This is a genomic window from Micrococcus luteus, assembly GCF_022664405.1.
GTDB lineage: Bacteria > Actinomycetota > Actinomycetes > Actinomycetales > Micrococcaceae > Micrococcus > Micrococcus luteus.
In genome coordinates this window covers 1-45,161 of the sequence record NZ_JAKRLB010000021.1, presented here as the reverse complement: position 1 = coordinate 45,161, position 45,161 = coordinate 1, and the positions used below count along the sequence as shown (strand labels likewise).

Below are 45,161 nucleotides of genomic sequence, written 5' to 3'. Positions count from 1 at the left end.
GGGCCGCGGGGGCGGCGGCCGGGCGCGGGCTCGGCGGGCGGTTGGCCGGGGTGCGCGGGCGTGGCCGGTACGCGGGGCTCGCCTCGCCCGAGGGCGGCGCCCGGGGCTCGGCCGGTCTCACGGCGGGGACCGTCGGGCTCTCGGCCGCGGAGCAGGCCCGCTCGGCCGGCCGCTGGTCCCTGCTGCCGGCCGCCGAGCAGGACCCCACGATCCGCGCCCACGCGACCGCCGAGCTGCTGCTGGACCGGTACGGCGTGATCACGCGCGGCTCCGTGGTGGCCGAGGAGGTCCCCGGCGGATTCGCGGGGCAGTACCGGCTGCTCACCCGGATGGAGGATGCGGGCCAGGTGCGCCGCGGCCACTTCGTCGACGGGCTGGGCGGCGCGCAGTTCTCCACCGGCGCGGTGGTGGATCGGCTGCGCGGGTTCCAGCGGGACGAGGAGGACGCCGCCGTCGACGCCGCCCCGCTCGCCCTCGCCCTGGCCGCGACGGATCCGGCGAACCCCTACGGCGCCGCGCTGGACTGGCCGTCCGTGCCGGCCGGGCCGGACGGCGTCGTGCCCACGGGCCATCGCCCGGGCCGGAAGGCGGGCGCCGTCGTCGTGCTGATCGCGGGGCGGCTGGCCCTCTACATGGAGCGCGGCGGGCGCACGCTGCTCGCGTTCACGGAGGATCCGGGCGAGCTGCGGGCCGCGGCGGAGGCGCTCGTGTGGGCGCTGCGCACCGGCCGCACCGAGCGGCTGAGCCTGGAGAAGGTCAACGGCGGGCCCGTGCTCGGCACGCCGCTGGCCGAGGCGCTGCTGGCCGCGGGGTTCTACTCGAGCCCATCGGGCATTCGGTTCCGGAACTGAGAACCCACGCCCGTCCGCCCGTCCGCAACGCGGGTTGAGTTGTCACGGGTCCCGCCGTCGAACACCCGCGACAACTCAACCCGCGTTGCCCGGGGGTGGCCCTGTCGCGGAGGCGGGGCCCGGGGGGGTAGGTTCGGCCCATGAGCATCGGCGCCGCCCCGCCCGAGGACGTGGGCACCGCCCCCACGGGCACGTCCCCCGCCCCCGAGGCCCTCGAGGACTCCCTGCCGCACCCCTCGGACCCCTCCGTCACCCCGTTCCTCCTGTTCGAGGGTGACGCCGGTGCGGCCATGGACGCCTACCTCACCGCCTTCGTGGAATACCTGCCGGTCACCGAGGTCCGCCGGGACCTCTTCGACGACTCCTCCCCGCGCGGTGCCGAATGGGCGGGCAAGGTCCTGCACGGCGAGCTCGAGATCGCCGGCCAGCGGCTGCGGTTCTTCGACTCCTTCACCCCGCACGGGTTCACGTTCACCCCGGCCATCAGCCTGTTCGTCGAGCTGCCGGACGCCACCGCGGTGGACGCGATCCACGACGCCTTGATCGCCGGCGGCGGCCGTGACTGCATGCCGCCCGACGACTACGGCTTCTCGCGCCGCTTCGCGTGGGTCGGGGACCGCTTCGGCGTGACCTGGCAGCTCAACGCGGCCTGAGCCGGTGACGGCCCGTGCCTGAAGGCGACTCCCTCGTCCGCGTCGCGCATCGGCTCCGCCCCGTGCTCGAGGGCCGGGTCCTGACGCACGCGGATCTGCGCGTGCCCCGCCACGCCACCGCGGACCTGACCGGCTGGACGGTGGCCGAGGTCCTGCCGCGCGCCAAGTACCTGCTGATGCGGCTGACCCCGCCCACGGCCCGCCCCGGGGCCCGGCCGCTCACGCTGATCTCGCACCTGAAGATGGAGGGGCGCTGGCTCGTCTCGGCCGTCGACGCGCGGTGGGGCGCCCCCGCCTGGCAGGTGCGGGCGGTGCTGGAGACGGCGGAGCACCGCGTGCTCGGCGCCCAGCTGGGCCTGCTCACCCTCGTGCCCACCGCCGACGAGGCCACCGTCCTCGGCCACCTCGGCCCCGACCTGCTGGACCCGGCCTGGGACACGCCCGACGACGGCGCCGCCCTGCTCACCGAAGGCGTGCGGCGGCTCACGGCCCGGCCCGAGCGGCCGGTCGGCCTGGCCCTGCTCGACCAGCGGCTCGTCTCCGGGATCGGCAACATCTACCGCTGCGAGACCCTCCTGCTGGCCGGCATCGACCCGCACCGGCCGATCGGCGACGTCGAGGACGTCGCCGGACTCGTGCTGCTCGCCCGGGACCTGCTGCGCGCCAACGTCCCGCCCGCCGCCCCCGCCACGGGCGCCCGGCGCCGGACCACGGGCGTGCGTCCCAACCCGGGGCGACCCTTCGGGGTCGAGGTGCTGGTCCCGGCCGGTCCGCCACCCGGCACGGCACCCGGCCGGACGGCCGGCGCGCGCGGCGGCGGGACGCCGTCGTACTGGGTCTACGGGCACGACCGCGCCCCGTGCCTGCGCTGCCGCGGCCCCGTCCGCCAGGAGGACTACGGCTCCCCCGAGGACGACGCGCGGCAGCTGTGGTGGTGCCCGCACTGCCAGCGCTGAGCCGGACGCACCCGAGCGGTGGCCACGTGTGGTCCCCGCTCCCTACGCTGAACCCGCCCCGACCCGAGGAGAAGTCATGGCCGACCCGTTCCCGAAGGACCCGGAGGGCGCCGTCGTCGCGCTCGTGCTGGCCGGTGGCACCGGCGGCCGCCTCATGCCGCTCACCGCGGCCCGCGCCAAGCCGATGGTGCCGCTGGCGGGCCAGTACCGGCTGATCGACGTCGTCCTGTCCAACCTGGCCCACTCGCGCCTGCGGGACGTGTGGGTCGTGGAGCAGTACCGCCCCTTCACGCTCAACCAGCACCTGGCCGGCGGCCGGCCGTGGGATCTCGACGGCACCCGCCACGGCCTGCGGCTCCTGCCCCCCGCGCAGGGCCGCGCCGAGGAGGGCTTCGCCCGCGGCAACGGGCACGCGATCGCCCAGCAGCTGCCGCTGCTGGAGCAGTTCGGCGCCGAGACCGTCGTGGTGCTCTCCGCCGACCACCTGTACCAGCTGGACCTGCGCCCCGTGCTGGCCGAGCACGCCCGCTCCGGCGCCGAGCTCACCGTGGTCACCACCGAGACGGACGAGGACCCCTCGCGCTTCGGCGTCGTGCAGGTGGACGACGACGGCGCGGTGACCGACTACGCCTACAAGCCGGAGGACCCGGCGGGCACGCTCGTGGCCACCGAGGTGTTCGTGTTCGACGTCGCCGCGCTCTCCGAGGTGGTCGGCGACCTCGTGGCGGGCGAGGACGAGGCGGCCACCAAGGACGAGGGCGAGACCGATGAGGACGGCGACCCCGTGGGCTCCTCCCTCGGCGACTACGGGGAGAGCATCATCCCGGCGTTTGTGGCGCGGGGGCGCGTGCGGGAGCACCGCCTCGTGGGGTACTGGCGGGACATCGGCACCCTGGACGCGTACGTCCGCGCCCACCGGGAGATCCTCGACGGCACCGGCCTGGACCTCGCCGCCGAGGGCTGGCCGCTGATCACCAACCCCCACCAGGCGCCGCCGGCGTGGGTGGCCCCGGACGCCCGCGTCTCCGGCTCGCTGCTCAGCCCGGGGTGCCGGATCGCGGGCGAGGTGTCGGACAGCGTGGTCGGCCCCGGGGTGGTCGTGGCGGCCGGCGCCACGGTGCGCGGCAGCCTCCTGCTCGGCGACTGCGAGGTCCCCGCGGGCGCGGTGCTGGACACCGTGGTGGTCGACGTCGGCGGGGCGGTCCCGGCGCGCGAGGTGACGGGGCGCGCCGCGCCGGCCGAGGAGGTCGTGGTGCTCACCCCGCAGGACCGCGGCCCGGCCGAGGACGAGACCACCGGCTCCGGCCGGCCCGGCCGGTCGGACTGAGCGGCGCCGGTCGGACGCAGCCGCGCCGGGCTGGGAGGATGGACCCGTGGCCGTCCCCTCTCCCCTCCCCCCGCGCAACGGCGTCAACGCCACGCGCCTGCGCCTGCCCACCTCCGGCTGGCCCACCGCGCAGGACTACGTGCTCCACCGGTTCGGTCACGTGGACCCGGAGGGCATCCGCGCGCGCTTCGCCCGCGGCGAGGTCGTGGCGGCGGACGGCACCGCACTGACGCCGACGACGCCGCTGGGCGTGCACGACGACCTCTGGTACTACCGGGACGTCCCCGACGAGGCCCCGCTGCCCGTGACGCACACGCTCCTGCACCGCGACGAGCACCTCGTGGTCATCCACAAGCCGCACTTCCTGCCCACCACCCCGGGCGGCCGCTTCGTCCAGGAGACCGCGCTGGTGCGGCTGCGCAACGAGCTCGGCCTCGATGACCTCGTGCCCCTGCACCGGCTCGACCGGGCGACGGCCGGCGTCGTGATGTTCTCCGCGAACCCGGCCACCCGCGGCGCCTACCACCTGCTCTTCGAGCGGCGTGCCGTGGCCAAGACCTACGAGGCCGTGGCGCTCCTGCCGGACGCCCCCGACGACGGCGCCCGCGGCCCCGGCGCCCCGACCGACCCCATCCTGGGGCGGTTCCCGCTGACGGTGCGCAGCCGGATCCGCAAGGACAAGGGGGTCCTGCGCTCCGTGGTGGAGGAGATCCCCGCGGCGGCCTCCGGGCGGCGCGCGGGCGCCCCCGTCCGGACCCGGCGCTCGAACCGGCCCCACGCCGGGGCGAACGCGGAGTCCCGCGTGGAGCTGCTGGGCGTCGGCGTCTCCGCCGGGACGCTGGCCGGCCGGCGGGTGGCGCACCTGCGGCTCACCCCGCGCACGGGGCGCACCCACCAGCTACGCATCCACCTGGCCGCCCTGGGCCTGGGCATCGCGTTCGACCCGTTCTACCCGGACCTGCTCGACCTCGCCCCGGACGACGTCGCACGGCCCCTGCAGCTGCTCTCCCGGTCGCTGCGCTTCACGGACCCGGTGACGGGCGAGGAGCGGGAGTTCACCTCCCCCGCCGAGCTGCAGGAGCGACCGCGGTGACGGGCGGGGACCCGGCCGCCCTGATGGACGCGCTCGGAGCGTGGTTCCACCCGCTCACCGCGCTGCTCGTGGCCCTGGACGCCCCGATCCCGCCCGTCCCGTCGGAGGTGGTGGTCATCGGCTCGGGGGCGCTCGCAGCCGAGGGCCGGGTCTCCCCCGTGGCCGCGGTGCTGGCGGCGTGGCTGGGCTGCTGGGCCGGGGACGTCGGCCTCTACGCGCTGTTCCGCCACGGCCTCGCCGACCGCCTGGACCGCTGGGCGTGGTGGCGTCGGATCCACCGGGGGATCCGGAGCCTGCTGGTGCGGGTGGGCCCGGCGGGCAGCCTGGCGGGGCTGTCCGTGCTGCGGTTCGTCTCGGGCGGACGGACGGCGTCGATGGCGGCGGCCGGGATCGGCGGGATCCGCTGGCCCGTGTTCCTGTGGCTGTCCGGGGCGGGCTCGCTCGCGTGGTCCTCGTCCATGGTGGGGCTCGGCTGGATCACCGGCCGGGCCACCGGCCTGCCGTGGTGGGCGTCCGCGATGGTCGGCATGGTGTTCGGTACCCTTGCAGGGTTGATGATCGCGGGGATCATGGCCCACCGTCGCCGGGGCCGGAAGGGGTGAGCATGCAGGACGCGTCCTCCGAGTCCCGCGCCGCCCTCGAGCGCCTCCGGGCCGCCTCGGCGCCCCGTCCCGACGACGCCGAGACGCGTGCCCCCGCCGCGCGCCCCCGCCGCGCCCTGGCCGCGCCCGGGGAGATCTCCCGCCGCGATCTGCGCCGTCACGAGCGCGCCCTGCGCTCGGGCCGACCCGAGACCGCCGCCGAGCGCCGCGTGCGCGAGGACCGCCGCGCGGACGTGCACCGCGCCATGGACCGCCTGCGCACTCCGGGCGCTCCCGCCGAACAGCGCCCACGCCGGGACCTCAGCGAGATCCTGGACCGCCTCGGCAGCCCGGACCTCGCCCGTTTCGCCGATCCGCTCGTCGGCACGGTCGAGCGCATCCTCCCCGCCCCGGGGCGGGACCCGGAGAAGGCCGCGGAGGCCGCACGTCGCCGCGCTGCGGCCGAGGAGCGCCGGCGGGCGCGCCTCGACGAGGAGGCCCGCCGGGCCCAGGCCGCGCGGGTGGCCCGCCGCCGCCGCGAGGAGGAGAAGCAGCGCCGTCGGCGTGAAGCCGAGCGGCGCCGTCGGGTGGCGGCCGAGGAGAAGGCACGTGCCGCCGCCGAGGCGGAGGCCCGCCGCCGGGAGCGGGAGGAACGGCGCCGCCGGGAGGCGGAGGTCGCCGCCGAGCGCGCCCGCGTGCAGGCGGAGCGGCGGGCCCGCGAGGAGGCCGCGCTCGCCGAGCGGGAGCGGCTCCGGCTCGAGGCGGAGGCGGAGGCGGAGCGCCGTCGGCAGGCGGCCGAGGCCGAACGCCGTCGCCTCGAGGCCGAACGCGTCGAGGCCGAGCGGCGCCGTCGGGCCGAGGAGGCCGAGCGGCGCCGTCGCGAGGCGGAGGAGGCCGCCCGCCTCGAGGCCGAGCGACGTCGACGCCAGGCCGCACGCGTCCGCGCCCACACCGTGCTGCACGCCGAACGCGCCCTCGCCCAGGCCCGGCTCCTCGAGGACCGCGCCCGGGAGGCCGAGCGCCTTGCGGCGGAGGACGCCGCCCGCCGCCGTCGCGAACACGAGAAGCGGGAGTCCCGCGCGCTCGCCCGGGCCGCGCGCGAACTCGAGGGCCCCGAGGTCTTCCCGGCCGCCGCCGACCGTCCGCTGCTGTCCGACCCGGAGGAGCGGCTCACCGACGAGGAGCTGTTCGCCCGGGCCCGGGTGGCCCTGCCCGAGTGGCGGCGGCGGCAGCGGCTCTCCACGAAGGCGCAGGCCGTCCGGGCCGAGGCCATCGCCCACTCCCCGGCGGGGCCGGTCACGGGCGCCCTCCCCCTGATCCCCGGCTACACCCCCGCCCCGCCCGAGGAGCCGGCCGGCTCACCGACCCGCGCGGACCGGCTCGGCCAGACGCTGCTGACCGTCGTGTGGGCGTTGTTCGTGCTCTCCAGTGCGTGGGGCCTCGGTCTGGCCGGCCGCGTCCCCGGGCTCGGCGCGCTCGACGCCGGCGCCTACCCGCTCACCGCCGACGGCCGACACGGCCCCGGCGCGAGCGTGTTCGGGCTGTCCCCGCTGCACCCGGCGATCTGGCCGGTGCTGTGGCTGCTGACCGGGATGTACGTGCTCCGGCAGTGGGGGCGGGGCCAGGGCGCGTCGCCGCGGCACCGCCGCATCCGGGGCGCGATCGCGGGGGCCCTGCTGGCGCTGGCGCTGTGGTTCCCCCTGGCCGTCCTGGCCCCCGGGGGCCTCGACGTCGTCCCGTGGCTGCTCGCCCTCGTCCTCATGCTCCGTGTGGTCCGGCGGCTCGGCGCACGCCCGGCGGCCCGCCGCGTCGCACGGGTGGCCGAGGACGGCGCGCTCGGCGTGCTGCTGGGCACCCTCCTCGCCGGCGCACCCACCGCGGTGGGCGCCGCCCTCCACGCCTGGGGTGTGCACGTCGGCTGGTTCCCGACCGAGCTGCTCGCCCTGCTGGTGCTGGTGGCCCTGCTGCTGGCGGCCCTGCGCCTCGTGCTCGGGGGGCGCGGCCGCATGGGTGTGGCCCTGGGCATGGCCTGGACCCTGCTCTGCCTCGCCCTGCCCCGCCTGCTGCCCAGCCCGCTCGGGGCGCAGCAGAGCGTGTGGGTGGGTCTCGCGGCCGCCTTCGGGGCGCTGCTGCTGGTCACCGCCGCGGCCGTGCGCCGCTCCTGGGCCCGCCAGATCGAGCGCGACGCCGCCCGCCGGCCGCACCCGGCCGGCGCCTGAGCCCGGCCCCGTTCAGCGCCCGAGCCCAGCGGGCACCGGGACCCACCGGCCGCCGTCGCGCCGGAGCACGTCCAGCCGGCCCGTCACGGCGACGCCGGACACCGCCTCCGCCATCCGCCGCGCCACCTCGGCGGCCTCGGCGTCCTCGCCGGCCCGGTGCGAGCCGGGCACCGTGAAGCGCAGCACGATCCGCGGGACGCGCGCGACGACCTCGATGTCCTTGGCCGCGAGCACGTGCGTGGCCTGGACGGCGGCCTCGGCCAGGTCCATGACCTCTTCGGGCCGGTGGCCGGGCAGGAGGTCGCCGATCTGCAGGCGGGCGCGGTAGGAGGGCATGGGCCCAGGGTAGGGGTGGACGCAGCAGCGGTGACGACTTCTCTCGTCGCACGGGCCGGCCCGCCCTTCCGCCCGCGGCGGACGCGAGCCCTCCCGTGTCCGGACCCGCTCGTAGGGTGGGGTGCATGACTCAGACCGCCACCCCGCAGACCGACGCCCCCGCCGTGCCCGCGATCTTCGAACCGATCGAGATCAACGGCGTGCGCGTGCGCAACCGCCTGATCCTGCCGCCGATGTGCCAGTACTCGTGCGAGGCGCGCGACGGCGTCCCCCACGGCTGGCACTTCCAGCACCTGGGCGCCCGCGCGGCCGGCGGCTTCGGGATCGTGGTGGCCGAGGCCACCGCCGTCACCCCCGAGGGACGCATCTCCGCGTGGGACACCGGCCTGTGGAACGACGAGCAGCGGGACGCGTGGGCGCCGATCGCCGAGTTCATCGCCTCCCAGGGCGCCCTGCCCGCCATCCAGCTCGGTCACGCCGGCGCCAAGGCCTCGACCGTCCCCATGCACCCGGGCGCGCCCGCCGGGCAGCCGATCCTCGAGGGCCCCGACTCCTGGGAGACCCTCTCCCCCTCCGGCGTGGCCACCAACTCCATGGAGATCCGCACCCACGCGATGCGGGTGGACGAGATCCGGGAGACCGTCCAGGCCTTCGCCGACGCCGCCGAGCGCGCCGACCGTGCCGGCTTCGGCGCCGTGCAGCTGCACGCCGCCCACGGCTACCTCATCCACCAGTTCCTCTCGCCGCTGACCAACACCCGGACCGACGAGTACGGCGGGGACTTCGAGGGCCGCACCCGCTTCCTCAAGGAGGTCGTGGCGGCCGTGCGCGAGGTGTGGCCCGCGGACAAGGTCCTCGGCATCCGCATCTCCGGCTCGGACTGGGTCGAGGGCGGCTGGAGCATCGAGGAGACCGTCCGCCTGGCGCAGGAGCTGCAGGGGCAGGTGCACTGGTTCGACCTGTCCTCCGCGGGCATCGGGGACACCTACGAGGGCCCTCAGGGCCCGGGCTATCAGGTGCCGCTGGCCACCGCCGTGAAGGAGGGCACCGAGGGGATCGTGGTGTCCGCCGTCGGCTCGCTGACCGGCGCCGAGGAGGTCGCGGCCGTGGTGGACGAGGACCGCGCCGACGCCGTCTGCGTGGGCCGCGCCGCCCTGGCGAACCCGAACTGGCCGACCGCGGCCGCCCTCGCCCTCGACGTCCCTTCGGAGCAGGTGCCGATGGCCCGGCAGTACTTCCGCGCCAAGTGGTGAGCGGAACACGCGGGACCCGGTGTGCCCCCGGCGCGGAACTCCGGTAGAACAGAACCATGAGCGTGCGCACCCCCGACCCGAATCCGGGCTGGCTGTCCGACGAGGACCTCTACGAGGCCCGGCGTCGGCTGCCCATGGTGTATGTGGAGGCCATCCCGGTGCGGTTGGACTCCCTCGGCTACGTCACCGAGATCGGCCTGCTCTACGTGGCGGACGAGACCGGCACGTTCCAGCGGACGTTCGTCTCCGGCCGCGTCCAGTACCGGGAGACCATCCGCGCCGCGCTGATGCGCCACCTGGAGAAGGACCTCGGCCCGCTCGCGTTCCCGCAGCTGCCGCCGTCGGTGGTCCCCTGCACCGTCGCCGAGTACTTCCCGGCGCCGTCCGAGACCGGGCTGACGGACGACCGCCAGCACGCCGTGGCCCTGGTCTACGTGGTGCCGGTGACGGGTGAGTGCCAGCCGCGCCAGAACGCGCTCGAGCTGACGTGGCTCACCCCCGAGGAGGCCCTCGGCGAGGACATCCAGGCCGAGTTCATCGGTGGCCGCGGGGACCTGGTGCGCCAGGCCCTCGCCCACGTGGGATGGGGGCGCTGAGCATGGCACCGGTCGTCGGCGGCTACCTCCGCCATCTGAAGTCCCAGGACGTGCAGCCCGGGGACAGCTTCCTGACCCGCCGCGGCGAGCCCGCCCCGCCCGTGGCCTCGACCCGGGTGATGCGGGACGACTTCGGCACCCCCGCGCTCGTGATCGCCACCCTCGAGGGCGGCCGGGAGGTCAAGATCGCGCACGGCTCCGTGATCCGGGTCCGCACGGACCGCCCGGAGGAGCGCAGGGCCGTCCCGGACACCACCTTCTCCCCCGTGGACGCGGGGTCCCCCGAGGAGCGGATCGTCGCCGTCGGCAAGCGCCACCTCGAGGACACCGAGCTGACCGCCACCGCGGCCCGGCTCTCGCACGGGTTGAACCTGCGCTCCGGCTCCCAGCTGGAGGACGTGTTCGGCATGGCCGAGCGGCTCTACCTGCTGCACGAGGACACCGAGGGCACGCTCGCCACCCTGGGCCTGCTGACGAACCTGCCGTGGGACGGGGCCGTGGGGCGGTGGAAGTCCATCCAGGCCGCGCTGTCCCTGGCGTCGCTGATCCTGCGCGAGGAGGGCGAGCACATCGCCGCCGCCAACCTCGGTCGGCGCCTGCTCGAGGCGGACGAGGTCCCCTCCGAGCCGGGCCGGGCGGCCCGGGTGCTCGAGGTGCGCCAGCGTCAGCTCAACGAGCCGCCGCTCTACGACCGGGAGATCTCCCGCGCCCTGCAGGCCCGCGACGCCGAGGCCGAGTATCAGTGGCGCCGCGCCCGGTTCGACCAGCTGCTCTACCTGCGCGCCCGCGGCGGCTCGAAGACGCTCACGGACGCGGACCTGGATTCCCGGATCGCCCGTGAGCTCGGCACGCTGCGCACCCTCGCCGACGAGCTCGAGGCGAAGGCCGCCACGCGCCGGTGACACGCCCTCCGGGGTCCGACTCGTGTGGCGCACCTCACTCTCCAGCCCCTGTCGGGGCTGTGCTCCCGGCATGACCGGCCCCGCACCCGCCCAGCTCCGCCCCCTCCGCGCCACGGGCACGCCCGCCGTCCTGGCGGCCTTCCACGCGGGCACCGTCGGCATGGCCGACCCCGCAGAGGTCACCGACGACGCCTCCGCCCGCGCCTACGTCGACGGACTGGTCCAGGCGGAGGGGACGGACGCCGTCGCCGTGGTGGAGCGCGGGACGGACACGCTGATCGGCCTGGTCGCCGTCGTGCGCGACGAGGCGCACGGCACCGGCGCGCTCACCGCCTGGCTGCATCAGGGCTGGCGCGGGGACGCGATCATGTCGCGTGCGGCGACCACCGTGACGGACGCCGAGCTGGCCGAGGGCGGCCTCGAGCGGATCGAACTGGCCCACCGGGCGGACAGCCCGACGGCGGGGGCCGTCGCCCGGGCCGCTGGGCTCCGTCACGAAGGCACGCAGCGCGGCCGCCTCCGCACGGGCGGGCGGCGGCTCGACGTGCACCTCTACGGCCGGCTGGCCGCGGACCCGCTGCCCGAGGAACGCGTCCGTCCCCTGCCGTGGGCCTCCGACGCCCGCCCCTGGGCCGACCGCTGACCGCGACCCGCCCCCGACGACGCCCCGCGACGCCGTCACGCCCTCCCGGCCCGATGCCCCGCTAGTCTGCCGAGATGACCACCCCGACCGGCGCCATCCCGAGCCCGCATCCGCGGCCGTTCCTCCTCGTCCAGACGCGCCCCGAAGACGACGCCGCGGCCGCCGAGGTCGAGGCCGTCCAGCGACTGGGCGGCTATCCGGAGGGCCGGCTGCGGGTGCTGCGCCTGGACCGCGTCGTGCAGCGCCCGGACGTGGCCACGCACGGCCTGGACTGGGAGGCGGAGCTCGCGGACGTCGCCGCCGTGATCCTGCCCGGCAGCCCGTTCACGGGCTCCGATCCCGAGGAGACCAAGTCCCCCGTGCAGCGCGCCGTGGAGGCGGAGCTGGGCCGGATGCTCGACGTCGTCCGGCGCCGCGACCTGCCGTTCCTCGGCTGCTGCTACGGCGTCGGCACGCTGGGCCGGCACGCCGGCGGCGTCGTGGACAACGCGTACGGCGAATCGGCCGCGCCCGTCGAGGTCACGCTCACCGACGAGGGTGTCGCGGATCCGGTGCTGGCCGGGGTGCCGCGCACGTTCGCGGCGTACGTCGGCCACAAGGAGGCGATGAGCGCGCTCCCGCCCGGCGCGGTGCTGCTCGCCGCGGGCGCCGACTGTCCCGTGCAGATGTTCCGGCTCGGCACCCGCCAGTACGCCACCCAGTTCCACCCGGAGCTGGACCAGGCCGGTATCCTCGAGCGCCTTGAGATCTACCGCGAGCACGGGTACTTCGCCCCGGGCGAGTACGAGCCCACGGTGGCGGGGCTGGCCGCCGTCGACCCCGAGCACCCCCGCCGGATCCTGGCGAACTTCCGCACGCTGTTCGGCTGAGCCGCCCGGCCCACCCCGTAGCGTGGCCGCATGGACACGCACCGCGCCACCGCTTCCCTGCCCTGGATCGACGGCCCCGCCGTGCGCGCCGCCCTGAGCCCGCGCGCCGCCGTCGACGCGCTGGAGGCGGCCCTCGCCGCCGGCCTGGACCCGGAGGCCGACGCCCCCCGCACCCGCGTGGCCACCGCCGCCGGGCAGCTGCTGCAGATGCCCTCGACGCGCGGGGCCGAGGTCGGCACCAAGCTGCTCACCCTCACGCCGGACAACCCCGAGCGCGGACTGCCCGTCATCCAGGGCGTCTACGTGCTGTTCGGCGCCCCGGGCACCCCCGGCCAGGCCCCGCGGGCCGTGCTGGACGGCGTCGAGCTCACGGGCCTGCGCACTTCCGCGGTGTCCGCGCTCGGGGTGCGGCTGCTCGCGGACGCCTCGCCCCGGCACCTGGTCGTGTTCGGCACGGGCGTGCAGGCGTGGGAGCACGCGCTCACGTTCCAGGACGTGTTCGGGCTGGAGCGGGTGTCCGTGGTCGGCCGCGACGCCGACCGGGCCGCCGCCCTGGCCGCGCGCATCGAAGCGGAGCTGGGCGTGACCGCGAGCGCCGCGGGCCCGGAGGCCGTGGCGGAGGCGGACGTCGTGGTGACGTGCACGGCCGCGACGGCCCCGCTGTTCGACGGGACGCTCGTGCCGGAGCACGCGACGGTCGTGGCGATGGGCTCGCACACCACGGACGCCCGCGAGACCGACGACGCCCTGGCCCGCCGCGCGACCGTGGCGGTGGAGTCGCGGGACTCGGCCGCCCGCGAGGCCGGGGACGTGACCCTCGCGATCGACTCCGGCGCGCTGGCCGGGATCGAGGACACGGTGACGCTGGCCGAGCTCGTGGCCGGGACCGCGCGTCGTCGGGAGGGCGCGCCCGCCCTGTTCGTCACCACGGGCATGCCCTGGCAGGACCTGGTGGTGGCGAGCGCGGTGGCGCGGGAGGTGCTGGGCTGAGCCGGGGCGGCCTGCGGTGCCTGCGCACTACCCTGGGTCCCATGCCTGAGACCCCCGCCGCCCCGACGCCGCAGCCCGCCTCCGGTGCCCCCGCGCATCCCTCGCAGTTCGGCTTCGAGGTGACGCACCGGCTGGAGACCGGCGGTGCGGACGGCGCCCCGCTCGGCCGCACCGGCGTCATCACCACCCCGCACGGGCGGATCCAGACGCCGGCGTTCATCCCGGTGGCCACACAGGCCACGGTCAAGGCGGTGCTGCCGGAGTCGATGGCCGAGCTCGGCGCGCAGGCCCTCCTGGCCAACGCCTACCACCTGTACCTGCAGCCCGGGGACGACCTCCTCGACGAGGCCGGCGGCCTCGGCGCGTTCATGAACTGGCCCGGCCCCACCTTCACGGACTCCGGCGGCTTCCAGGTGATGTCCCTGGGCTCGGGATTCAAGAAGGTCATCGACATGAAGGGCCCCGGCGCGCCCGAGGGGCAGGGCGCCGACGACGCCGTCGCCCCCGGCAAGGAGCGCCTGGCCAACGTCGACGACGACGGCGTCTGGTTCAAGTCCCACCTCACCGGGGACCGACACCGGTTCACCCCCGAGGTGTCCGTGGGCATCCAGCACAACCTCGGCGCGGACATCATGTTCGCCTTCGACGAGCTGACCACCCTGCACAACTCCCGCGGCTACCAGGAGGAGGCGCTCGAGCGCACCCGCCGCTGGGCCCAGCGCTGCCTCGACGAGCACGCCCGCCTCACCGGGGTCCGCGCGGCGCGGCCGTACCAGGCGCTGTTCGGCGTGATCCAGGGCGCCCAGTACGAGGACCTGCGCCGCAAGGCCTGCCGCGACCTCGCGGCGATGCGGGCCGAGTTCCCGGCCGCGGGGGAGCTCGACGGCGTGACCTCCGGCTTCGACGGCTATGGCGTCGGCGGGGCCCTGGAGAAGGAGATCCTCGGGACCATCGTGGGCTGGTGCGCGCAGGAGCTGCCCGAGGACAAGCCGCGCCACCTGCTGGGCATCTCCGAACCCGATGACCTGTTCACCGCCGTCGAGAACGGCGCCGACACCTTCGACTGCGTCTCCCCCACCCGTGTGGCCCGCACCGGCGCGTTCTACACCCGCGACGGGCGCTACAACCTGCCCGGGGCGAAGTACCGCCGCGACTTCGGCCCGCTGGACCCCGAGTGCGACTGCTATACGTGCGCCCACTACTCCCGCGCGTACCTGCGGCACCTGTTCAAGGCGAAGGAGATGGTGGCGCACACGCTCCTCTCCATCCACAACGAGCGGTTCACGGTCTCGCTCGTGGACCGGATCCGTGCGGCCATGCAGGACGGCACGCTCGCCGAGCTCAAGGCCGAGACCCTCGGCCGGTACTACGCCCCGAAGGGCTGAGGGGCGCTGGGTGCGCCGGCACGCTGCGGGGGGGAGCCAGCACGCTGCGACGGGCGCGAGCCAGACGTTTCTGCTGTTCTGAGGGGGCTGTCACGACCGATTCGTCTGGCTCGGCGCCGCTCGGACGCGTGGAAGACGTGAGCCAGACGATTCAGCGGCTCCTGCACAGGGCCGCGGGCGCAGCTCGCCCTCCACGGCCCTCGCGGTCGCGGCGCCGGGTCCGCTGGTGGAAGGGGAGGCTGGCGGCATGGTCGCCCCTCCTCCGCACCACGACGCCGCCCCCAGCCCCGTCTTCCCGGTCGCCGCGGGGCTGCAGGCCGGTCTGACGGCCTCGCAGCTGCGCGGCCCCCGGTTCGACGCCCCGCACCACGGGCTGCGGCACACCGCCGGGGGTCAGCCCTCACTGGCCGACGTCGTCCGCGCCCTCCAGCGGACGAACCCCGGCACCGCGGCCACCCACGCCACCGCCGCTCGCCTCTGGGAGATGTGGCTGCCGCGGCAGTGGGAGCGCGGCCCCATCCATCTGACGCGCACGCGGGCCGAGGGCGGGGCGCCGCGCCGCAGCGGCGTCGTCGGGCATGAGCTGCACCCGCAGGACCCCGTGCTGGTGCGTGCCGGGGTGCGGATCACGACGCCGGCCGCCACCTGGGCGGCGCTGGCGCAGCTGGGTCTGCCGTTGGCCGACGTCGTCGCCGCCGGGGACAGCCTGCTGCAACGGGCTGACGGCCCGGCGGGCCGACGTCGTCCCGGCGACCATCCACGGTGCACCGTGCGTGATCTGGAGGCGGAGGTGCTCCGGGTGCGTGGGCGGCGAGGGACGCGGACCCTGCGGGCGGCCCTGCCGCTGCTCAGGGACGGCGCGGATTCGCGGGCCGAGACGCTCCTGCGACTGGCGCTGGCCGACGCGGGTGTGCCGGAGCCGGAGGTGAATCCGCTGCTGATGCTGAGCGACGGGTCCACCGTCCGGCCGGACCTGGTGTGGCGCGAGGCCCACGTCTGCGTGCAGTACGAGGGCGATCATCACCGGACGGACCCGCGGCAGTGGCGCCGTGACATCGAGCGCGACCGCAGGATGCAGGCCGAGGGGTGGATCGTGCTGCGCGTGACCGCCAGCGTCTTCACTCGGCGCGGTCTCGACGCCCTGCTGCGCGACCTCGCCGCCCACCTGCGGCTCCCTCTGCCTGCGTGAGCCAGACGAATCGGCCGCCGAGCCAGACGAATCGGCGGCAGGGGGGCGTGCGCACCAGCAGAAATCTCTGGCTCACGCCGCCGCCCCCGCTCGCGTCATCTCACACGAACGCGCCGACCCCCGTGATCTCGCGGCCGATGATCAGCCCCTGCACGGTCTCGGTGCCCTCGTAGGTGTGGATCGCCTCGATGTCCGCGAAGTGGCGAGCCACCTCGTTCTGGATGAGGATGCCGTTGCCACCGAGCAGGTCGCGCGCGTTCGCGGCGATGGACCGCGCGGCGCGCGTCGCCGAGTACTTGGCCAGGGACGCCATCGGCCCGGTGAGCCGGCCCTCGTCCTCGAGCCGGGTCGCACGCAGCACGAGCAGCTGCACCTGGGTGAGCTGGGAGAGCATCTCGGCCAGGCGGGTCTGCACGCTCTGGGCGGCGGCCAGCGGCCGGCCGAACTGGATGCGCTGCCCCGCGTACTGCACCGCCGCCTCGTAGCAGCCCACGGCCTTCCCGAGGGCGGACCACGCGACGCCCACGCGCGTGGCGAAGAGGACGCGGGAGGTGTCCTTGAAGGAGCGGGCCTCGGGCAGGACGTCGGCGTCGGGCACGAAGACGCCGTCGAGGGTGATGTGGGCCTGGTCGATGGCCCGCAGCGCGACCTTGCCCTTGATGACCTCGGCCGTGTAGCCCTCGGACTCCTGGCGCACGATGAACCCGCGGACCTTCTCGTCCTCGGCGCTGCGCGCCCACACCACGGTCACGCCGCCGGCGGCCCCGTTGCCGATCCACTTCTTGTGCCCGTGCAGCCGCCAGCCGCCGTCGACGCGCTCGGCGCGGGTCTCCAGCGAGACGGAGTCGGAGCCGTGGGTCGGCTCCGTGAGCGCGAAGGCGCCGTAGAGCTCGCCGCGCGCCATGGCCGGCAGGTGCTCGGCACGCTGCTCCTCGCTGCCGCACAGCTGGATCGAGCGCATGGCCAGACCGCCCTGCACGCCCGTCATCGTGGCGATCGAGCCGTCCAGGCGCGAGAGCTCCATCATGGCCAGGCCCGCTGCAACGCGGGAGACGTCGGGCAGCCCGTCCACGGGGACGCCGTCGCGCAGCAGGTCGGCCTGCCCCAGGCGGGCCACGAGGTCCAGCGGGTACTCGTGGCGGTCCCACGCCTCCCGGATCCGGGGCAGCACGTCCGGCTCGAGCGCGAAGGCGCGGGCCCGACGCCACACATCCTTCTCGGCGTCGGAGACGTCCGCGAGCGCGAGGTAGAAGTCGGTGTCCAGCGGCGTGGCGACGTCGTACTCGGGCTCGACGGTGGGCAGGGTCTCGGTCATGGTGGCCTCCCGGGCGGGGTCGGAGAGATGGGTGTGTCCGCCATCACCCTACACCAACTGACACGCCATCTCACAGAATCAGACGCAGTCTCACCTCCTCTCCGCGCCCGTGGCACCATGGCCCGCATGACGACGCCCGCCGAGGACACCCTCACCGCCCTGATCCACCTGCTGGACCGCGAGGGCTACGACGCCGTCACGGCCGACCAGCTCGCCCGCCAGGCCGGCATGAGCCGGGCCAGCTTCTTCCGCCACCTCGGCGGGAAGGAGGAGGTGGTCTTCGCCGACCACGCGGCGCTGCTCGCCCGCCTGGACGACTTCCTGCGCGGCACCTCCCTCGGCGTGCGGGAGGCCCTGGAGGAGGCGGTCCTCCAGGTCTTCCGGCATCACACCGCCGATCCGGACCGGGCCCGGGCGCGCTCCCGCCTGCTGCGCGGCTCCCAGGCGCTGCGCACGCGCGAGCTGCTCACCTCGCACCGCTACACGGAGCTGTTCTCCGGCTGGCTCGCCACGGCCCTGCCGGACACGCCCGCGCGCGGCGGGGTCGCCGTCGGGCTGGCGGCGGCCGTGGTGGCCGTCCACAACCGCGCCCTGCGGGCGTGGCTCCACGCCCCGGCCGACGACGCCGAGGCCGGCCTGCGCGCGGACCTCGCGGAGGTCATCGCGCGGCTCACGGCCGAGCCGGCCGAGGCCGAACGAACGCTCGCCGCCGTGCGCCGACTCGTGGGCTGACGCCCCGCCCTCAGCGGCCGGCGACCTGCGCGTTCTCCGCCCCGAACGCGGGCGGGTAGCGGAACTCGCCGGCCGGCACCTCCGCGCCGTCCTGGAGCGTGAGGATCTGCAGCGCCTCGGGTTGACGCGCGAAGGCCGCGTGCACGCCGTGCTCGGAGGCCCGGTGGAAGCCGAACTTCGCGTAGTACTCGGGCCAGCCGTAGACCACCACGACCTCCTCGCCGTCGGCCTGGGCCTTCTGGAGCAGGGCGTTGACGAGCGCGGTGCCGGCGCCCTCGCCCTGGTGCTCGGGCAGGACGCCGTGCGGGGCGAGGGCGATCACCTCGGCGTGGTCGATGTGGGCCCGGACCAGGGTGCCGTAGCCCATCGGGTCCGACTGCAGGTCCGTGCCGGGGATCGCGGCGGTCATGGCCACGAGGGAGTACTGGGGCAGCCAGCCCTCCGCGCCGCCGGCGAGCGCCTCGACGAGGTCGGCCTCGGCCGTGGACGCGAAGGCGAGCTCGGCGATCTGGCGGACGGCGCGGCGGTCGGCCGGATCGTCGTGATCGGCCTCGCGGGTGGACCAGCGGTGGCCGAGATCCTGGCCGGCAGGGACGTGGGCGGTGCGGTGGCCGGGGGTCTGGGTGCTGTTCTGCTCGGCGCTCATGCGCTCACCGTAGCCAGGGTGTGACCCCGGATACAGAGACGGCGCCCTGCGTCACGCTCGTGACGCGGGCGCCGTCGCCTCCTCCGGCCGGGGGCGGGCTCAGTCGATCTGCAGCTCGCCCATCGGGCCGAAGCCCTCCGCACCGACCTGCTCGGAGATGATCTGGGGCGTGCTCGCCAGCAGCGGGCGCATCGCGTCCAGGCCCTCCTGGAAGTGCGGGGACGCGACGTGGGCCTGCGCACCCTCGTCCGTGAACCCCTCGAGCAGGAAGTACTCGTTCGGGCCGCCTTCCACCGGGCGGTACCACTCGAAGAACAGGTTGCCGGGCTCGGAGCGCACGTCCGCGGTGTACTTCGCGACGGCGTCCATCCACTCGTCGGCACGCTCGGGCTGGACGGTGAACTTCAGGTTGATGAGGATCATGCCGTCCATTCTGGTCCACCCGGCACGGCCGCGGCACGGCCTCGCGTCCGCCGCGCGCGGAACCGCCGGGCCAGCAGCCACAGGCCCACGACGACGGCGACCACCAGCACGGCGACCAGCACCGGCAGGAACAGCGCGGCCGCGACGAGGCCGGCCGCCGAGACGTCCTCGGCCGCCGAGAGCACGGGCGCGGCGGCCCCCACCGTGACCGTGTCGGCTCCCACGACCGTCTGGACGACGTCGTTGACCGCGTCCACCCCGGGGATCTTGTCCGCGACGAGCTCGAGCGCGAGCAGGGCGCCGAGGATCCAGAGGGAGGCGTCGGCGGAGAGCCACGTCCACCCCGCGGGCAGGTCGACGAGCCCCGTGAACCGGTCCAGCAGACCCAGGGCGAGCAGGGGGATGTAGGCGTTGAGCCCGGCCGAGGTGGCCAGGCCCGTGCCGGTGAGGAACTCGAGCACGTCCGTCCCCGTCCTTCGCGGGTCGCTCGGGGCGCCCGGGCGGACGCTCCGGGTCCGAGGACCCTCGTTCCCCGGTGAACACCGCCGGCCGTCGGGCGCTTCCCGTCCGGGGTCGGTCCTACCATGGGCGCATGCCCCAGACCGCTCACTCCCCCCAGCACTCCGCCTCCGCCCCCGCGCTCGCCCTGACCATCGCCGGGTCCGAGGCCACCGGCGGCGCCGGCGCCCAGGCCGACCTCAAGACGTTCCAGGAACTCGGCGTCTTCGGCATCGTGGCGCTGACCTGCATCGTCTCCTTCGACCCGGAGGACGACTGGAACCACCGCTTCTTCCCCGTGCCCACCGAGATCCTCCAGCAGCAGCTCGACGCCATCCAGGGCGACTACCCGGAGCGGCTGCGCACCGTGAAGCTGGGCATGCAGGGCTCCCCGGAGGTCATCCGCACCTCGGCCGCGGCCCTGCGCCGCGCCGAGTGGGACCACGTGGTCCTGGACCCCGTGCTCATCTGCAAGGGCCAGGAGCCGGGCCACGCCCTGGACACGGACCAGGCGCTCAAGGCCGAGCTGCTGCCGCTGGCCACCTTCACCACCCCGAACCACTTCGAGACGGAGCAGCTCTCCGGCATGACCGTGCGCTCGGTCGAGGACCTGACGGCGGCCGCTCGGCGCATCCACGAGATCTCCGGCGCGGCCGTCCTGGCCAAGGGCGGGATGCACCTGCCCGGCCCGGACGCCGTGGACGTGTTCGTGGACGGGGACACCGTGGAGGTGCTCTCCGCCCCGAAGATCGGCCAGTCCGGCGTCTCTGGTGCGGGCTGCTCGCTCGCCGCCGCCGTCACCGCCGAGTTGGCCAAGGGTGCCACCACGCTCGAGGCCGCGCGCCGCGCCAAGGAGTTCGTGCGAGCCGGCATCGCGCAGGCGGTGGAGGGCCGCACGCCGTTCGCCGCCCTGTGGCAGGGCGGCCTGCGCTCCGCTTGAGCGCGCACGTGGGCCGCTGACTCGTCCTGAGCCGGGCGGTGCGCCACACTGGGGGCATGAAGCTCCCCTCCCCCGCCCCTTCCGCCCCCGGCGAGGTCCACCACTCGGCGTCGTCCGTTCCCGTCGACGGCGTCGAGGCCGTCTTCCCCGCGCTGCGCCAGCGCGCCCTCGCCCCGGGCGGCCGGCTCTACGGGCTGGCGGCGGCGGCCGCGGTCGGCGGGCTCACCCTGCTGGATCCGCACGCCCGCCGAGGGCGCGAGCGTCGGGCCCTCGCAGAGCTCGAGGCCGCCGTCAGCGGCACGGTCCTCGCGGCCGAGACCGCCAACGCCCTCCACACCGCCGCGATCGCCGACGGCGAGGTGGCCCCCTCCCCCGCCGCGCGTGCCCTGCGCGGGCTCGGCGGGCTGGCCGTCGGCGGCGCGGTCGCGGCGGTCACGCTGCGTGCCACCGGCCTGAACGACCGGATCGACGGTGCCCTGGTGCGCGGGCTCCAGCGGGTCGGCGTCCCCGCCCCGCGCGTCGCGCTGGCCGCAGCGGCCTCCCTGGCGATGCTGCTGGCCAACGAGGACGCCCGCCGGACCCGCCGCGACGCCGTCGAACTCGCCGTCACCGGACCCGCCGGCCTGGACGAGGACCCGGTCGACGAGGTCGAGCCGGAGGCCACCGCCGAGCTGCCGGTCGAGGTGCGCGTGCTGCTCGAGACCCTGCTCGACCCGGCGCTGGCCGAGGGCCGGGACCTGCCCGGGGCTGAGGCGCTGCGCTCCCAGCTGCCGCACGCGCGCACCGTCGCATCGGTGGCCGAGGCCATCCGTGAAGCCGGCGAGGTCCCGGACTGGGTGCCGCTCGTCGTCCAGACCGACGACGACGTCCGGCGCGCGGTGCCGAACGACTGCGTCTGGCCCGTCCGCGGCCGCTTCGCCTCCGGATCCGCCGGAGGACACGAGCTCGAGCTGCGCCTGCAGGTGATCGACGGGGAGATCGGCGCCCTGACGGTGACCCTGCCCGCGGACGCCGAGGCGGACAGCGACGCCTGGGACGCGTTCCAGGAGATCGAGTCCTTCCCCGGCGTCGAGGACCTGGCCTTCCACGTGGACGGCGACCGGCGCGCCTGACCGGGAACTCTCCCGGGGCCCGTCCAGCCCGGCCCACTACAGTGGGGACCCGCCCGACGTCGTCGATCCCCCTCCCGGAGAGTTCCCGCCATGACCACCCCCGCCCCGGTCGCGTCCGCCGCCCGTGCCCGTCGCCGCGCGGCCCGTTCCGGCCCCCGCCCGCAGCTGCGCATGGGACTGAACGGGTTCCTCGTGGCCTGGCTGCTGCCCAACCTCGTGATGGCCGCCGTGGTGGCGATCCTGGCCGTGGTCCCGGGCCTGCAGGCCTTCGGCAGCCTGACACCGCTGCTGACGGTGGTCGGGGTCGCCGGGCTGGTGGTGGGGCTGCCGCTGTGCCTGCTCGTGAACTGGGCGTTCCGGCACGTGCTCAACCAGTGGGTCCACGTGCTGGCATACGCGCTGATCGGCATGCTCTACGGCCTGGTGGTGCTCACGCAGGGCGCTGCGGGCATCCTGCCGATGCTCATCCCGGTGATCGGCTTCCCGGCCGCCGTGCTCATGGCCCTGGGCCGGACGGCGGCCCGTCCCCTCGTCCGCACGGTCACCCCGGAGCCGTCGCCCGCCGAGCCGGCCTGAGCACGCCCGACAACGAAAAGGACGATGGCCGGATGGCCATCGTCCTTCTCGGAACCGCGTCCGGGGCCCGCATCCCCTCAGGCATGTATCCCGGCTCGTGATTCGCACTGTGCACCGTCTCAATGGGGCATGACCCACTCTAGGAGGGACGACGGCGCCCCCGACAGTGGCGGAAGGTGCAGACTTTCGGGCCCTGATGTGATGCAGGTCACATGGGTCTGGTCCGCCGCTGCGACGGCGTCGGCCTCGTCAGACGGACCTGGGGAGCACCGCGCGCACCCGCCACCCCCAGCCCCCCGGCCCGGCCTCGATCGTGCCGCCGAAGGTGGCCACGCGATCCCGCATGGAGTTCAGGCCCACACCGGAGGAGTTCCACTGCGGCGGGCCGGACCGCTCGGTGACGGTGTTCTCCACCTCGAGCACCACGTCCGGCCCCGCGTCGCGGAGTTCGATGCACACGCGCGCGCCCTCGCCGGCGTGCTTGGCGACGTTCGTGGTGGCCTCCTGGAGCACCCGGTGCAGGGTGGAGCGCACGGAGATCGGCATCGCGTTCTGGTCGCAGCGGACGTCCGTCTCCACCGTCATTCCGAGACTGCGCAGCTCCTCGGCCAGTTGGGCCACGGACAGCACCGGATCCGCGGACGTCGCCCCGTCCGCGCCCCCCGCGGCGCCCGGCTCACCGCTCGGGTCCACGATCCCGTCCTCCTGGAGGATGGAGAGCATGCGCCGCAGGTCCCGCAGCGCGTCCTTCGCGGAGTCCCCCACCACGTCCAGCACGCCCTGAGCCGCCTCCGGGGCGCCGAGGTAGCGTGCCGTCCGAGCCTGCATCGAGATGATCGTGAGGTTGTGCGCGACCACGTCGTGCAGGTCGCGGGCCAGGGAGCGACGCTCGGCCTCGGCGGCCAGCCGGGCCCGCTCCTCCGCCTCGAACACCCGGCGGCGATCCCGCTCCCGCCGGGCCAAGCTCTCGCGGATGAAGAGCCCGCCGCCGAGGCCCATGGACATGAGCAGCAGGATGAACCACGTCGCGTTCGACTGACCCACCGCGAACGGCTGGGCGACGCCCCAGGTCAGTGCCAGGACGGCGGCCGTGACGACGAACCCCCAGGAACGGGCGGTCGCCGCGACGGCCCCGAGGACCACGGGCGCGACGACGGCGAAGAGCACCTCGGAACCGCCGACGACGGTCGCGACGGCCCCGGGCAGGAGCAGGGCGAAGCCCACCGTGCTGCGCCACCACTGGGCGAGGAAGGCGCTGGTCGCCGACGCGATGGCGATCCCGTCCAGGACCGGGATGGCGCCGTGGCCCGGGCCGAAAAGACCGATGTCGGACGCGGTCGAGGCGAGCAGGAAGGCCGACCCGAAGGCGAGATAGACGCGGCTCAGCGGCGCCGCGGCCCAGAACGCGCCCCACCGCAGGCTGCGCGGCTGACGCCACGACGAGGAGCGGCGCGCCCGGGAGGGCGCGCCGCTCCGGACGGAGGGGATCGATGGGCTCGAATCAGGCATCAGGGGCGGACCGACCCGGGGTCAGTCGCACCAGATGCCGAAGTGGCGACAGGTCCACTCCGCAGTGCCCTTGGAGAGGCCCAGGGGCGTGACGACGTCGTCCTCGGCCGAGGCCGCCGAGGCGGCGGCGGCCGGAGCGCCGACGAGGGTGGAGGCGAGAAGGAGAGCGGAAGCGAGGAGAGCGCGAGTCTTCATGGCCCCAGTATGTATGACGCCCGTCACAAATGGTGCACGCCGCGCACAGGCCGCGCCGCGGCATGGCGCAGATGACGGCCGGCGGGCACCCCGGCCTCGCCCCGACGCCGACAAGGTGGCATGCGCCACAGCACCGGTTACGCTGACCTGCGTGTCCGAAGAGCTGCGCATCCTGATCGCCGACGACCAGCCGCTCATGAGCGGCGCGCTCCGCGTGCTCGTCGACTCTGCCCCCGGCATGACCTGCGTGGGTGTGGTCGCCAACGGCGTCGAAGCCGTGGAGGCGTGCGCCGCCATCGAGCCGGACGTGGTCCTGATGGACATGCAGATGCCCCTGATGGACGGGGTGGAGGCCACACGCCGGATCAAGGAGACCCACCCCGCGATCCGGGTCCTGGCGATCACCACGTTCACGTCCGAGGACTATCTCGTGCCGGCCCTGCGCGCCGGAGCGGGCGGCTACCTCCTCAAGGACGCGGAGCCGCCGGCCATCCTGGGCGCCATTCAGGCCGTCCATCGCGGCGAGTCCGTGCTCTCCCCCGCCGTGGCGACCAAGCTGCTCGCCTCGATCGAGCGGGACCGGCCGACGGTGGGCCCCACCTCGGTGCAGCCCGGCAGCCCCGACGGCTCCGACCTCACCGAGCGGGAGCTGGGCGTGCTGCGGCTGCTGGCCAGGGGTCAGTCGAACCCGGAGATCGCCGCGAACCTCTTCGTCTCCGAGTCCACGGTCAAGGCCAACCTCACGCGGATCATGGCCAAGCTGGAGGTCCGCGACCGCGTCCAGCTGATCATCCGGGCGGCCCAGCTCGGGCTCGTCACCCTCGCCCTGGACTGAGCGCGGCGGGGTCAGCCACGGGCCGCGATCTCGTTGCGCCGCGTGTTGAGGTCCTTCAGGACTTGCATCCCGTGCTCCACCACCGGGTCCGCCTCGGCCAGGAGCGACTCCTTGGCCGGCCCGTAGGCGAGGTCGGCGAACGTGCCGTTCTCCGGGTCGAGGGCCCGGATCTCCTGCTGCACCAGGCGCACCTGGTCCAGGCCGGCCGCGTACTCCACCGCTCGCTCGTCGATCTTCGTCAGGGACGCCTCCGCGTCCTCCGGGATCTGCTCCAGGGCGAACTGGGCCTCGTAGAGCCGGTTCTGGTACGTGCAGGGCTCCTCGATGTCGTAGAGCCCCACGCCGCGACCCACGGCCTCCTGATTGGCCTGGGCGATCTCCTCCGCCAGGCGCTTGCCGACGGCGACATCCGTGGGGGCGGCCATGCCGGCCTCCGCCATGGCCACGTTGACGGTGCCGCCGCCGATCGAGATGACCGCGCTCTCCATCCCTTCGGGCGCGCCCTCGTCCGAGGTGGTCATGCTCGCGGTCGCCCCCTGCGGGAGCCGATCACGCAGCCAGGAGTAGGACTCCTCCCCCATGCAGAGGTTGGGGCCGACCTTGAGGCCCTCCGGGTTGCGGCCCGCGCTCGTGACGCCGGCGAGGACCACGGTCCGCTCGGTGCCGCCTTGGTTCACCACCACGGTGTTGCCGTCCAGCACGGTGACGATGTCCACGCGGGCGGCGTCGGCGGCCACGCCGCGGAGGACGGTGACGATGCCCAGCAGGAGCAGGACGGCGGCGACGGCGAGGAAGACCAGCAGCCCCTTCAGGGGGACCCGGGCACGGGCGGCGACGTGAGTCATGCGGACTTCCTGCAGGTGGACGGCGGGACGGGGGGCCGCGACGACGGCCCGGAGCCCGAGTCTAGCGAAGGGCCCCGGGACCGCCGAGCGGCGGGCCGAGGGACGGCTGCGTCGGGCTCAGCGCTCCCGGCGGTAGAACGGCGTGGCCACCACGGTGAACGGCTCGCCGCGGCCGCGCAGGTCCACCTGCAGGGACGTGCCCTCGGCGGCCACGTCGCGGCGGACACGGGCCAGGGCGATGGGGTGTCCGAGGGTCGGGCTGGGGGCGCCCGAGGTCACCTCGCCCACCCGCTCGCCGGACTCGTCCAGCACGGCGTAACCGTGCCGGGCGGCACGCCGACCCGCGCCCTGCAGCCCCACGAGGACCTCCTCGACGTCGTCCCTGCCGACCAGCGCGGATCGTCCGACGAAGTCGGCCTCCTTGCTCGCGGGCACCGCGAAGCCGACGCCAGAGGCGTGCGGCTGGTGCCCGGTGTCCAGCTCGTTGCCGTAGAGCGGCATGCCCGCCTCGAGGCGCAGCGAGTCCCGCGAGGCGAGCCCGCACAGCGTCAGCTCCACGCCCGCCTCGTCCGCGGCCGAGAGCATCGTGTTCCACACGGCGGAGCCGCGGTCGCCGGCCTCGGCGGTGGAGGCGGCGGGCAGGAACAGCTCGAAGCCGTCCTCACCGGTGTAGCCGGTGCGGGCGACGACGGCGATGACGTCACCGGCGTCCGTGGGCACGGTCAGGGTCAGGTGGCCGTAGTACTTCAGCTCGGCCAGCTGCGCCGCGGCCTCCGGCATGGCCCGGGCGAGGATCCTCTCGGCCTGCGGGCCCTGCACGGCCACGAGGGCGGTGGTCGAGGACTCGTCCTCGACGACGGCGTCCCAGCCCGACGCCCGCTGGTTCAGGGCGGTGTGGACCGCGGCGATGTTGCCGGCGTTGGGCACCACCAGGTAGTCGGGCTCGGAGCCGGCCTCGCCGTCGTCCATCCGGTAGACGATCGTGTCGTCCAGGACGGTGCCGGCGTCCGTCAGGCACAGCGCGTACTTGGCGCGCCCGGGCTTCAACGTGGAGAGCACGCTCGAGAGGGCGTGGTCCAGCATGGCCCCGGCCTCCGGACCGGTGACCCGGACCTCGCCCATGTGAGAGAGGTCGAACAGGCCGGCGGAGGTGCGGACGGCCTTGTGCTCGGCCAGCTCGGAGCCGTACTTCAGGGGCATGTTCCAGCCGCCGAAGTCCGTGAACGTGGCGCCCGCGGCCTCGTGGACCGGGTGCAGCGGGGAGTTGCGCGTCGAATCGCTCATGGGGGTGATCCTCTCAGTCCTCGTCGGCGGTGTCGGCCACGGCGTCCTCGAACGCCTCGGGCGGCGGGCACGAGCACACGAGGTTGCGATCGCCGTAGGCGCCGTCGATGCGGCCCACCGGCGGCAGGTACTTGTCCAGCCGCAGGCTCGGCACCGGCGTGCCCGCCTGGGCGCGCGAGTAGGGGCGATCCCACTCGTCGGCCATCAGGACGTTGAGGGTGTGCGGGGCGCGACGCAGGACGGAGTCCGCCACGGTCTCCGGGGTGACGGCGGTGATCTCGGCGTGGATGGCCTCCATCGCCTCGATGAACCGCTCGATCTCCTCGAGGTCCTCGGACTCGGTGGGCTCCACCATGAGCGTGCCGGCCACGGGGAACGCCAGGGTGGGGGCGTGGAACCCGTAGTCGATGAGGCGCTTGCACACGTCCTCGGCGGTCACGCCCGTGCGGGCCGTGAGCTCGCGCAGGTCGAGGATGCACTCGTGCGCCACGAGGCCGTCGTTGCCCGTGTACAGCGTCGGGTAGAGGGGCGCGAGGCGGCGGGAGATGTAGTTGGCGCCCAGCAGCGCGTGCGCGGTGGCGGAGCGCAGGCCCTCGGCGCCCATCAGGTGGATGTAGGCCCAGGAGATGGGCAGCACGCCGGCCGAGCCGTGCGGGGCCGCGGTCATCAGGGCCTCGCGGGAGGGCAGGTACGGCACCAGGTGCTCGCCCACCGCCACGGGGCCCACGCCCGGGCCCCCGCCGCCGTGCGGGATGCAGAACGTCTTGTGCAGGTTCAGGTGGGAGACGTCTCCGCCGAACTCGCCCGGCTGGGCCAGGCCCACGAGCGCGTTGAGGTTGGCGCCGTCGATGTACACCTGGCCGCCCGCGGCGTGCACCGTGGCGCAGACCTCCTTGACGTCGGCGTCGTAGACGCCGTGCGTGGAGGGGTAGGTGATCATGATGGCCGCGATGCGGCCCTCGTTCGCCGCGATCTTGGCGTCCAGGTCGGCGGCGTCGATCGTGCCGTCGTCGGCGGTGGCGACGACGACGACCTTCAGCCCCGCCAGCACGGCCGAGGCCGCGTTGGTGCCGTGGGCGGAGGCCGGGATCAGGCAGATGTCCCGCTCACCCTCACCGCGGGCCAGGTGGTACTGGCGGATGGCCCACAGGCCCGCGAACTCGCCCTGCGAGCCGGCGTTCGGGGCCACCGAGACGCCCGCGTAGCCGGTGATCTCGGCGAGCTTGGCCTCGAGGTCCTCGATCAGGAACCGCCAGCCCTCGGTCTGGTGGTCGGGCGCGAACGGGTGGATGGAGCAGAACTCGGGCCAGGAGATGGCCTCCATCTCCGCGGTGGCGTTGAGCTTCATGGTGCACGAGCCCAGCGGGATCATGGTCCGGTCCAGCGCCAGGTCGTAGCCGGAGAGGCGGCGCAGGTAGCGCAGCATCTTCGTCTCCGAGTGGTGGGTGTTGAACACCGGGTGCGTCATGAACGCGGAGGAGCGGCGCAGCGCCTCCGGCACGGCCGGGGTGGCCACGGCGCCCTCGTGCGCGGAGGCCGGCAGGGAGCCCGCGTCCAGGCCGAACGCCGTCAGGACGGCCACGAGGTCGGCGTCGACGGTGGTCTCATCGGCCGCGATCCGCAGGGTGTCCGCGTCCACCAGGCGCAGGTTCACGCCGTTCTCCTCGGCGGCCTGCAGGACCTGCTCGGCCCGGCCGGGCACGCGGACGGTGATCGTGTCGAAGAAGTGCTCCCCGGCGACCTCGACGCCGCCGGCCCGCAGCGCCTCCGCCAGGCGGACGGCCTGGGCGTGGGCGTGGCGCGCGATGCGGGCGATGCCCTGGGGGCCGTGGTAGACGGCGTACATCGAGGCGACGATCGCCAGCAGCGCCTGGGCGGTGCAGATGTTGGAGGTGGCCTTCTCGCGCCGGATGTGCTGTTCGCGCGTCTGGAGGGCGAGGCGGTAGGCGGGCTTGCCGGCGTCGTCGTGGGAGACGCCCACGAGGCGGCCCGGCATGCTGCGCTGCAGGCCCTCCTTCACGGCCATGTAGGCGGCGTGGGGGCCGCCGAAGAACAGGGGCACGCCGAAGCGCTGCGTGGAGCCGACGGCGATGTCCGCGCCCTGCTCCCCGGGCGGGGTGATCAGGGCGAGGGAGAGGATGTCCGCCGCGACGGTCACGAGGGCGCCGGCCTCCTTGGCCTGCGCGATGACGGCGGCGTGGTCGTGGATGCGGCCGGAGTCGCCGGGCTGCTGCAGCACGACGCCGCACAGGCCCTTCTCCTCGACCTCGGCGCGGACGTCCTCCGGGATGCCTGCGGAGAGGTCGGCCACGCGCACGTCGATGCCCACGGCCTCGGCACGCAGGCGCACCACGGAGAGGGTCTGCGGGAAGAGGTCCGCGTCGAGGAGGGTGACGCCGTCGGTCCTGCGACGGTTGGCACGGTGCATGAGGAGCACGGCCTCGGCGGCGGCGGAGGCCTCGTCCAGCAGGGAGGCGTTGGCGATGTCCAGGCCGGTGAGGTCCTGGACCATCGTCTGGTAGTTCAGGAGGGCCTCGAGGCGGCCCTGGGAGATCTCCGGCTGGTACGGCGTGTAGGCCGTGTACCAGGCCGGGTTCTCCAGCACCTTGCGGAGGATGACGCCCGGGGTGACGGTGTCCGAGAAGCCCTGCCCGATCATCTGGGTCTTCATGACGTTGCGGCCGGCGATCTCGCGCAGCTGCTCCAGGACCGCGGACTCGGTCAGCGGGGCGGGCAGCTCGAGGGGCTTCGGCTGGCGGATGCCGGCGGGGACGGCGGTGTCCACGAGGGCCTCGAGCGAGTCGTAGCCCAGGGTCTGCAGCATGTGCTCGACGTCCGCGGGGCGCGGGCCGATGTGGCGGGCCACGAAGGGGGCCGAGGCGGTGTCCTTGGGCTCGACGCGCTCGTGGGGCAGCGCGGTCGTGCTCTCGGTGGTCTGGGGGCTGGTCACGGGGTACCTCCGGGGGATCCTGCCGTGGTCACGGCGTGGGTCTGCTCCTCCCCGCTCTGTCATGGACCTGAGAGTTTCCGACGCCCGGGTGGGCGGCTTGCACCGTCGGTGGTCTCGGTCCGGACGCGGGCGCGGCGGAGTGAGACGCTTTCCAGAGCGCCTGACCCCACGCGGTACGGATGCCTGAGAGATTCCCGGGGAGGGTTTGCTCCTTCGGCGGCCTGCTCACGCGGCCGGCCGGGGCAGGACGCGCGCCGACGCTCTCCCGCGCGGGGCATGCGGCGTGCCGTCAGTATCCCACACGTGTAGGCCGCGTCACAGGGCGCCCGGGAGGGGCCGGACGGGGCGTGTCGAAGGCTTTCGTTGATGAAACGGGCGCCCGGGAGGGGTTGAGTCGCCCCACGCGCCCGTGCCTATCGTGGCGAGGACGGGCGGACGTGTTCCTCCGCCCCGGAGCCGACCGAGGGAGCGATCCACCCATGTACACCCGCAGCCGGAACGACGTCGAGAAGGTCGAGTGGGGCGGAGGCACCTCCGAACGCCTCATCACCGCGAAGGACGAGATGGGCTTCGCCGTCGCCCACACGATCGTGCGCGCCGGATCGTCCTCGAAGCTCCAGTACCGCAACCACCAGGAGGCCTGTTACTGCATCGCGGGCAACGGCTCCGTGGTGGAGCCGGACGGCACCGTCCACGAGATCACGCCGGGTGTCATCTACGTCCTGCCGGACCACGAGCCGCACGACCTGCGCGGCGGCACCGAGGACATGCACCTGATCTCGGTGTTCAACCCCGCCATCACCGGCGACGAGAAGCACACCCTGTCGGAGGACGGCTACTCCAGCTACTGAGCGCGGGCACGGTGACGGGAGGCGTCGACGACGGCGCCTCCCGTTTCGGCAACGAAAGCGCCGCGACACACCGCCGTTTCCTCAACGAAAACGTGAGGGTGGGGCGAGGGTTCACCCGGGCGTCGCCGGGCGGCCACCCGGAAGCCGGCCCGCGGTCGACCGCGTCGGGGATCCTCGGACGGCACCGCACCGTCAGACCGGAGGTCCTCCCGTGAACCCCACCTTCTCCCGCCGCACCGGCCTGCGCGCGTTGGCCGCCGCCGTCTTCGCGGGCACCGTGACGGTCAAGGCGCCCGCGGCCCTCGCCCGCACCGCCGCCTCCACCCCCGCCGCCGGCGCGGACGGCTTCCGCGTGTTGCCCTACCTGATGGAGCCTACGGCGACCTCGATGGACCTCGTCTGGTTCTCGGAGCGGGACGTGCCGGGCACGGTCGTCGTCTCGGGCCCGGGCCTGGGCAACAACCACCGCGGCGGCCGCACCCGCCCTGCCGGCACACGTGTCTCCACCCCCGAGCCCCAGCCGCTCCTGGCCTACACGGAGAAGGAACTCTCCCAGTCGATCAAGGGCCTGGCCCAGGGCTCGTGGCTGCTCGGCCCGGCCAGCTACAAGCACCGCGTCTCCCTCACCGGCCTGAAGGCCGGCAAGGAGTACCGCTACACCGTCGCGCAGGGCGGGCAGCGCCACACCGCGGCCTTCCGGACGGCCGACGACGGCGCGAACTGGTCCGACCTGCGCCTCATCGCGTTCTCGGACACGGAGACCGAGCCCTACGGCCGCATCGAGAACCGCGAGTGGGAGCTGAGCATGGTGACGCCCTACACCGAGGGCTCCCTCCCCCGCCCCGGCGAGGGCTCGGTCTGGCAGCAGACCTTCGGCTCCACCACCCGCTACGGGCAGTTCACGCTGAAGTACCCGCTCACCCAGGACGTGGCGCTGCGCGAGAACATCCGCCACATCGACGCGGTCGCGCCGGACCTGATTCTCGTGGCCGGCGACCTCGGCCAGGGCGGCGGGTATCAGCCGGGCTGGGACGAGTTCTTCCGCCACTTCGCGGGCGAGCACTCGGACATCGCCTCCCGCGTTCCGCTCATCACCTCGCTCGGCAACTGGGAGACCTTCGCCGCCCTCAACGACGGCTACGGCACCGCCGCCGACCGCTCCCCCGTGGTCCGCTCGCGCAACAAGTACCACGCGTACTTCGAGCGCACCGGCGCCGGCACGGACCGCGAGAACCCGCGATTCCGCGGCTCCTACTACCGCACGGACCACGGGCCGCTGACCATCCTCACGCTGGACTCCACGAACGGCGTCCCGGACGAGTCCGTGGGCGCGGGCCTACTCTCGGGGGCGCCCTTCTCCGGCGACGACCGCAACTTCACCGCCGCCACGATGCCCACCGACACGCAGGGCTCCTTCACCCAGGCCGAGTACGAGGCCGCCTTCCCCACGGTCTTCCCCGGAAGCACCCCCGCCGACGCCGACCTGCCGGTCCTCAACCCGGGCCACGAGCAGTGGGCCTGGACCGAGCGCCAGCTCGCCGACGCCCGCGCCGCCGGCCGCATCGTCATCGTCGAGTTCCACCACGCCGCCTACTCCGTGGGCGTCCACGGCACCCCGCCGAACCACGAGTTCCCGGACGACCAGTCCGGCGTCGCCATGCGCGTCTACACGCCACTGTTCGAGAAGTACGGGGTCGCCGTCGTGATTTCGGGCCACGACGAGATGTTCCAGCGCTCGTGGGTGGACGAGGACGGCGACGGCGTCGGCTTCCACGCCTACGACGTGGGCGTGGCCGCGGACGGCCTGCGCGGCGAGCAGTATGCGAAGGACGCGTCCGGGCAGTGGAAGCCCGTGCGCTTCAACACGCACATGGAGTGGACCGCGAACACGCACGAGCCCGAGACCTGGGCCGACGTGGACGGCGTGCGTCACCTCGTGGACGGCGGCATGCACTACGGCCACCTCCAGATCGACCTGAAGCGCCGCGGCCGGGAGGCCGAGATGACGCTCACGCCGATGTACGTGTTCCCGATCCTGGACGACGAGTACCGTCTGGTGCGCACCGAGCGCCGCGCGTACGACGACGTGCAGACCGTGCGGTTCGACCGTCGGGGCGTGCCGAAGCCGCGCCGCTGACCCCCGCGGGCGGGTCGTAGGGTGGCGGGGTGCTCAACCTGTGCGCCCCCGAGCGCACCGTGCGCCGCAACACCCACCTGGCCCTGGTGCTGACCGCGATCGCGGGGATCCTCAACTCCGTGGGCTTCGTCGCCGTGGCCACGTACACGTCCCACATGACGGGGATCGTGGCGTCCATGGCGGACGCGGCGGTCCTCCACGCCCCGGGTCTGGTCGGCACGGGCCTGCTCGCGCTGGCCATGTTCATCCTGGGCGCGGTCGTCTGCGCGCTGGTGTTCAACTGGGGCCGGGTCAACGGCCTCCGGTCGCGGTACGCCAACATCCTCCTGCTCGAGGGCGTCGGCATGCTGGTGTTCGGCCTGCTCGCCGAGCACGTCCGCGATGCGCACCGGCCGCTGGTCGTGGTGGCCGTGCTGTGCTTCACCATGGGCCTGCAGAACGCCTTGATCACCCGCATCGGGGCGTGGCCGATCCGCACCACGCACGTGACGGGCATGGTCACGGACATCGGCGTCGAGCTCGGCAAGATCCTGTACCGCAACGGCCCCGGGGCCGCGGCCCCCGTCGTCGGGGAACCGCGGCGCGTGGGACTGCTGGCGCTGCTCGTGGCCCTGTTCTTCCTGGGCGGGGTGGCGGGCGCGGCCGGTTACCTCTGGCTGGGCTTCGAGGTGGTCATCCCGGTGGCTGGCGTGCTGCTGCTCATCGCCCACCGCCCGCTGGTCCAGGACCTGCAGGACGCGTGGCTCACACGAAGGCCGAGACGCCGGTGAGGGCCCGCCCCACGATCAGGGTGTTCATGCCGTAGGAGCCCTCGTAGGAGTAGATGGCCTCCACGTCCCCCATGATCTTGGCGATCTCGTGCTCCGTGAGCAGGCCGTTGCCGCCGAGGGCGTCGCGGGCGAGCGCCGCCGAGGACCGGGCCAGCCGGGTCGAGGTGGCCTTGGCCATGGCCGCGTGCATCATCTCCATCCGCCCCTCCTGCCGCAGGGCGTCCACCTGGAGCATCATGCCGGCGGACGCGGCGAGGTTGCCGGCGACCTCGGCGATCTGGGCCTGGATCAGCTGGAACGCGGCCAGCGGGCGGCCGAATTGCTCCCGCCGCAGCGCGTAGGAGCGCAGCACGTCCAGCACGCCCATCTGCGCGCCGACGCCCTGCCAGCCGACCCACATGCGCGAGTCGCGCAGCAGGGCGCGGGTGGCGGCGAAGGTGGTGGCGCCGGGCAGGATCGCGTCCGCGGGCAGGCGCACGTCCAGGGTGATGTCCGCGTTCTGCATGATCCGCAGGCCCATCTTCCCGCTGATCTTGGTGGCCTCGTAGCCGGGGGTGTCGGTGGGCACCACGAAGCCCTTGATCTCGCCGTCGGCGGTGTCGCGTGCCCAGACGAGCGCGACGTCGGCGATCGTGCCGGCCCCGATCCAGCGCTTGGCGCCGCGGATGACCCACTCGTCGCCGTCGCGGGTGGCGGTGGTGGCGAGGCCTCCGGCGATGTCCGAGCCGTGGTCCGGCTCGGTGAGGCAGAACGCGCCCAGGGCGTCGAAGGATTCGAGGCGCCCCTGCCACGTGGCCTTCTGACGCTCTGAGCCCAGGCCGGCGATCATGCCGAGGTTGAGCTCGTTGTGGATGCCCACGAGGGCGGACAGGGACAGGTCCACACGGGCGATCTCCGCGTGCACGAGCTGCTGGAACAGCGAGGACGAGCCGTCCAGGACGAGGCGTCCCAGACCCAGCTCGGCCAGGCCCGGCAGCAGGTCGAACGCGAACTCCTCGGCGTCCCAATACCGGGTCAGGTGCGGCCGCACGCGGGTCTGCAGGTGGTCCTCGATCGCGTCGAGCCGGGCACGCTCGACCGGTTCGAGGCGGTCCCGCAGGCGCAGCAGGTCCACGTGGGGCAGGCCGGGGGTGACGGCGGGCGCGCCAGGGGCGGGGACGGGGCGGTCGGCGATGGCGGTCATGGCTCTCCTTCGGGGGCGGTCCGACGACGGCGGGCGGTTTCGCCGCGAATCCGACTGTAGGACTTCCTACTATCCAGGTCTGCCAGTAGTGTTCCAGATCACAGGCCCCCGGCCAAGGATCCGTTCAGCAGCCATCCCGAGGAGGGACCCATGACCGTCCAGGACCCCACCGCCGTCGCCGCCCCGTCGCCGACGGAGGTGTTCCGCGTGGCCCGCGACCTGCTGGTCGAGTGCCAGACCGACGACGAGCGCGCCCGCGCCGAGTTCGAGTGGCCCCGCTTCGAGCACTTCAACTTCGGCTTCGACTGGTTCGACCGCCTGGCCCAGGACCCGGCCCGCGCGGACGTGCCGGCGCTGATCATCGCCGAGGACGACGGGCGCAGCACCGAGCGCACCTTCGCCGAGCTCTCCGCGGCCTCCAACCGGGTGGCGAACTGGCTCTCCGCGCAGGGCCTGCGCCGCGGCGACCGCCTCATCCTCATGCTGAACAACCAGGTGGAGCTGTGGGAGTTCATGCTCGCCTGCATCAAGCTGCGGGTGGTCATGGTGCCCACCACCACGCAGATGACCTCCGGGGACCTCGAGGACCGCGTGACGCGCGCCGGCGCCGCGTGGGCCGTGGCCGGCGCCGAGGACCTGGCCAAGTTCGCCGGCGTCGGCGAGGGCCTGCACCTGGTGCACGTGCCGGGCGTCTTCGCGGAGGGCCCGGCGCGCCGCGCCCCGGAGGTCGCCGGCCACACCGTGCTCTCCTACGACGACGCCGCCGACGCCGCCACCGAGCTGGCCCCGGCCGAGCCGACCCCCGCGGACGAGACGCTGCTCTTCTACTTCACCTCGGGCACCACCTCGAAGCCGAAGCTCGTGGAGCACACCCACACCTCGTACCCGGTCGGCCACCTCACGACGCTCTACTGGATCGGCCTGGAGCCGGGCGACGTGCACCTCAACGTGGCCTCCCCGGGCTGGGCCAAGCACGCGTGGTCCAACTTCTTCGCCCCGTGGATCGCGGAGGCCACGATCTTCGTGCACAACGCGCGCAAGTTCGACCCCGCGGCCCTGATGGCCAACATGGCGCGCTACGGCGTCACGAGCTTCTGCGCCCCGCCCACCGTGTGGCGCATGCTCATCAAGGCGGACCTGGCGCAGCTGACGACCCCGCCGACCAAGACCATCTCCGCGGGCGAGCCGCTCAACGCCGAGGTGATCGACCAGGTGCACAAGGCGTGGGGCACCACGATCCGCGACGGCTTCGGCATGACCGAGACCACCCTGCAGGTCGCGAACACCCCCGGCCAGAAGGTCGTCATCGGCTCGATGGGCCGCCCGCTGCCCGGCATGGACGTCACCCTGATCGACCCGCTCACGGGCCAGGAGGCCGAGGAGGGCGAGATCTGCCTGCGCCTGGACCCGCGTCCGGTGGGCCTGCTGAAGTCCTACTACGGCAACCAGGAGAAGACGGACGAGGTGTTCCGCGACGGCGTCTTCCACACCGGCGACATCGCCCGCCGCGACGAGAACGGCGTGCTGACCTATGTGGGCCGCGCGGACGACGTCTTCAAGTCCTCGGACTACAAGGTGTCCCCGTTCGAGCTGGAGTCGGTGCTGGTCAAGCACCCGGCCGTGATGGAGGGCGCGATCGTCCCCACCCCGGACGAGCTGCGCCTGGCCGTGCCGAAGGCCTTCGTCACCCTCGCCCCGGGCCACGAGCCCACCGCGGAGACCGCCCGGGCGATCCTGCAGTTCACGCTCACCCAGCTGCCCCCGTACAAGCGCATCCGCCGCATCGAGTTCCTCGAGCTGCCGAAGACCATCTCGGGCAAGATCCGCCGCGTGGAGCTGCGCAAGGCCGAGGTCGAGCGCGCCCAGACGGGCGCCGCCCCGGACGGCTACGGCACCGAGTTCCGGGAGGAGGACCTGGACCTGCATCGCTGACCGGCCGTTCCCCGCCACCGCCCCGTCCGTGTCCGGCGGTGGCGGGGGACCCCCGGTGCGCCGCTAGTCTGGAGCGCCATGAAGAAGCCACCCCTCGCCCAGGACCCCATCCGGGAGGCCGCCCGGAACTGGGAGCGTCACGGATGGGGTGACGTCGCCCGCCCGATGGCCGCCATCACCTCGATCATGCGGGCCCAGCAGATCCTGCTGGGTCGGGCGCAGGCCGCGCTCAAGCCCTACGGGCTCACCTTCGCGCGGTACGAGCTGCTGGCGCTGCTGAACTTCTCGCGCGAGAACCGGATGCGGATGTCCAAGGCGTCCGCGCTCCTGCAGGTCCACCCCACCTCGGTGACCAATGCGGTGGACCGGCTCGAGGCCGCCGGGCTGGTGGAGCGCACCCCCCACGAGTCGGACCGCCGCGCGCTCGTGCTCGCCCTCACGGACGAGGGCCGGCGCGTCGCCGTCGCCGCCACGGAGACGCTCAACGCCGAGGTCTTCGGCCGTTCCGGCTTCGGCCCGGCGGACGTGGACACCCTCATCGACGTCCTCGGCCGGTTCCGCGCCGAGGCCGGCGACTTCCAGGTCGACGGCCCCGACGCCGGCGCGCCCGCGACGGCGGAGCACACCTCCTCCTGACGCTCTCCGCGGCCTCCGGCCGCGCGGCTCAGCGGGGCTCGAGGCGCACGGCGCCGTCGAGCCGGATGACCTCGCCGTTGAGGAACGGGTTGGACACGATCTGCTCGACGAGCAGCGCGTAGTCCTCGGGCCGGCCGAGGCGGGCCGGATGCGGGGTCTTGGTGGACAGCGCCTCGCGGGCGGCCTCGGGCAGGCCGGCCATCATGGGCGTCTCCATGAGGCCGGGGGCGATCGTGACCACGCGGATCTGCGAGGAGGCGAGCTCGCGGGCCGCGGGCAGGGTCAGCGCGACCACGGCGCCCTTGGAGGCGGAGTACGCGATCTGGCCGATCTGCCCGTCGTAGGCCGCCACGGAGGCGGTGTTGACGATGACGCCGCGGTCCTCGCCGAGCGGCTCCTGCGCCTTCATCGCGGCGGCGGCCTGGGCCATCATCGCCACGGTGCCGACCGTGTTGATCGCCAGGACCCGACTGAGCACCTCGGCGGACAGCGGTCCGTCGCGACCCACGAGCTTGCCCGGCGTCGCCACGCCGGCGCAGTTGACCAGCACCCGCAGCGGCCCGGCCTCCAGCGCGGCGGCCACGGCCTCGCGGGCGGTGTCCTCGGCGGTGACGTCGCCCGTCACGAAGCGCGCGCGGGGGCCGAGGGCAGCCACGGCGTCCGCGCGGACGGTCTCGCGCTCGCGGTCCGGCAGGTCCACCACCACGACGGCGGCGCCCGCGTCGGCCAGGCGGCGGGCGGTGGCGTGGCCGAGGCCCGAGGCCCCGCCGGTGACGATCGCGCTCTGGTTCGACAGGTCCATGGACGGACCCTCCCTTCCTCCTCGGGATACCCCCCGAGTTCGATAGTTGCATGTCCTACGTTCTCATCCTAGATTAGCGGATGAGTAACCCAGATCACACGCACGGCCGGGCCTGCCATGCCCGCCGTGGGCGGCGCCCAACGACGTCCGCCCTTCCGCCTGGACCCGCGAGGAGCCCCCATGTCCGAGAAGACCGCGCCCACCGAGACCGCCCCCGTGATCCCCCACTTCGTGCACGGCGAGCGGCGCGAGGGCGCCTCCGGCCGGCACAGCGACGTCTACCACCCGGCCACGGGCAGGGTGGCGGGCCGCGTGCCGCTGGCCTCCGCCGAGGAGATCGACGCCGCCCTGGCCTCCGCCGAGGAGGGCTTCGCCGCGTGGTCGACGCTGAATCCGCAGCGCCGCGGCCGCATCCTGCTGCGCTGGGTCGACCTGATCAACGAGAACATGGACGAGCTGGCCACCGTGCTCGCCCAGGAGCACGGCAAGACCTTCCCGGACGCCAAGGGCGACATCCAGCGCGGCATCGAGGTCGTGGAGTTCGCCGCGGGCGCCCCGCACCTGCTCAAGGGTGAGTTCACCGCCGACGCGGGCACCGGCATCGACGTGCACTCCATGCGCCAGCCGCTCGGCGTGGCCGTGGGCATCACGCCCTTCAACTTCCCGGCGATGATCCCGCTGTGGAAGGCCGGCATCGCCCTGGCGGCGGGCAACGCCTTCGTCCTCAAGCCCTCCGAGCGCGACCCCTCCGTCCCGGTGCGCCTGGCCGAGCTGGCCCTCGAGGCCGGCATGCCCGCCGGCGCCCTCAACGTGGTGCACGGCGACAAGGCCGCCGTGGACGCGCTCATCGAGGACCCGCGCGTCAAGGCCGTCGGCTTCGTCGGCTCCACCCCGATCGCGCAGTCCATCTACGCCCACGCCGGCCGCATGGGCAAGCGCGCGCAGTGCTTCGGCGGGGCCAAGAACCACGCCGTGGTCATGCCGGACGCGGACCTCGAGATGACCGCCGACGCCCTGGTCGGCGCCGCCTTCGGCTCCGCCGGCGAGCGCTGCATGGCGATCTCCGTGGCCGTCCCGGTCGGCGAGGAGACCGCCGACCGCCTGATCGCGCTGCTCCGCGAGCGCGTGAAGGACCTCAGGGTCGGCCCGTCGCTCGAGGCGTCCTCGGACTTCGGCCCCGTCGTCTCGAAGGACGCGAAGGAGCGCATCGAGGGCTACATCGCGGCCGGCGTCGAGGCGGGCGCCGACCTGGTCGAGGACGGCCGGGGCGTCGTCGTCGAGGGCCACGAGGACGGCTTCTACGTGGGCGCCACCCTGTTCGACCGCGTCACCCCGGAGATGAGCATCTACCGCGAGGAGATCTTCGGCCCGGTGCTCTCCGTGGTCCGCGCGAAGGACTACGAGGAGGCGCTCACGCTCGTGAACGAGCACGAGTTCGGCAACGGCGTGGCCATCTTCACCCGCGACGGCGACGCCGCCCGCGACTTCTCCACCCGCGTGGACACCGGCATGGTCGGCGTGAACGTGCCGATCCCCGTGCCGATCGCCTACTACACCTTCGGCGGCTGGAAGGCCTCCGGCTTCGGCGACCTGAACCAGCACGGCACGGACGGGCTGAAGTTCTACACCAAGACGAAGACCGTCACCACGCGCTGGCCCTCCGGCGTGCGCGAGGGCGCCAGCTTCGTGATGCCGGCCGGCTCGTGACCGCCCCGCAGCCCGTCCCGACCAGGAGGACCCCATGACCACCGTTCTGTTCCTCGGCCTCGGCCACATGGGCGGCCCCATGGCCGCCAACCTCGCCGCCGCGGGTCACCGCGTGCTCGGCTTCGACCTCGTCCCCGAGGCCCTCGAGAAGGCCCGTGCGGCCGGCGTCGAGACCGTCACGGACACGGCCGCGGCGGCCGCGGAGGCCGACGTCGTGCTGACCATGCTCCCCCACGGACGCCTGGTGCTGGACGTCTACCGGGGTGAGGACGGCGACGGCGGCCTGCTCGCCGCCGCCCGGCCCGGCACCGTGTTCTTGGACTGCTCGACCATCGACGTCGCCGAGGCTCGCGAGGCGGCCGCGGCGGCGGAGGCGGCGGGCATGCGGGCGGCCGACGCGCCGGTCTCGGGCGGCCAGGTGGGTGCCGAGGCCGGCACCCTCGCCTTCATGGTGGGCGCCTCGGACGAGGTGTACGCCGAGGTGCTGCCGCTGCTCGAGGTCATGGGCGCGCGGATCGTGCACTGCGGGGCCGCCGGCCTGGGCCAGGCCGCGAAGATCTGCAACAACATGGTGCTGGGGGTCACGCAGATCGCCGTCGCCGAGGCCTTCGTCCTGGGCGAGCGCCTGGGCCTGCAGCACCAGGCCCTGTATGACGTGATGAGCAAGGCCTCCGGGCAGTGCTGGTCCCTGACCACCAACTGCCCGGTGCCTGGCCCCGTCCCCGGCTCCCCCGCGAACCGGGACTTCCAGCCCGGCTTCGCCGGCGCCCTGATGGCCAAGGACCTCGGGCTCGCGCTCGCGGCCCTGGACGAGCAGGGCGTGGCGGCCGACCTGGGGCGCCTCGCGCAGGCCAAATACGCCGAGTACGCCGCCGGAGAAGGCGCCGCCCGCGACTTTTCCGGCATCATCGAGGACATCCGAGCATCACACACGGACAGGAGCGAGGCATGAGCGAGCAGACCACCCCGGACGGCGCCGAGTCGCCGATCATCGTGGAGCGGCAGGGCCGGGTCGGCCACATCCGCCTGAACCGGCCGAAGGCCCTGAATGCGCTGAACGAGGCGACGATGCGTGCCGTCGTCGCGGCGGTGCAGGAGCTGGACACCGACCCGGAGATCGGGGCGATCCTGCTCTCCGGCTCCCCCAAGGCGTTCGCCGCCGGCGCGGACATCAAGGAGATGGCCACCAAGGAGTTCTCCGAGATGTACGCGGCCGACTGGTTCGCCGGCTGGGACGGGCTCACCCGTGCCCGCACCCCCATCGTGGCGTGCGTGACCGGCTACGCCCTCGGCGGCGGCTGCGAGCTGGCCATGATGGCCGATGTGCTCGTGGCCGGCGAGGGCGCGAAGTTCGGCCAGCCCGAGATCAACCTCGGCGTCATCCCCGGCATGGGCGGCTCCCAGCGCCTGACCCGCGCCGTGGGCAAGGCGAAGGCCATGGACATGATCCTCACCGGCCGCATGATCGGGGCCGAGGAGGCCGAGCGCATCGGGCTCGTCTCCCGCGTGGTGGCCGACGAGAAGGCCCTCGAGGAGGCGCTGGAGGTGGCCGCGACCATCGCGTCCAAGTCCAAGCCGGCCTCCTGGATGGCCAAGGAGGCCGTCAACGCCGCGTTCGAGACCACGCTCGCCCAGGGCATCGCCTTCGAGCGCCGCGTGTTCCACGCCGCGTTCGCCACGGCGGACCAGAAGGAGGGCATGGACGCGTTCACGGCCAAGCGCGAGGCGGGGTGGCGGCACCGATGAGCGACGCGCAGACCACCGCGACGACGGCCCCCGCGGCCGCACAGGAGGGCGCGGCGGGCGAGGTGCTCCTCGAGGTCCGCGACGGCCTCGGCCGCATCACGCTGAACCGCCCGCGCGCCCTGAACGCGCTGACGCAGGACATGGTCCGGGCGATCGACGCGGCCCTCGTGGCGTGGGCCGCCGACCCGGCGGTGCGCGGCGTGCTGATCCGCGGTGCCGGCGAGAAGGGGCTGTGCGCCGGCGGCGACGTCGTCTCCCTGCGCTCCTCCCTCCTGGCCGGGCGGTTCGCGGAGGCCGAGGAGTTCTTCCGCGACGAGTACGCGATGAACGAGCGCATCGCGGCCTACCCCAAGCCGTACGTGGCCTTCATGGACGGGGTCGTCCTGGGCGGCGGCATGGGCGTGTCCGCGCACGGCTCGCACCGCGTGGCCACCGAGCGGACCCGCGCCGGCATGCCCGAGACGGCGATCGGGTTCACCCCCGACGTCGGCGGCTCGTTCCACCTCGCCCGCGCGCCCTTCCAGGCGGGCCGGCACCTGGCCGCGACCTCGGCGCACGCCTCCGGTTCCGACGCGGTGGCCCTGGGCCTGGCGGACATCTTCGTGGAGTCCGCCCGGCTGGACGAGCTCGAGCAGGCCCTCGCCGCGGCGTTCGGCGCCCTCGGCCCGGCCGCGGACGCGGGCGCGCGCGACGAGGCCGCCTTCGCCGCCGCCGACGAGGCGCTGGCCCGGTTCGCGGTGGCCGAGGACGCACGGCCCGCCTCCGCGCTGGTGGCCGGCCGGGAGTGGATCGAGGACGCCTACGACCGGGAGACGGCCGCCGAGGTCCTCGCCGCCCTGGACGAGCGCGCCGCCGCTGGCGGGGAGCACGCCGAGGCCGCGGGGCAGGCCGCCGAGGCCATCCGCACCAAGTCCCCGACCGCCGTCGCCGTGGCCCACGAGGCCCAGCGCCGGCTGGCCGCGCGCGGGGCGGACCTGACCGTGGCCGACGCGCTGCGCCAGGAGTTCACGATCGGCACCCACCTGATGCGCGAGCCGGACATGGCCGAGGGCATCCGCGCGCTGCTCGTGGACAAGGACAAGGATCCGACGTGGAGCCCGGCCCGGCTCGAGGACGTCTCGGCCGAGGACGTGGCCGGGCACTTCGAGCCCGTGTCCGGGGTGGACCCGCTGCAGCTCGGCTGAGCCCGCCCCGACGGACGGCGCCCCGTGGTCACGAGTGGTGACCGCGGGGCGCCGTGCTGTGTGGGGCGACCGGGCGGGGCCCCCGACGTCAGCCGATCAGGCCGCGGCCCACGATCATGCGCATGATCTCGTTGGAGCCCTCGAGGATCCGGTGCACGCGCAGGTCCCGGACGAGCTTCTCCACGCCGTACTCGTGCAGGTAGCCGTAGCCGCCGTGCAGCTGCAGGGCGGTGTCGGCGGCCTCGTAGCCGGACTCGGTGGCCACGAGCTTGGCCATGGCGCACAGGCGCACGGTGTCCGGGTCGTTGCGGTCCAGGGCGTCCGCGGCGCGCATGAGCATCGTGTGGGCGGTCTCCAGCTTCACGGACATGTCCGCGAGCTCGAACACGAGGGCCTGCTTGGTGGTGAGCGGCTCGCCGAACGCGCTGCGCTCCTTGAGGTAGCGGGTGGCCTTGTCCAGGGCGGCCAGGCCGCCGCCGATCGAGCAGGCGCCGATGTTCAGGCGGCCGCCGTTGAGGCCCTTCATGGCGATGCGGAAGCCGTCGCCCTCCTCGCCGAGGCGGTCGGCCACGGGCACGCGGACGTCCTCGAAGATCACCTGGCGCGTGGGCTGGGTGTGCCAGCCCATCTTCTTCTCGTTGGGGCCGAAGGACAGGCCGGGGGTGTCCTTGTGGACCACGACGGCGGAGATCCCCCGGGCGCCCGTGTCCGCGGTGCGGCACATCACCACGTAGCAGTCGGACGCGCCGGCGCCGGAGATGAACTGCTTGACACCGTTGAGGACGTAGTGGTCGCCGTCGCGGACGGCGCGAGTCTTCAGCGCGGCCGCGTCCGAGCCGGCGCCGGGCTCGGTGAGGCAGTAGCTGGCCAGGTGCTCCATGCTCGCGAGGTCGGGGATCCAGCGGGCCCGCTGCTCGTCGGTGCCGAAGGAGTCGATCATCCACGCGACCATGTTGTGGATGGAGATGTAGGCGGCGAAGGCCGGGTCCGCCTTGGCGAGTTCCTCGAAGATCAGGATCGCGTCCGTGCGCTCCAGGCCGGTGCCGCCGTGCTCCTCCCCCACGTAGATGCCGCCCAGGCCGAGCTCGCCGGCCTCGGCGAGGACGTCCACCGGGAAATGCTTCTCGGCGTCCCAGTCGAGGGCGTGCGGGGCGACGCGCTGCTCGGTGAAGTCGCGGACGGCGTCGACCAGGGCCTTCTGGTCGTCGGTGATGGGGAACATGGGTTCGTCCTCCTGGGGCTCGGGCCGGCCGCGCGGGCGGTCCACGACGGGGTGGTGCGGGGGTGACACCGCGGGCGGCGACAGGGTGTGACTGTCGTCACCACGATAATAGGACATCCAATGATCAGCCGTGTCGCCGCCGGGCCGTGGGCTAGCGTGCTCCCCGTGCAGACCACCACCAGCCCCACCGCGGACTCGCCCACCGGCCCCCGCTCCCACCCCTCCGGCCGCACGGAACAGCTGTTCGGCATCCGCCGCCACGCGCTGATGACCGAGCGGAACGGCGCCCTCAACCCGGCCGCGTTCGAGGTCGGCCCGTGGTGCCTCGACCTGGACGGCCGGCCCACCGGCGCGGCGGCCACCGTGATCATGGACAACGCCACCGCGGTGGCCGTGCACCACGCGGCCCGGGACATCGAGACCGTGGTCACCACCGAGCTGCAGGTCAACGTGCTCGGCCCGCTGCCCGCCTTCGACGCGGCGGCCGTCACGGCCGGGGACGAGGACGGCCCGCTGCTGGAGTGCTGGACCCGCCCGCTGGCCTGGGATGCTGCCGGCGGCGTGGCCCGCGCGTGGCTCGAGGACGCGGACGGGCGTCGCGTGGTCGAGGCGACCGGCTGGTTCCAGTCGGTGCCGGCCGGAGCGCCGGAGCGGATGGCCGAGTTCGTCGCCGCCGGGCGGCTGCCCCGCGGGGCCGAGACCCGCGTGCCCATGCCGGGGCTGCTGGCCGCCCGCCCCGAGTCGTTGCCGACGGCCGATCCGGACGTGCGCCCCGCCGTCGACGCCGCGGCGACCGCGGGCGCCCGCTTCGCCCCGAAGCCGGAGCTGGCCAACCCGTCGGGCGCCGTCCACGGCGGGGCCATGACGCTGCGGGCGGTCACCGCCGCGCAGGCGGCCATGCCGGACCGCGAGCGCTACGACGTCCAGGCCGTGCGCGTGGTGTTCGTGCGCCCGGGCCACGGCGAGATGGTCGCCCTCACGCGGGTGCGGCACGCCGGCCGGTCCCTGCGCCTCGTGGACGTGGACCTCGTGCCGGTCGGCGCCGACGGCGTCCCCGTGGCCGACAAGCCGATGGTCCAGGTGCAGGTCACCTTCCGAGCTGCCCGGAGCTGACGCCCCGCACGCCCGAGCGCCCGAGCGCTTTCGAACGTGAGAGAGGCCCGGCGGGTTCAACCGGTCGTTGCAACACCGTGCGTTGAGAGCGAGCGTAGCTGCTCGGCGAAGACCTCCGCGGGAGTCTTCCAGTCCAGGACCTTCCTGGGCCTGTTGTTCAGCGTGTACGCGACTG

Annotated in this window: 43 protein-coding genes, 1 pseudogene and 1 riboswitch; of the genes and pseudogenes, 30 read left to right on the top strand and 14 right to left on the bottom strand. The window is 74.3% G+C overall.

Features of this window, described 5'->3' with window-relative positions; translation table 11 throughout:
* The 7 genes from MF605_RS09810 to MF605_RS09780 form a co-directional block, all read left to right on the top strand.
* A partial coding sequence (locus tag MF605_RS09810) for an Lhr family helicase (RefSeq protein WP_422614628.1) occupies positions 1-851 on the top strand: 851 nt, incomplete at its 5' end.
* 140 nt (positions 852-991) lie between these two features.
* Complete coding sequence (locus tag MF605_RS09805; protein WP_134415945.1) at positions 992-1,504, top strand: VOC family protein; 513 nt, start codon at positions 992-994, stop codon at positions 1,502-1,504.
* Between the two features lie 14 nt (positions 1,505-1,518).
* Complete coding sequence (locus MF605_RS09800) at positions 1,519-2,460, top strand: DNA-formamidopyrimidine glycosylase family protein (protein WP_134415947.1); 942 nt, start codon at positions 1,519-1,521, stop codon at positions 2,458-2,460.
* Between the two features lie 76 nt (positions 2,461-2,536).
* Positions 2,537-3,787, top strand: coding sequence for a glucose-1-phosphate adenylyltransferase family protein (locus MF605_RS09795; protein WP_134415949.1), 1,251 nt, complete (start codon positions 2,537-2,539; stop codon positions 3,785-3,787).
* Positions 3,788-3,833: 46 nt separating this feature from the next.
* Positions 3,834-4,880: a pseudouridine synthase gene (locus MF605_RS09790; RefSeq protein WP_036383698.1), complete on the top strand. Its 1,047-nt coding sequence runs from the start codon at positions 3,834-3,836 to the stop codon at positions 4,878-4,880.
* A complete protein-coding gene (locus tag MF605_RS09785; protein ID WP_078025454.1) occupies positions 4,877-5,482 on the top strand; it encodes a DedA family protein in 606 nt (201 codons plus the stop codon). Before MF605_RS09790 ends, MF605_RS09785 begins: the two co-directional genes overlap by 4 nt.
* A 2-nt stretch (positions 5,483-5,484) precedes the next feature.
* Entirely contained in the window at positions 5,485-7,680 is a 2,196-nt protein-coding gene (locus MF605_RS09780) for a TspO-related membrane protein (RefSeq protein ID WP_134415951.1), read from the top strand.
* A gap of 12 nt (positions 7,681-7,692) precedes the next feature.
* On the opposite strand, the gene MF605_RS09775 is transcribed toward MF605_RS09780, so the two are convergent.
* The gene (locus MF605_RS09775; protein ID WP_036339857.1) at positions 7,693-8,016 is read right to left on the bottom strand and encodes a hypothetical protein; all 324 of its coding nucleotides are present in this window, start codon (positions 8,014-8,016) and stop codon (positions 7,693-7,695) included.
* Positions 8,017-8,141: 125 nt separating this feature from the next.
* Between MF605_RS09775 and MF605_RS09770 the strand changes: the two genes are divergently transcribed.
* The 8 genes from MF605_RS09770 to MF605_RS09735 all read left to right on the top strand — a co-directional run bounded on the left by MF605_RS09770 (position 8,142) and on the right by MF605_RS09735 (position 15,843).
* The gene (locus MF605_RS09770) at positions 8,142-9,269 is read left to right on the top strand and encodes an NADH:flavin oxidoreductase/NADH oxidase (RefSeq protein WP_036339859.1); all 1,128 of its coding nucleotides are present in this window, start codon (positions 8,142-8,144) and stop codon (positions 9,267-9,269) included.
* 56 nt (positions 9,270-9,325) lie between these two features.
* Positions 9,326-9,865, top strand: a complete 540-nt coding sequence (locus tag MF605_RS09765) for an NUDIX hydrolase family protein (RefSeq protein ID WP_036316089.1) — start codon at positions 9,326-9,328, stop codon at positions 9,863-9,865.
* Between the two features lie 2 nt (positions 9,866-9,867).
* A complete protein-coding gene (locus MF605_RS09760) occupies positions 9,868-10,767 on the top strand; it encodes a DUF6707 family protein (protein ID WP_231119456.1) in 900 nt (299 codons plus the stop codon).
* A 70-nt stretch (positions 10,768-10,837) separates the two neighbouring features.
* On the top strand, positions 10,838-11,410 hold the full coding sequence (locus MF605_RS09755) for a GNAT family N-acetyltransferase (RefSeq protein ID WP_095347335.1): 573 nt from the start codon (positions 10,838-10,840) through the stop codon (positions 11,408-11,410).
* Between the two features lie 74 nt (positions 11,411-11,484).
* The gene (locus MF605_RS09750) at positions 11,485-12,279 is read left to right on the top strand and encodes a glutamine amidotransferase (RefSeq protein ID WP_063189935.1); all 795 of its coding nucleotides are present in this window, start codon (positions 11,485-11,487) and stop codon (positions 12,277-12,279) included.
* Positions 12,280-12,309: 30 nt separating this feature from the next.
* Entirely contained in the window at positions 12,310-13,269 is a 960-nt protein-coding gene (locus MF605_RS09745) for an ornithine cyclodeaminase family protein (protein ID WP_134415953.1), read from the top strand.
* A 41-nt stretch (positions 13,270-13,310) separates the two neighbouring features.
* Positions 13,311-14,654, top strand: a complete 1,344-nt coding sequence (gene tgt / locus MF605_RS09740; protein ID WP_134415955.1) for a tRNA guanosine(34) transglycosylase Tgt — start codon at positions 13,311-13,313, stop codon at positions 14,652-14,654.
* A gap of 247 nt (positions 14,655-14,901) precedes the next feature.
* Positions 14,902-15,843 carry an endonuclease domain-containing protein gene (locus tag MF605_RS09735; protein ID WP_100057904.1) on the top strand — a complete coding sequence of 314 codons (942 nt, stop codon included), beginning with the start codon at positions 14,902-14,904 and terminating at the stop codon, positions 15,841-15,843.
* Between the two features lie 100 nt (positions 15,844-15,943).
* On the opposite strand, the gene MF605_RS09730 is transcribed toward MF605_RS09735, so the two are convergent.
* Positions 15,944-17,158, bottom strand: a complete 1,215-nt coding sequence (locus MF605_RS09730) for an acyl-CoA dehydrogenase family protein (protein ID WP_100057905.1) — start codon at positions 17,156-17,158, stop codon at positions 15,944-15,946.
* A 126-nt stretch (positions 17,159-17,284) separates the two neighbouring features.
* Here MF605_RS09730 and MF605_RS09725 point away from each other — a divergent pair, with 126 nt between their 5' ends.
* A complete protein-coding gene (locus tag MF605_RS09725) occupies positions 17,285-17,890 on the top strand; it encodes a TetR/AcrR family transcriptional regulator (RefSeq protein ID WP_036341145.1) in 606 nt (201 codons plus the stop codon).
* Between the two features lie 10 nt (positions 17,891-17,900).
* On the opposite strand, the gene MF605_RS09720 is transcribed toward MF605_RS09725, so the two are convergent.
* From MF605_RS09720 to MF605_RS09710, 3 genes are all read right to left on the bottom strand, one after another.
* Positions 17,901-18,536, bottom strand: a complete 636-nt coding sequence (locus MF605_RS09720) for a GNAT family N-acetyltransferase (protein WP_002856702.1) — start codon at positions 18,534-18,536, stop codon at positions 17,901-17,903.
* A 99-nt stretch (positions 18,537-18,635) separates the two neighbouring features.
* Complete coding sequence (locus MF605_RS09715) at positions 18,636-18,959, bottom strand: putative quinol monooxygenase (protein WP_010079505.1); 324 nt, start codon at positions 18,957-18,959, stop codon at positions 18,636-18,638.
* Positions 18,956-19,420 carry a DUF4126 domain-containing protein gene (locus MF605_RS09710; RefSeq protein WP_044659066.1) on the bottom strand — a complete coding sequence of 155 codons (465 nt, stop codon included), beginning with the start codon at positions 19,418-19,420 and terminating at the stop codon, positions 18,956-18,958. Before MF605_RS09710 ends, MF605_RS09715 begins: the two co-directional genes overlap by 4 nt.
* A 131-nt stretch (positions 19,421-19,551) precedes the next feature.
* On the opposite strand from MF605_RS09710, the gene MF605_RS09705 reads away from it, so the two are divergent.
* From MF605_RS09705 to MF605_RS09695, 3 genes are all read left to right on the top strand, one after another.
* Positions 19,552-20,397, top strand: a complete 846-nt coding sequence (locus MF605_RS09705; RefSeq protein ID WP_020624820.1) for a hydroxymethylpyrimidine/phosphomethylpyrimidine kinase — start codon at positions 19,552-19,554, stop codon at positions 20,395-20,397.
* A gap of 56 nt (positions 20,398-20,453) precedes the next feature.
* Positions 20,454-21,509 carry a hypothetical protein gene (locus MF605_RS09700; protein ID WP_020624819.1) on the top strand — a complete coding sequence of 352 codons (1,056 nt, stop codon included), beginning with the start codon at positions 20,454-20,456 and terminating at the stop codon, positions 21,507-21,509.
* Positions 21,510-21,599: 90 nt separating this feature from the next.
* On the top strand, positions 21,600-22,085 hold the full coding sequence (locus tag MF605_RS09695; RefSeq protein WP_020624818.1) for a hypothetical protein: 486 nt from the start codon (positions 21,600-21,602) through the stop codon (positions 22,083-22,085).
* A gap of 249 nt (positions 22,086-22,334) precedes the next feature.
* On the opposite strand, the gene MF605_RS09690 is transcribed toward MF605_RS09695, so the two are convergent.
* Positions 22,335-23,594, bottom strand: coding sequence for a sensor histidine kinase (locus MF605_RS09690; protein WP_101967249.1), 1,260 nt, complete (start codon positions 23,592-23,594; stop codon positions 22,335-22,337).
* A gap of 21 nt (positions 23,595-23,615) precedes the next feature.
* On the bottom strand, positions 23,616-23,789 hold the full coding sequence (locus MF605_RS09685) for a hypothetical protein (protein WP_166795239.1): 174 nt from the start codon (positions 23,787-23,789) through the stop codon (positions 23,616-23,618).
* A gap of 151 nt (positions 23,790-23,940) precedes the next feature.
* On the opposite strand from MF605_RS09685, the gene MF605_RS09680 reads away from it, so the two are divergent.
* The gene (locus tag MF605_RS09680; protein WP_100056586.1) at positions 23,941-24,624 is read left to right on the top strand and encodes a response regulator; all 684 of its coding nucleotides are present in this window, start codon (positions 23,941-23,943) and stop codon (positions 24,622-24,624) included.
* A gap of 11 nt (positions 24,625-24,635) precedes the next feature.
* Here MF605_RS09680 and MF605_RS09675 read toward each other — a convergent pair whose 3' ends face one another.
* The 3 genes from MF605_RS09675 to gcvP all read right to left on the bottom strand — a co-directional run bounded on the left by MF605_RS09675 (position 24,636) and on the right by gcvP (position 29,703).
* Positions 24,636-25,469 carry a thermonuclease family protein gene (locus MF605_RS09675; protein WP_134415958.1) on the bottom strand — a complete coding sequence of 278 codons (834 nt, stop codon included), beginning with the start codon at positions 25,467-25,469 and terminating at the stop codon, positions 24,636-24,638.
* Between the two features lie 117 nt (positions 25,470-25,586).
* Positions 25,587-26,753 (bottom strand): glycine cleavage system aminomethyltransferase GcvT, encoded by a 1,167-nt coding sequence (gcvT, locus tag MF605_RS09670; RefSeq protein ID WP_134415960.1) that lies wholly within the window; start codon positions 26,751-26,753, stop codon positions 25,587-25,589.
* Between the two features lie 13 nt (positions 26,754-26,766).
* Entirely contained in the window at positions 26,767-29,703 is a 2,937-nt protein-coding gene (gene gcvP / locus MF605_RS09665; protein WP_134415962.1) for an aminomethyl-transferring glycine dehydrogenase, read from the bottom strand.
* Positions 29,704-29,864: 161 nt separating this feature from the next.
* A riboswitch (glycine riboswitch) is annotated at positions 29,865-29,981 on the bottom strand.
* Positions 29,982-30,182: 201 nt separating this feature from the next.
* On the opposite strand from gcvP, the gene MF605_RS09660 reads away from it, so the two are divergent.
* From MF605_RS09660 to MF605_RS09650, 3 genes are all read left to right on the top strand, one after another.
* Positions 30,183-30,554, top strand: a complete 372-nt coding sequence (locus MF605_RS09660) for an ectoine synthase (RefSeq protein WP_020624813.1) — start codon at positions 30,183-30,185, stop codon at positions 30,552-30,554.
* Between the two features lie 211 nt (positions 30,555-30,765).
* Entirely contained in the window at positions 30,766-32,691 is a 1,926-nt protein-coding gene (locus MF605_RS09655; protein WP_225348899.1) for a metallophosphoesterase family protein, read from the top strand.
* Between the two features lie 29 nt (positions 32,692-32,720).
* Positions 32,721-33,461, top strand: coding sequence for a YoaK family protein (locus tag MF605_RS09650; protein ID WP_020624812.1), 741 nt, complete (start codon positions 32,721-32,723; stop codon positions 33,459-33,461).
* Here MF605_RS09650 and MF605_RS09645 read toward each other — a convergent pair.
* Complete coding sequence (locus MF605_RS09645) at positions 33,436-34,644, bottom strand: acyl-CoA dehydrogenase family protein (protein ID WP_078025381.1); 1,209 nt, start codon at positions 34,642-34,644, stop codon at positions 33,436-33,438. The two genes, MF605_RS09650 and MF605_RS09645, sit on opposite strands and share 26 nt — an antisense overlap.
* Positions 34,645-34,794: 150 nt before the next feature.
* Here MF605_RS09645 and MF605_RS09640 point away from each other — a divergent pair, with 150 nt between their 5' ends.
* Together MF605_RS09640 and MF605_RS09635 are read left to right on the top strand one after the other, a co-directional pair.
* Positions 34,795-36,576 carry an AMP-binding protein gene (locus tag MF605_RS09640; RefSeq protein WP_078025382.1) on the top strand — a complete coding sequence of 594 codons (1,782 nt, stop codon included), beginning with the start codon at positions 34,795-34,797 and terminating at the stop codon, positions 36,574-36,576.
* Between the two features lie 78 nt (positions 36,577-36,654).
* Positions 36,655-37,212, top strand: coding sequence for a MarR family winged helix-turn-helix transcriptional regulator (locus MF605_RS09635; protein WP_078025383.1), 558 nt, complete (start codon positions 36,655-36,657; stop codon positions 37,210-37,212).
* A 28-nt stretch (positions 37,213-37,240) separates the two neighbouring features.
* Here the strand turns inward: MF605_RS09635 and MF605_RS09630 are convergent, their stop codons facing one another.
* Complete coding sequence (locus tag MF605_RS09630) at positions 37,241-38,014, bottom strand: SDR family NAD(P)-dependent oxidoreductase (protein ID WP_134415964.1); 774 nt, start codon at positions 38,012-38,014, stop codon at positions 37,241-37,243.
* Between the two features lie 180 nt (positions 38,015-38,194).
* Here MF605_RS09630 and MF605_RS09625 point away from each other — a divergent pair, with 180 nt between their 5' ends.
* The 4 genes from MF605_RS09625 to MF605_RS09610 are packed head-to-tail and all read left to right on the top strand — an operon-like array spanning position 38,195 to position 42,651.
* Positions 38,195-39,721, top strand: coding sequence for a CoA-acylating methylmalonate-semialdehyde dehydrogenase (locus MF605_RS09625; protein ID WP_078025385.1), 1,527 nt, complete (start codon positions 38,195-38,197; stop codon positions 39,719-39,721).
* 34 nt (positions 39,722-39,755) lie between these two features.
* On the top strand, positions 39,756-40,673 hold the full coding sequence (gene mmsB / locus MF605_RS09620; RefSeq protein ID WP_041102792.1) for a 3-hydroxyisobutyrate dehydrogenase: 918 nt from the start codon (positions 39,756-39,758) through the stop codon (positions 40,671-40,673).
* Positions 40,670-41,467, top strand: a complete 798-nt coding sequence (locus MF605_RS09615) for an enoyl-CoA hydratase (protein WP_134415966.1) — start codon at positions 40,670-40,672, stop codon at positions 41,465-41,467. The genes mmsB and MF605_RS09615 overlap by 4 nt, the downstream gene beginning before the upstream one ends.
* Positions 41,464-42,651 carry an enoyl-CoA hydratase/isomerase family protein gene (locus MF605_RS09610; RefSeq protein WP_134415967.1) on the top strand — a complete coding sequence of 396 codons (1,188 nt, stop codon included), beginning with the start codon at positions 41,464-41,466 and terminating at the stop codon, positions 42,649-42,651. Before MF605_RS09615 ends, MF605_RS09610 begins: the two co-directional genes overlap by 4 nt.
* 88 nt (positions 42,652-42,739) lie before the next feature.
* Here the strand turns inward: MF605_RS09610 and MF605_RS09605 are convergent, their stop codons facing one another.
* Positions 42,740-43,873, bottom strand: coding sequence for an acyl-CoA dehydrogenase family protein (locus MF605_RS09605; RefSeq protein WP_134415969.1), 1,134 nt, complete (start codon positions 43,871-43,873; stop codon positions 42,740-42,742).
* A gap of 165 nt (positions 43,874-44,038) precedes the next feature.
* On the opposite strand from MF605_RS09605, the gene MF605_RS09600 reads away from it, so the two are divergent.
* On the top strand, positions 44,039-44,986 hold the full coding sequence (locus tag MF605_RS09600; RefSeq protein ID WP_134415971.1) for a PaaI family thioesterase: 948 nt from the start codon (positions 44,039-44,041) through the stop codon (positions 44,984-44,986).
* A 56-nt stretch (positions 44,987-45,042) separates the two neighbouring features.
* Here the strand turns inward: MF605_RS09600 and MF605_RS09595 are convergent.
* A pseudogene (locus MF605_RS09595) lies at positions 45,043-45,161 on the bottom strand (IS30 family transposase); the annotation flags it as partial.

Bases quoted from the DNA above. Each gene is read 5' to 3' on its own strand.
- tgt (WP_134415955.1), top strand. From the start codon at position 13,311: ATGCCTGAGACCCCCGCCGCCCCGACGCCGCAGCCCGCCTCCGGTGCC.
- MF605_RS09640 (WP_078025382.1), top strand. From the start codon at position 34,795: ATGACCGTCCAGGACCCCACCGCCGTCGCCGCCCCGTCGCCGACGGAG.
- MF605_RS09795 (WP_134415949.1), top strand. From the start codon at position 2,537: ATGGCCGACCCGTTCCCGAAGGACCCGGAGGGCGCCGTCGTCGCGCTC.
- MF605_RS09770 (WP_036339859.1), top strand. From the start codon at position 8,142: ATGACTCAGACCGCCACCCCGCAGACCGACGCCCCCGCCGTGCCCGCG.
- MF605_RS09625 (WP_078025385.1), top strand. From the start codon at position 38,195: ATGTCCGAGAAGACCGCGCCCACCGAGACCGCCCCCGTGATCCCCCAC.
- MF605_RS09645 (WP_078025381.1), bottom strand. From the start codon at position 34,644: ATGACCGCCATCGCCGACCGCCCCGTCCCCGCCCCTGGCGCGCCCGCC.
- MF605_RS09675 (WP_134415958.1), bottom strand. From the start codon at position 25,469: ATGACTCACGTCGCCGCCCGTGCCCGGGTCCCCCTGAAGGGGCTGCTG.
- MF605_RS09690 (WP_101967249.1), bottom strand. From the start codon at position 23,594: ATGCCTGATTCGAGCCCATCGATCCCCTCCGTCCGGAGCGGCGCGCCC.
- MF605_RS09735 (WP_100057904.1), top strand. From the start codon at position 14,902: ATGGTCGCCCCTCCTCCGCACCACGACGCCGCCCCCAGCCCCGTCTTC.
- gcvT (WP_134415960.1), bottom strand. From the start codon at position 26,753: ATGAGCGATTCGACGCGCAACTCCCCGCTGCACCCGGTCCACGAGGCC.
- MF605_RS09615 (WP_134415966.1), top strand. From the start codon at position 40,670: ATGAGCGAGCAGACCACCCCGGACGGCGCCGAGTCGCCGATCATCGTG.
- MF605_RS09750 (WP_063189935.1), top strand. From the start codon at position 11,485: ATGACCACCCCGACCGGCGCCATCCCGAGCCCGCATCCGCGGCCGTTC.
- MF605_RS09605 (WP_134415969.1), bottom strand. From the start codon at position 43,873: ATGTTCCCCATCACCGACGACCAGAAGGCCCTGGTCGACGCCGTCCGC.
- MF605_RS09755 (WP_095347335.1), top strand. From the start codon at position 10,838: ATGACCGGCCCCGCACCCGCCCAGCTCCGCCCCCTCCGCGCCACGGGC.
- MF605_RS09635 (WP_078025383.1), top strand. From the start codon at position 36,655: ATGAAGAAGCCACCCCTCGCCCAGGACCCCATCCGGGAGGCCGCCCGG.
- MF605_RS09725 (WP_036341145.1), top strand. From the start codon at position 17,285: ATGACGACGCCCGCCGAGGACACCCTCACCGCCCTGATCCACCTGCTG.
- MF605_RS09730 (WP_100057905.1), bottom strand. From the start codon at position 17,158: ATGACCGAGACCCTGCCCACCGTCGAGCCCGAGTACGACGTCGCCACG.
- MF605_RS09685 (WP_166795239.1), bottom strand. From the start codon at position 23,789: ATGAAGACTCGCGCTCTCCTCGCTTCCGCTCTCCTTCTCGCCTCCACC.
- MF605_RS09700 (WP_020624819.1), top strand. From the start codon at position 20,454: ATGAAGCTCCCCTCCCCCGCCCCTTCCGCCCCCGGCGAGGTCCACCAC.
- MF605_RS09715 (WP_010079505.1), bottom strand. From the start codon at position 18,959: ATGATCCTCATCAACCTGAAGTTCACCGTCCAGCCCGAGCGTGCCGAC.
- MF605_RS09630 (WP_134415964.1), bottom strand. From the start codon at position 38,014: ATGGACCTGTCGAACCAGAGCGCGATCGTCACCGGCGGGGCCTCGGGC.
- MF605_RS09805 (WP_134415945.1), top strand. From the start codon at position 992: ATGAGCATCGGCGCCGCCCCGCCCGAGGACGTGGGCACCGCCCCCACG.
- MF605_RS09610 (WP_134415967.1), top strand. From the start codon at position 41,464: ATGAGCGACGCGCAGACCACCGCGACGACGGCCCCCGCGGCCGCACAG.
- MF605_RS09720 (WP_002856702.1), bottom strand. From the start codon at position 18,536: ATGAGCGCCGAGCAGAACAGCACCCAGACCCCCGGCCACCGCACCGCC.
- mmsB (WP_041102792.1), top strand. From the start codon at position 39,756: ATGACCACCGTTCTGTTCCTCGGCCTCGGCCACATGGGCGGCCCCATG.
- MF605_RS09760 (WP_231119456.1), top strand. From the start codon at position 9,868: ATGGCACCGGTCGTCGGCGGCTACCTCCGCCATCTGAAGTCCCAGGAC.
- MF605_RS09775 (WP_036339857.1), bottom strand. From the start codon at position 8,016: ATGCCCTCCTACCGCGCCCGCCTGCAGATCGGCGACCTCCTGCCCGGC.
- MF605_RS09705 (WP_020624820.1), top strand. From the start codon at position 19,552: ATGCCCCAGACCGCTCACTCCCCCCAGCACTCCGCCTCCGCCCCCGCG.
- MF605_RS09745 (WP_134415953.1), top strand. From the start codon at position 12,310: ATGGACACGCACCGCGCCACCGCTTCCCTGCCCTGGATCGACGGCCCC.
- MF605_RS09660 (WP_020624813.1), top strand. From the start codon at position 30,183: ATGTACACCCGCAGCCGGAACGACGTCGAGAAGGTCGAGTGGGGCGGA.
- MF605_RS09695 (WP_020624818.1), top strand. From the start codon at position 21,600: ATGACCACCCCCGCCCCGGTCGCGTCCGCCGCCCGTGCCCGTCGCCGC.
- MF605_RS09765 (WP_036316089.1), top strand. From the start codon at position 9,326: ATGAGCGTGCGCACCCCCGACCCGAATCCGGGCTGGCTGTCCGACGAG.
- MF605_RS09780 (WP_134415951.1), top strand. From the start codon at position 5,485: ATGCAGGACGCGTCCTCCGAGTCCCGCGCCGCCCTCGAGCGCCTCCGG.